Origin of the sequence: Sinosporangium album (assembly GCF_900100605.1) — a bacterium.
Lineage (GTDB): Bacteria > Actinomycetota > Actinomycetes > Streptosporangiales > Streptosporangiaceae > Sinosporangium > Sinosporangium album.
In genome coordinates this window covers 1-57671 of record NZ_FNCN01000023.1, presented here as the reverse complement: position 1 = coordinate 57671, position 57671 = coordinate 1, and the positions used below count along the sequence as shown (strand labels likewise).

Here is a 57671-nt window from a genome sequence, read left to right as displayed (position 1 = left end):
GTACGGCGGAGCCCGCGCGCCAGGCTGAGCGCGCCGCGCGGCACCCCGGGAAGCCACGGCCCGGCACGCAGATGCCGTACCGGATGGCCGGGCGCCGGGTCGGCCAGGCGCGGCAGCAGCAGCCCCCGCCGCCGGGCGAGGCCGCTCAGAGGGCCGCTCAAGGTGTAGAGGAACGACTCGGCGACCACCCAGGCGGGCTTGGTGAGGGCCATCCGGTCGGCGAACACCGAGGGCGCGACGCCGGGGTCGGCGAGCACCAGGGTGCGCCCGGCGGCCACCGCGCCGAGGGCCAGGGCCACGGCGTCGGGGCCGGGCCGTACGGCGAACAGCACCGCGCCGTCGTCGCCCTCCATGAAGGCCGCGCGCAGGGAGTGGATCCGGGCCCGCAGCTCACCGAAGGTGTGCGTGCGGCCGTCGCCGTCCACGACGGCGACGGCGTCCGGGTGGCAGGCGGCCGTCTCGAGGATGCCGGTGATGAGATCGTTCAACGGTCTTTCCGAATCCACAATTCACGGTAGGCGGGTATGAGCACTCGCCGGGCCGCGCGCCGCCGTACGACGCGGATGGAGGGGGCCGCGACCACCCGCGCTATGGCGGTGATCTCAGCCATGGCCAGCGGATAGCCGATGCAGAAGTGGGGGCCGGCGCCGAACCAGAGGCGTCGCAGCTCCGGCGGATGGGGGAGGTCGGGGTCGAAGGGGCCGTAGGCGCGGGTGCAGTTGTGCGTGACGATGACGATCCGGTCGCCGGGCCTTACCCGCTTTCCTCCCACCTCGGCGGGCGCCGACACCGAGCGCAGCATCACCGGGGTGGGGGTGGTGACCCGCATGGCCTCGTCGATCAGGCCGCCCAGGTCGGCGGGGTCGGACGGGTCGGCTCGTTCGAGCTTGTCGGCCCGGTGGTCGGCCCGGTGGTCGACCCGGTGGTCGGCCCGGTGGTCGTGGAGGAGGGCGACCAGGCGGGGCACGAAGGTGGCGACGGTCTCGGTGCCGGTGAGGAAGAAGGCCCCGGCCGCGCCGCGCGCCTCCGCCGCGGTCAGCCCGAGTCCGCGCATGCGCCCCGTGACCGTGTTCTCGTCGCCTGCGGTGTAGGCGGCCTCGGCGATGTCGCCGATGCCGTTCAGCACGTGGCGTGCGATGGCGACCTGGCGCGGTGAGAGCCGCCGCGACCGCAGCGACACCATCGAGACGACGCGCTCCCCTGCCTCGAACAGCTCGCGCGCCCGAGTCGGCGACACCTCGCCGAGGCCGATCACGCGGCAGATCACCGCGCCCGCCATGACGCGTACGGCGTTGGCCAGGTCCAGGCTCTCCCCCCGGTCGAGCCGGGCCGCGAGGTCGGCCAGCGGCTCGCGCAGCACCTCGGCGACCAGCCGGTCGACGTAGCCCGAGCCGAACAGGGAGGCCAGGCGGGCGCGCAGCCGCGCGTGGGCCGGGCCTTCCATGTTGAGCAGCACCGAGGGGCCGAGCACCGGCGTCCACAGGTCGCCGGGCGAGCCGGGGCCGTCCTTGCGGAACCGCTTGTCCATGAGTACGGCACGGGCTGTCGCGGCGTCGTTCACGACGACGCCGACTCCGGGCACACGGATGACCGGCCCGAACCTCGTGAGTAATCGTAGAAGGGGATAAATCACCGGATGCGCGGCCAGGTAGAGCCGCGTTTCGTGATCGATCAGGGGACTCATCGGATATCGATCACGTCCGGGCGGTTGTGGTGTCCGATGTACCACGCCAATGTGCCGATCAGGCCGTATGCGCGCAGGCGCCGTACCGACCCGTAGACGACGACGTCCCGGCGGGAGGCGTAGGCCCCCGTCACCCGGCGCACCTTGTTGACCAGCGCGCGGTCCTCGTGCAGCTCCTCGATCGCCGACCTCGGGAAGCCGCCGACCCGCTCATACAGGGACGCGGTGATGGCGAGCGTGGAACCCGGCATCATGACGTAGGGCCCCCGGTGCTCGGGGTCGCGGTTGCTCGGGCGCAGCTTGCCGAAGGTCGCGGCGACCTCCACGACAAACGGGATGAAATGCCGCTCCCAGAACCTCAGCCGGTATTCGTCCGTACGCGGCCTCAGCTTGCCGCCGACCAGCTCCAGCCCCTCGGCGAAACCCCTGCGGATGTTGCGCGTCCAGTCGGCGCGCGGCAGGCAGTCGGCGTCGGTCCTGGCGATATGGGTGGCGCCGCGCGCGATGGCGTGCCGTATGCCGGTGTCGGAGGCCGCCCCCGTGCCCTTGCGGCTCTCGTCGATCACCTCCACCGGCAGGCCGGAGGCCGCCGCGAAGTCCCGCACCACCCGCCCGGTGCCGTCGGTGCTCGCGTTGTCCACCACGACCACGGCGAAATCACGGTCCTGCTGCGCTTCGAGCGCGCGGAGTGTGCCGATGATCCCGTGTGCCTCGTTGTAGGCGGGGATCACCACCCAGAGCTTCGGCATCACATCTCCGCCAGCATCACGCCCAGGCTGATCCCGCCGCCGAGCCCCAGCAGCGCCACCCGGTCACCCGGCGCGAAGTCGCCCTTGGACAGGTGGAGCGGCAGCGTGGCCGAGGCGCAGTTGCCGTGCTCGGGCAGCGTCACCACCAGCTTCTTTTCAGGGATGCCCAGGAGGTCCGCCATGAACGCGAGGTACGGCACCGCCACCTGGTGCACCGCCACCATCGCGAAGTCGTCCCAGGTCAGCCCGGTGTTCTTGAGCGCGTTGAGGAAGATGTCGGGGCCGGTCAGCTCGAAAGCCTCCCGCAGTCTGCGTCCGTCGCCCCGGAAATAGGAGAACTCCGGATCGCGGGGGTGCGCGGACCCGCCGCCCGGGAGCGTGCCAATCGCCCACGCGGTGGAATCAGCCGAGAAATCGCTGTAGAAGATGCCTCGCTGGGGGTCGGCCGTCAGCAGGACCGCGCCACCCGAGTCCGAGAGCGTGAACCCGGCGAAGGCGTCCACGAACTGCTCCCGGTCGGCGATCCGCCGCCGCGCCGCCCGCGACGGCATCTCGCCCGTGCACACCAGAACCGTGCGGTACGCCCCCTTGGCGATCAGCGCCTCGGCGACCTGCAAGCCGTTGAGCACGCTGTTGCAGGCGTTCTTCACATCGAACACCGGGCAGGAGAGCCCCAGCTTGGCCGCCACGATGTGAGCGGTGGCGGGCTCCACCATGTCCTGCGAGGCCGAGGCGAAGATCAATAGGTCCACTCCGGCCGGGTGGAACCCGTCGAGCCGGCGCACGGCCTCGACGGCTAAATCCGAGGCCTGCTGATCGTCGGCCGCGATGTGCCGCCGCTGTATGCCGGTCAAACGCTCGATGATCCCCGGGATGGGGGCGTACCCCTCGATCTGGAGCTCCGTTTCCCGGCTCGTGATCGTCTGTTCGGGCAGGTAGGAGGCTGCGCCCGATATCTTCGCTTTCATCCCGGGCAATGTAGCGTCGTCAGGTTGCAAGTTTCTTGCTGACGCGGCCGTGCCGTACTTTCGTCTCCGATCACTCATCCATGCGGGGGAATTCGCCCACGATCGCGCCTCGCGTTTCCACGCCGATCCATGCTGGTTCGGTGAGGTGTACGGCACCGCGGGAACCGGATGGACGGCCCGCCCGTTGCCTAAACGATCACATGTTTCCACATGCAGTAGAGAGGTCGCCGTGATCTTCAAACGGATGCTGGGAGCCCTGGGCATCGGTGGGCCCTCGGTCGACACCGTTCTCGCCGTGCCCTCGGTCCAGCCGGGACAGCCCCTCGCCGGTGAAGTGCGAGTCCAGGGGGGCGACCACCAGGTCGAGATCCAGTTCATCGCCCTCGGCCTGGTGACCCGGGTCGAGGTCGAGCACTCGGAGGGTGAGCACACCGGCACGACGGAGTTCTTCCGCACTCAGGTGTCTGGACCGTTCCGACTTGCCGCCGGCGAGCTCAAGGTCGTCCCGTTCCAGCTCCCCATCCCGTGGGAGACGCCCGTCACCGAGTTCTACGGGCAGCACCTCAACGGCATGTCCCTGGGTGTCCGCACCGAGTTGGCCGTCGCCAAGGCGGTCGACAAGGGCGACCTCGACCCCGTCTCCATCCGGCCGCTCCCCTCGCAGGAGCGCGTCCTTGAGGCGTTCGGCACGCTCGGGTTCCAGTTCAGGAAGGCCGACCTGGAGGTCGGCCACCTGCACGGGGTCAACCAGCAGCTCCCGTTCTTCCAGGAGATCGAGTTCTACCCGCCGCCGCAGTACGCCGGGCGGATCAACGAGGTCGAGCTCACCTTCGTCGCCAACCCCGCCGGCCTGGACATCATCCTGGAGGCCGACAAGCGCGCCGGCATGTTCAGCTCCGGCGGCGACAGCTTCGGGCGTTTCCAGGTGAGCCACGAGCAGGCCGTGCACATGGACTGGGCGACGGAGATCGGCCGCTGGCTCGACGCTGTCGCCGAGCGCGGCCACGGCGGCCACGGCTACGGTGCTCCCGGTTACGGCGCTCCGGGCCACGGCGCTCCCGGCTACGGCGCTCCGGGCCACGGCGCTCCGGGTTACGGCGCTCCGGGCCACGGCGCTCCGGGATACGGCGGTCACGGCTACGGCCACGGCTCGCACGGTCACCACGACGACGACCACCACCGGCGTGGCGGCGGCGTGGGCATGGGTGCCGTGGCCGCGGCCGGCGCCGCTGGCGTGGTCGGCGGGTTCGTGGCGGCCGAGATGATCGACGAGGTCGGTGACTTCTTCGAAGGCGACGACGACGAAGGCTGACGGGCCCGCGCCGGGCTGCTGAGTTCGGCTGAGCGGGTGTGAACGGCGGCGGTTCCCTTGGGGACCGCCGCCTTTCTTCGTGTTCAGGGGCACGGGCCGCGGAGGCTTCGGCCAACGGGTGTTCATCGGTGGGCCAAGGCTGATATTCGAATGGGTCGCCGCGCGCGTTTGTCGCTCTCGATGTGGCGAGCAGGGATTAGAAATGCATCCGGATCGGAGCCGTGCGCTCGCATGAGCGCATTCGATGGAAACGGCGTGAATTCCGGGAGAAAACAATGACCGATATGACAGGACGCGCTGGGCGAGTAATGACATGGAGGACGATGTCCATGCTCGCGGCCACGCCGCTGCTGCTCGCGGGCCTTGCGGGAACCGCGGTGCCGGCCGTCGCGCACAGCCCTGAGCCGGCGCCGGCCGGCGCCGCGCCGCAGGCGGGGGTCAAGGGCGGCCCGGAGGACGACGTTCTCACCCTGATCGGCGCGGAAGGAGAGTCGGGCACCGGGCCGAGAACACTGTCATCCCAGGTCAGCGCAGGAAACAACGCCTCGGCGATCAAGACGGACAGCCCGGCCGACTGCCAGGCGTGGATCGAGTCGCCGACGCTCGTCACCCGCCCCACCCGTGTGCGGGTCACCGCCGGATCGGACTGCGACTACCGCGTACGGCTCAGGGTCGCGGTGGTGGTCGAGAGCGAGGAAGTGAACGGCTGGCGGGTCCGCGGCTCCGGAAACAAAGTGGAAAAAACCGCGAACATCCGCGTGACCGCACATTCCAGCCGATGCTGGGACGAGAAAAAGCGCTGGCGGGGCCGTAGCTATCACGAAAGCACGGAAGGCGGCAGCACGTATGTCGCGCGTCTGAAGACCCCGGCGAGGTCGCTTGAATGCGTCGTCAACTGAACCGCCGGCCTTTTCTCGCCGCGGGCGCACAAGCACATAAACGGGGCTGTGCCGTACTCGCCGTCGGGCTGCTCGGGGCGTGCGCGGGGGCGCCGCCCGCGGCGGTCACCGCCTCGGGGGGCGATAGGGCGGCGGTGGTGGTGGAGCCGGTTGGCGCCGTCGCGCCGCCGCCCGCCTCCCCGCGCGCACTCGCTCCCGCGCGACCGGGGGCCGGGCCGCGGAGACCGCCCGCCGTGCTTCCCGACGGCAGAATGCTCGTGGTCGCCCCTCCCGCGCGCGTGCCGCGCGCCTTCTGGGCGACAGAGCACGCGGCACGCGCCTCCCACACCACCTTCCGGCGTCCGATGGTGGCCGGTGAGGAGGTCTACAGCCTGTGGCTGCGAGGCGGCCGGACCGCGGAGCGAGAGGCGCCGCGGGGCATCACGGGCAGGACCGCCATCCGGGTCCCCAAGGGCGCACCTCTGGTGGTGGAGGTGGCCACCCCTCGTCACCCGACCCGCGTGGACGTGCTGTTCTTCCGCTCGCTCGGCCGCTCGGGCGTCCCCGTGGGGCGTCTGGCGGGGGCGAGCTGCGAGATAGGGCACACGGCCGAGGAGTTCCCGTGCGTCTACACGGCCGCCGACCGGGTGACCGTACACGCGCGTATGCCGTCCTCGGCGCGGGTGGCGCTGGTCAACGCGGGATGGTACGTGCCCGCGTTGATGCGTGAACGCGACGAGAACCTCTCCCCGGAGGTGTCGGCCTCCTGGGCCTTCGTCCTCGACCGCCGGCGACCGCGGCCGGACACCACACTGACGCGACTGCACGATCTGGAGGCGGATGACCACAATTGAAGTTATGCGGTTCGGCATTCTGGGCTCGACTGAAGTGCGGCGGGCGGAAGGCCGGCCGGTACAGGTGGCCGGGACACGGCTGCGTGGGCTCCTCGTCATGCTGCTGCTCGACGCGGGCCGCGTGGTCCCCGTCGACCGGCTGATCGACGGGCTGTACGGCGAAGCCCCGCCGGTCAGGGCCGCCAACGCGCTCCAGTCCCAGGTGTCGCGGCTGCGCGCTCTGCTCGGCGGGGACTGCGCGATCGAGCGAACTCCGGCGGGATACCGACTGGAGGCGGGGCTCGACGACGTCGACGTCCACAGGTTCGCGCGCCTGGTCGGGGAGGGGCGCCGGGCGCTGGCCGACGGCGATCCCCGCCGGGCGGCCACGGCGTTGGGCGAGGCACTGGAGCTGTGGCGTGGCCCGGCGCTGGCCGACGTGCTGGAGGTGCCGTTCGCCGAGCCGCACGCACGCCGGCTGTCGGAGCTGGCGCTCGCGGCCCGGGAGGACCGCGTCGAGGCGGAACTGCGCGCCGCCGAGCTCGGCGGCGCCCCCACCGGGGCCGCGGGGTCCGGCCGGATGGCCGGGCAGGGGAGCGCGCTCGTGGACGAGATCCGGGCGGTCCTCGCCGAGCACCCCCTGCGCGAGCGCCTCTGGGGGCAGCTCATGCGGGCCCTGGCCCTGACCGGCCGGGTCGCCGAGGCGCTCGCGGCCTACGAGGACGCACGCACCGTGCTCGCCGAGAAACTCGGCGCCTCGCCGTCCCCCGACCTGGCCGCCGTCCACATGGCGCTGCTACGGGGCCAGGGCCCCCAGCGCGCCGCTCCGGCCGCCGCGAGCGGCGTGCGCGCCCAACTCACCAGCTTCATCGGCAGACACGACGAGATCGCACGCGCCCGGTGGCTGCTGAAGGAGCGGCGGCTCGTCACGATGATCGGCCCCGGCGGCGCGGGCAAGACGCGGCTGGCGACCGAGGTGGCCACCGTCCTGGACGGACCCCAGGTGTGCTTCGTGGAGTTCGCCCCGCTGAGCAGCGGCGTCGACGTACCACAGGCCGTGCTCGCGGCGATCGGCGACGACCGGGCCACGCTGCCCCTCGGGCGGGACTCCGTGGACAGGGTGTTGGACATGCTCCGCCATCGGTCGGCCGTGCTCATCCTGGACAACTGCGAACACGTGGTCCACGAGGCAGCTCACCTCGCCGACGCGGTGCTCGCGGCCTGCCCGTCCGTCACAATCCTCGCGACCAGCCGGGAACAGCTCGGCATCACCGGCGAAGTGCTGCTCCCCGTCCACCCCCTGGCGATGCCGCCCGAGGGCGTTCCGCTCGACCAGGCGACGGACTACGACGCGGTGAGGCTGTTCGCCGACCGTGCCGCCGCCGTACGCCCCGGTTTCACCCTCGATCTGGGCAACCTCCACCATGTGGTGAGCATCTGCCGCACTCTCGACGGGCTGCCGCTCGCCATTGAGCTGGCCGCGGCGCGCACCCGCTCGATGCCGGTCGCCACCGTCGCCGACAAGCTGAACGACAGATTCCGGCTGCTGACCGGCGGGAGCCGTACGGCACTGCCCCGGCACCGCACCCTCCACGCCGTGGTGGCGTGGAGCTGGGACCTGCTGGACGAGCGGGAGCGGTCGCTGGCCCGCCGGCTGTCGGTGTTCGCGAGCGGGGCGACCCTGGAGCAGGCCGAACGGGTGTGCGGCGGCGACATCGTCGACACCCTCGCGGCACTGGTGGACAAATCCCTGGTCGGCGAGGTGGACGGGCGCTACCGCATGCTGGAGACGATCCGCGTCTTCTGCGCGGGGCGGCCGGTCGAGGCCGGCGAGGAGGCCGAGTTCCGCCACGCCCACGCCCAGTGCTTCCTCGACCTCGTCGAGAAGGCCGAACCCCACCTGCGCGGGCTCGACCAGGTGACGTGGATCCAGCGGCTTATCGAGGCGCACGAGGACATCCACGCCGCGCTCCGCTGGGCGATCGAGAGCGGAGACGTGGAGACCGCGCTGCGGCTGGTCGCCGGGCTCGCCTGGTATTGGTGGCTGCGCGGCCTGCGCCAGCAGGGCAGGGAGACCACCCCGCGCGTGCTCGCCCTCATGGCCGGCCGCAGGCCGCCCGCCGGCCTGGAGGCCGCGTACGGCATGTGCGTGCTCAAACTCGCGATGGTCGCCCCGCCCAGCGACGAGCTGCTGACGCTGCTCGCCGACGCCGACGACCTCGTCGGCTCGCTCGGACTGACCGAGCACCACCCGCTGCTCGCCATGATCAGGCCCGTTCAGGCGATCGCCGAAGGCGACTACGAGACCGTCACCCCCGCCGTGCTCCGCGCCACCACCAGCTCTGATCCGTGGGTGCGCTCCTGCGGCCACCTGCTCCTCGGTTATGTGCGGATCGGGGAGGGGCAGGCCACCGAGGCCGAGACGGAGTTCGGACTCGCCCTCGACGGGTTCCGCCGCCACGGCGACCGGTGGGGCATGGTCCAGGCGATGCTGAAGCTGGCCGGCATGTCCGGCTGGCGCGGCGACCACGCCTCGGCCATAGCGGCCATCACCGAGGCCCTGGAGCTGGTGAGGCCCCTGGACTCCCCGGAGGACACCGCGTTTCTCCTGATCAAGCAGGCCGAGGAACGGCTGCGCCTGGGCGATGTGGCGGGCTCGCGCGCCGACCTCCGACACGCGGTGGACATCTGCGCGCGCATCCAGGCGCCCGAGGCCCACGCCCTGGCCCTGTGCGTCCTCGCCGAGACCTACCGCGTCGGCGGCGAACTCACGGACGCGGGCCGCCTCTACGAGCGGGCCAGCGCCGAGACCGCAGACTCTGTGATCGGCGCCGAGGAGATCCACACGAGGATCTTCGTCGGGCTCGGCCGGGTGGCCGCGGCGGAGAACCGCCTGGAGGAGGCGATCGACTTCTACCGGCAGGCGTTCGCCCGCGCGTCCAGCACGTTCGACCAGCCGGGGCTGGCGCACGGCGCCGAGGCCATGGCGTCGGCCTCCCTGCAGGCCGGGGAGGCCCGCCAGGCGGCGACCCTGCTCGGGGCGGCCACCGTGCTGCGGGGGATGGCCACCGTCGGCGACCCCGACACCGACAGCGCGATCGCGCGGGCCCGGGCCGTGCTGGGAGACGCGGAGTTCGACCGGGCTTACGCGGCTGGCGCGGCCATGACCCAGGAGGAGGCGTTCGCCGTACTCCTCAAGATCTAGAACACCGCGCGGGGCCGGGCCCGTCAGTGCGGGGTCAGCGCGCCGTGCGCGTCCCGTCAGCGGCGCCGCCCACCCTGGTCCCCATGACGCAAGCGCAACCTTGTCGGCGGGCTGCCCGCCGGCCGGCTCGTGCCCTGGTCGCGTGCTGCGCGATGGCCGCGGTGTTCGCGGGTATCGACGATCGCGCACTGTCCAAGAGTTCGGTCCAGTCCACGTGATCTTTCCCAAGAGCAAGGAGAGACGCCATGAAACCACTGCCCACCGAGCGCAGTTGCCCGTTCAGCCCGCCCGACGAGACGGCACGGCTGCGGGTGGAGGAGCCTGTCGTCCAGCGGACCGTGCCGCAGACCGGCCAAGCGCTCTGGCTGGTCACCCGGCATGACCTGGTCCGCCAGGTTCTGGCTGACACGCGGTGGAGTTCCGAGGTCGACAGCGATGCCAACAGGAACGATTTCGGCGATCGTCCGGGGCAGGACGGTATGTTCCTCTTGCAGGACCCGCCGCGGCACACGCACTACCGCCGCATGCTCACGGGCAAGTTCACGCTCGCCCGAATGAACGCGCTGCGGCCCCTCATCGAGCAGATCGTCGCCGATCAGCTCGACGAGCTGGAGAAGTCGCCCCGCCCCGCCGATCTGGTGTCCAGGTTCGCGCTGCCGGTGCCGTCGCTGGTGATCTGCGAGCTGCTCGGCGTGCCGTACTCCGAGCGGGACAGGTTCCAGGAAACGAGTCAGGTGCTGCTCAGCCTGACCGCGACCCTGGATGAGATGCAGGCGGCCGGGGAGGAAGTGGAGGGGTTCGTGACCGAGTTCGTCGCCCGGCAGCGTGTCGAGCCGGGGGACGCGCTCATCGGCGACCTCATCCGCACCCACGGCCAGGACCTCCGGGACGATGAGATCGTCCAGATCGCGATGCTGTTGCTGATCGCGGGCCACGAGACCACCTCGAACATGATCGGCATCGGCGCGCTTCTCCTGCTCAGGAACCCCGACCAGGCGGCGCTCATCAGGGATGGCGCGCCGGAGGCGAAGGGCGCGGTGGACGAGCTGCTGCGCTACCTGTCGATCGTCGACATGTTCACGCTCCGCAGGGCCTCGCAGGAGCTGACGCTGAACGGCCAGGTGTTCGCGCCCGACGAGTTCGTCACGACCTCGCTCGCGGCGGCCAACCGGGACCCCGCCCTCTGCAACGACCCGGACACGCTCGACATCACCCGGCCCAAGGTGCCGCACGTCGCGTTCGGGTTCGGGCCGCACCAGTGCCTCGGCCAGAACCTCGCGCGCATGGAACTGGAGATCGCTTACACGGGCCTGTTCAGGCGTTTCCCCGACCTGGCTCTTGCCGTACCGCTGGAGGAGGTGCCGTTCCGCACGGACATGGCGATCTACGGGGTGCACTCGCTTCCCGTCACGTGGTGATGTGTGGGTGTGAAATGCCCGGTCGGCCCCGCAGGTGAATGGGCCGGTCAAGTAGGCAGAGGTCCGGCTTTTCATGACTAAAGTGAAGCTCGACAAGGGCCCGGCCGGCCGCCCTTAAGAGCCGTACGGCGAGGTCACGCGCTATGAGCGCGTGGCCTCGCAATTTTTGCGCAGCTCCATACTCAAGTTTTGGTGGGAATTGGAGGAGTAGATCCCCTCGGCGGTGTCCCCTCTGAGTTTTCTCCGCAAATTGCTCGGCGGCTTGCGGATATGCCGGTGAAGAGCCAGCGCTTTCCGTTACCATCCCATCACTCAGTGCAAGCGTGCAGATGTATTCGTCTGTCCCGATTGCGACCCATCACGCTGTGCGCGATGAACCAGATCAGGAGGGGTGCGGCCCATGGAGAGCCTGCCGAGCACGGACCTGATTCCCCAGATGCCACGACTGATCGTGCGACGAGAACGCCTCTACCGCCGCCTCGACGCGGCCGTCGAACACCCGCTCACCGCCATCGTCGGCCCCGCCGGATCGGGCAAGACCACCCTCGTGCGGGCCTGGCTCCGCGACCGCGCCACCACCTCCCTCCCGACGGTGTGGACCTCCATGAAGTCCCAGGCCGACAGTGAAGGCGACGCCGCCCGAGCGCGCTTCTGGGAACTCGTGGCCGATGCCGTCGCCCGGGCGGGGGCGGTGCCGTACGGCATGGCGAACACCGTCGCCGCACCCGCGGGAGCCGGCGGGCTCGAACGGCGCCGCCGACTCATCGAGTGGCTCGCCCGCTTACCCGGCAGGCTGCTGCTCGTCGTCGACGACGTCGACATCCGCAGCCACCCGCTGATCGGCGAGGACCTCGCGCTCCTGGCGCGGCGCGCCCCCAGACTCCGGGTGATCGTGCTGACGCGCGCCCGGCTCGCCGCGCCGGGCGACATGGCCGAGATCCTCGCCGCCGAACTCGCCTTCACCCGCACCGAGGCCGCCCAGCTCCTCCAGGCCACCGATCTGCCGCTCGACGACGGCGACCTCGACGTCGTCATGGCCCACAGCCGGGGCTGGCCGGTCGCCGTACGCCTCATGGCCTACGAACTCGCCGCGACCTACCACTTCCACCAGCTTCTCCGGCAAGGCCAGCAGCCGCCGGTGAGGCCCGCCTGCTCGCGTGGCGATGCAGGTGTCTCCGGGGCCGTGAGGTTTCGGCCGGTCCGGGCGGCGCGCGATTTCCGCGTGCTGTCGGATGTCGTGCGGCGGCACTGGGGGGACGGCTGCCCCCCGCCGCGTGATGGCCGGGAAGGGGCGCTCAGCCCGCGCGAGCGCGTGGTGCTGTCGCACCTACGGAGCCTGTCCACCGTGGATGAGATCGCGCGGGACCTGTACGTCTCACCCAACACGCTGAAGACGCAGCTTCGAAGCATCTATCGCAAACTCGGCGTCAGCCGGAGGCGCGAGGCCGTGACGGTGGCCGAACAACTGGGGTGGTTCGAGCCCGGGCCGCGTTGAACACGCGTGGGAGCGCTCTCACAGGCCATGCATTAGCACCAATGGATGGATTTGGGTGATTCATCCCATTTGATGGATTTGGTCCATTTAGTCCATTGGTGCCGTTTGAGGGAATCCCTGGAACCTGCCCAATGGGCTTACTCAACCCAACGAGGCCATTTGTACCACTAAACCCTTCGGAGCCATCCATGCCGTTTGATCCACTTGGTCCAACCGAGCCACTCGGCCCAACCAGCCCAATCAACCCACTCGGTCCACTTCGCCCAACCGGCCCATTGGGCTGAATCGATCCACTCGACCTGATTGGTCCATTGAGCCCACTCGGCCCACTTGGTCTGATCGGTCCACTTGGCCCACTCGGCCTACTTGGTCCGATCAACCCATCGGGTCCAATGAGCCCATTTGTGTGCCTGGTTCGCGTGGCCGGCCCGTCGAGGGGCCGGGCCGGCCACGCGGCCCGGGCATGACGAACGGGCGCGCGTCCACCATCGACGCGCGCCCGTTCGGCGCTCAAAGCTCGGCGCTCAAATCGGACCTCTCCAGCGCTTCGCCGTCGGCGAGGCCGCGGACTACCTGGCGAAGACGTTCACCGCATGAACGACCCGGCGGTCATTCGGGGGCTCGCCGTGTTCGTTCCGATAGCGGGACTCGCGCTGTCGTTCTCCCTCCGCAGACCGGGCCACCGCGACATCGCCGCCGTCATCCTTGCCACCGCGTGGAACCTCCTCGCTCTCGCCCTCGTCAACACCCTCGCCCTCAGACTCGGCTGGTGGACGTTCACTGCGGAAGGGGCCGTCGTCGCCGGAATACCCGTCGACCTCCTGCTCGGATGGGCGCTCCTCTGGGGCGCCATCCCCGCCCACACCACCCTGAACCTTCCCGTCCCGCTCACCGCTGCCGCGTTCGCCTGGATCGACCTCGGCTTCATGCCGCTCGCCGCCCCCGTCGTCACCCTCGGCCCCGACTGGCTGTACGGCGAAGCCGCGGCCATCACCGCCTCCCTCATTCCCGGGCTGCTCCTCGCCCGCTGGACCGTCCGCGACGTACGGCTGCGCCTCCGCGTCGCGCTCCAGGTCATCCTCGCCGGAGGGCTCGCCGTCGCCTTGCCCGCGGCCCTCGCCGGACTGTGGAGCCGCCCGGCGTGGGCGCTCAGCCTCGCGGCCCAGGCATTCGCCGTACCGGCCCTGCTCGGGCTGGCCGCCGTACGCGAGTTCGCGGTGAGCGGCCACGGCACGCCTTTGCCGTACGACCCGCCGAAACGCCTGGTCACCGGGGGACCGTATGGCTTTGTCCGCAACCCTATGCAGGTGTCCATGACGCTGGGCTTCCTCGCCCTCGCCCCACTGGACATCCGCTTCCTCGCCGCCGCCGTCTCCGGCGTCGCCTACGGCGCCGGCCTCGCCGCCTGGCACGAGAACGACCAACTGCGCACGATGTACGGCACCGCCTGGGACACCTACCGCGCCCGGACCCGCCCCTGGATCCCGCGCCTACGCCCCCACGACGGCATCCCCCCGGCCACCGTCTACATCGCCCGCACCTGCCCCCAATGCCACCCCGGGCCACGTGGACGGCCCGCCGCAACCCCGTCAACCTCGCCATCCTGCCCGCCGAAAGCCATCCCGCCGGCCTGCGCCGCATCACCTACACCCGCGCCGACGGCCTCCACGCCGAAGGCGTCACCGCCTTCGCCCATCTCACCGGCCACCTGCACCTCGGCTGGGCCATGCTCGGCTGGCTGCTCCTGCTCCCCGGCGTCAACCACATCGCCCGGCTCTGCCTCACCGCCTTCGGCCCTCCGCCCAGATTTCCCAAAAGCCACCCGTCTCCACGGTGAAGCGGCAATGCCCTCCATCCGGGAAAACCGCATCGGGAATCGCCCGCTCATGGGGGGCGCCGTCCACTCCGGAGGTAGAGACGGTGTCAAGGAGAGGAGAGAGTTCATCCAGGGACTTTATGAATTCGGCGAGGAAACGAACAGATTTCACGGTTGTCAGATCGCCCTGTCATGGCCGTCACGTATACGTTAGTCGCCCAATCCCCTCCAGGGAAATCGACACCATCCACACAGCCGGACACCGCAGCGGCAGCGCCTCGACCTGGTCCTGGCGGGCACCGGCGGCGATCCGAAGGCGTCCACAGTCTGCGTGGCGGTCGGCCCGCAGACGTCGGCGAAAACGTCCAGCGACGAGGTTCAGCGAAATACGCCAAGTATGTGAACACACGTAGTACATGGCCGAGGAGAAGCGATGACCGGACTGCGGGTAGCACTGGTTTCTTTCCGTTCTGATGTGTTCGCCGCCCTGCATGGGGGGTGCGTGAAGAACGGAAATCTGCCGGTGGTGTACATCAACGGGCGGTCGGGCCGGCCCGGCGGCGCCAGCTATCGCAATGTGGGCGACAAGGTCACCGATATCCTCGGCGGCATTCCCTCGGACGTGGACCTGCTGCTGCCGGGCAACGCCGAAGGGCTGGCGCAGGCGCTTCGCGGCTATGAGATCGATGTGGCCGTCGTCTGCGGCCTTTCCTGGCGACTGCCGAAGCAGGTGCTGGAGGCGCCGAAGCTCGGCATCCTCAACGTGCACGCGTCGCTGCTGCCGCAGTATCGCGGTCCCGCGCCGGTGCAGTGGGCGATCCGCAACGGCGATCCGAGCATCGGCATGACGGTCCACTGGATGAACGAGCGGATCGACACCGGAAGGGTCGTGGTCCAGCGCGAGGGCATAGAGCTGCCGGAGTTCCTCACGTTCAACGAACTGTGGCCGATCCTCGCCCCGACGATGGAGGTGCTCGTCGCCGAGGCGCTGGACCACGCGCTGGACGGTTACAAAGGCGAGCGCCAGGACGAGACGCGCGTCACATACGCGGGTTCGATGGAGCCGGGCTTCGACCGCATCGACTGGGCGCGGCCGGCCCGGGTCATCCACAACCAGGTGCGCGCGTTCTACTTCGGGCTTGGAATGCTGGGGCCGTTCGCACACGTGAACGGGGAAAAGGTGCTGGTCCAGCGCACGAGTCTCACCGAGGACGAGGGCGGTGTCCGGGTCGAATGCGGGGACGGGCCTATCTGGGTGGTCGAATCCCGGCCCGTGCGGGGCTTCTCGCGATAGCGGCGCAGGCCGTACGGCGCGGCCGGGCGCCCGGCCGCGCCGCGAAATCGGGATGCGGCGACGGGAGATGGGCCGATAACCTCCGCGGGACAGCGGGATAAGGCAAGGGGGCTACCGTGGGGCACGTCGAGGTGGGGCATCTGGTTTACGTGCTGCCCGACGGCCGCCCGCTTTTGAACGACGTGTCGTTCCGGGTGGGCGACGGCGCCAAGGCGGCGCTGGTCGGGCCGAACGGCGCGGGCAAGACGACGTTGATGCGGCTGATCGCCGGGGATCTGCAGCCGATCGAGGGGAGTGTCGCGAGTTCCGGGGGCCTCGGGGTCATGCGGCAGTTCATCGGCACCGTCCGCGACGGCAGCACGGTGCACGACCTGCTGCTCTCGGTGGCCCCGCCGGGGGTGCGCGGGGCGGCGGGCGCGCTGCACCGGGCGGAGCTCGCGATGATGGAGCGCGACGACGAGAAGACGCAGATGCGTTATGCGCAGGCCATCACCGACTACACCGACGCCGGGGGCTACGACATCGAGGTCCTCTGGGACACCTGCACGGTGGCCGCGCTCGGCGTCCCCTACGACAACGTGAAATACCGCGAGGTGGACACGCTGTCAGGCGGGGAGCAGAAGCGGCTGGCGCTGGAGGCGCTGCTCCGGGGGCCGGATCAGACCCTGCTGCTCGACGAGCCGGACAACTACCTGGACGTGCCGGGGAAGGTCTGGCTGGAGGAGCGGCTCAAGGAGACGCCGAAGACCGTGGTGCTGGTGAGCCATGACCGGCAGCTCCTGGCGAACGCGGCGGACCGCATCGTCACCGTCGAGTCGGGCAGCGTGTGGATCCACGGTGGCGGGTTCGCGACCTACGCACAGGCGCGCCAGGAGCGCAACGAGCGGCTCGACGAGCTGCGCCGCCGCTGGGACGAGGAGCACGCCAAGCTCAAGCGGCTGGTCGTCATGCTGAAGCAGAAGGCGAGCTACAACGACGGCATGGCCCCGGCCTACCACGCCGCGCAGACGCGGCTGCGCCGGTTCGAGGAGGCGGGGCCGCCGGAGGTGGCGCCGAAGGAGCAGAACATCAGGATGCGCCTGCGCGGCGGGCGCACCGGCAAACGGGCGGTGGTCTGCGAGGACCTCGAGCTGACGGGCCTGATGAAGCCGTTCGACGCCGAGATCTGGTACGGCGAACGCATCGCGGTCCTCGGCTCCAACGGCTCGGGGAAGTCCCATTTTCTGCGGCTGCTCGCCGGTGAGGACATCCGGCGGACGGGCACGGCGCTCCTTGGGGCCAGGGTGGTGCCAGGGCATTTCGCCCAGACCCACGCGCGTCCGGACCTGCGGGGCCGCACGCCGTGCGAGATCGTCATGACCGAGCACGCCCGGCTCAAGAACGAGGCGATGAAGGCGCTGGCCCGCTACGAGCTGGCCGGCGCCGTCGCCGAGCAGCGTTTCGAGACCTTGTCGGGGGGCCAGCAGGCCAGGCTTCAGATCCTGCTGCTCGAACTGTCAGGGGCGACGCTGCTGCTGTTGGACGAGCCGACCGACAACCTCGACCTGGCGAGCGCCGAGGCGCTCCAGGACGGCCTGGCCGGCTTCGACGGCACGGTGATCGCGGTCACCCACGACCGCTGGTTCGCGGCGGACTTCGACCGCTTCCTGGTGTTCGGGGCCGACGGCCGCGTCTACGAGGCCGCCGAGCCGGTGTGGGACGAGTCCCGGGTCGTCCGTCCCCGCTGACCGCGACGAGCCGCGCCTACGGCCCGCGCCTACGAGCCGCGCCGTCGGCCGTGGTCCGGGATCGCGATCGTGGCCCGGGCCGTTCTCGCCGTCCGGTCGGTGCCGCGAGGTCGGGGCGGCGAGGTCGGGGCGGCGAGGTCGGGGCGGCGAGGTCGGGGCGGCCCGCGAGGTAAAGGCTGCGCCGTTCGCCCGCGTGTCACAATGCCCGGATGCCACGGGCGGGTTAAGACGGCATGGTGAACCTGCGCTTTCCTGTGGTCTCCGGCGCTCAGCCGGCCGGTGTCGTCCGTGTCGTGGCCGTTGGCGCGGTGGCGCTGTCGGCTCTTACCGTCGTCGGGTGTTCGAGTGAGGAGAAGCCAGCGCCGGAGCTTCGCCCCCTCGCGCTGCGCGACCAGACGTCGTCGATCGTCAAGTCCGGCGACACCTACGTCGTCAACTGGGCCGGAGTGCTGGGCAACGATAACCAGTGGCATTTCGGCGAGCAGATCGTCGCCACGGTCGTGGGCAAGGACTCCAAGGGCAAGCAGGTGGTCAGGATGGACCAGCCGCTCGACGCCGTGCCGCCGTCGGGTTCGCTGCCGTTCAGCGGTCAGGTGGTCGCCGCGCAGAAGCCGGAGAAGGTGACGATCGAGTTCCGTCCGGCGCAGTGGCGCAAGGCGGAGCGGGTGCCCTCGTCTTTCCGGCCTTTTCCCGTGACCGACTCGAAGGTCATACGCCAGCAGAACGGCACTTTCCTTGTGACCGGTCGCATCTCCAATCCGTACAATCTCGCGGCGAGCAGCCTGGTGGTGACGGCTTTGGTGCGTGACCCGGCGGGCAAGTTGCTGGGCGGCGGCACCACGTTCGTGGACAACGTGGGTGCCGGAGGGCGTCCGCGTTTCATCCTGAGCGTGGAGGGCCTGCCCGCGAAGGCGGCGGTGGGTAACACCGAGATCGTGGCGCGCACGTGGGGGTCTACGGGCAAGCCGTACGAGGAGCTGGCGCTCGGCGGGGTGAAGCCCGTGCACACGGTCAAACCGACCACGGCTCCCTTCTCGCGGGACCGCGGACGTCAGGCGCTTCCCGTCGCGCCCTAGGCGAACGAGCCCCTACCGACAGTGTTGCTCAGATAAGGGACCGCACCGACAGTGTTGCTCCAATAAGTGCGCATAAAAGGCGAAAAACAGTGCATTTCTGGATGGCAATGGCACTTGCGCCGAGCATGACATCACAATCACAGCTCATGTAAGACTTAGAGAATCGCTGGAACTACGAGTTACCGACCGTTTACTGTCGGTCACATGAATGACAGCGTCCTGGTCGAGGCTCTACGCGCCCGCGACCCGGGTGCCCTCGCCGCACTCTACGACTCCTGCGCTGAGAGCATCTATCGATACTGCTGGTCGCTCCTGGGCAGCGCGGACAGCGCCCAGGTCGCGCTGCGCGACACGCTGATCGCGGCCGAGGCCCGCATCCACTCCCTCGCGGGCGCGGACCGCTTCCGGCCCTGGATCTACGCGCTCGCCCGCGCCGAGTGCATGCGGCGGCAGGTGGCCGCGGGAGGAGACGAAACCGAGAGCGTCTCCGCGGTCGTGGTCTCCGGGTCCGGGTCCGGTTCCGGTTCTGGTGAGGACTCCGGCGAATCCGATCTGCGGATCATCGCCTGGGACGCCGTCCGCAGTCTCACGCCCGAGGACCGCGAGGTCCTCGAACTCGCCTCCAGGCACGGCATGTCGCCGGCGGAGGTCGCGGCGATCGTGCGCCTGCCGTACCGCATGACCGAGGCACTGCTGGAGAGCGCCCGCGACCGGCTGCGTGAGGCGGTGACGGCGGAGATCCTCGCGCGCAGGGGGCCGTTCGACTGCCCTCGCCGGGCGCGCATCCTGACCGGGTTCAGCGGCGAGTTGAGCCCAGAGATGCGCGACCGGGTGATCCGCCACCTCGGCCGGTGCGACGTCTGCGCCCGGCACCGAGGGCGGCAGGTCGCCCCGGCCAAGGTGTTCGACCTGCTTCCCACCGTCGTGCTGCCCGAGTCGCTGCGCGTGCGGGTGATGAGCTGCTTTGTGGACCCGGAGCTGGTGCCTTATCGGCGTTATGTCGCGCGACGTGTGGGCGCGCTGGACGCCGCCGGCTTTCCCGTCCCGACCGTTTTTCGGAGCCGTCGCCGGTCTCAGGCGCTTGCCGGAGCTGCTGCGGCGGTGGCCGCGCTAGCCACCATGGCGTTCACCGTCAACCACTTCGGCCTCGACGCCGACCGCGCCATCATGGGCATCGCCTCGGGCGCCTTCCCCGCGCCCGGTGAGCCGCCGGGCATCCGGGTGCCGTGGAATTCGTCTGCGGGTGACGGATCGCTGGTGCTCGACCCCATCGGGGAGGGCGCCTCGCCGCGGCCGAGCGGGGGGGCCGTCTGGCCCGCCGGCGTCCCGCAGCCCGACCCCGCCGCTCCGGCCGCCCCCGTCGGCAGCGCGAGGCCGGTCCCGCCGGGCCCGCTTCCCGTCCCGACGGGGGTTCCGAATGCCGTGCCGCCCATCACCGACCCCGGAGGCCTCGGGCCGGACATCGTGATGCCGCCGGTCGAGGGGCCTCCGGGCCGCGAGCACCAGGGAGGCCCGCACACCCCGCGGCCGCACCCCACATCCGCCCCGACCAGGCATCCGGGGGGCCCTGGCGGCGCCACGTCGGCGCCGACGACCGGGCCCACCCCGAGCGAGAAGCCCACGCCTTCCGAGAAGCCCACGCAGCCCCCCGCCGAGGAGCCGACCGAGAAGCCGACGGACAAGCCCACCGACAAGCCCACGGACGAGCCGGGTACGGCACAGCCGTCCGCCAGTGGTGGCGAGCCCCCCACGGGTACGCCCGAGCAGACCGCGGCCTAGCCTCGCCGCCCGATCCATTCAAAGGGCGTGAGTTCCCCCCAACCTTCGCGGTTATGCCAACTACCTGTGATGACTACGTTAAGTAAGAAACATGTGTACGGAATGTTATCCAGGGGAACCGTGTGCATTGGGTCATCGTTTGTCGCATAGCGACACACGGGTGGTGAAGGGGGACGTATGCGCTTCGCCGAGAGGGGCACCGCACAACGGCGACGGGTTCTGTCCGGCAGGTTGGTGTCCGGGAGCCTGGCCGCCTGTCTGGTGACGATGGCGTCGGCCGCCGACGCGTCGACCGCGCCGGCCGCCGCGCTGAGGGCGAACCCCACCCCGAGCGACGTGGCCGACGCCCGCGCCGCCGTACGCGAAAGCAGCAAGGAACTGGGGGATGCGTCCTCCCGCCTGGCCGCCGCCCTGGCCGAGAAGGAGGACCTGGCGGCCGAAGCCGGGCGGCTCGTGGAGGCGTACAACGGCGAGATCGTCCGGCTCCGCGACGCCGAGCGTGCCGAGCGCGCCGCGGCGGACCGGCTGGTGGGGGCGGGCCAGGAGCTGGAGGAGGCCCGGCGCGCGGTCGCCCTCGTCGCGTCGGAGTCCTACGGCGGGATCGACGTCAACGAGCCGTTGATCGCTCTGCTGGCCGGCGGTGGCGGGGTCGCCGGCATGCTCCACCGCGCCAGCGTCCTTGAGCACATGGGCGGGGAACGCAGCCAAACCGTCAAGCGGCTCAGCGACGCCCACGAGATTATGGGCATTCTCCGCCGACAGGCCACCGAGTCAGTGGAAAAACGCCGGGAGGCGACAGAGCGCGCCGAGAAGGCCAAGGTGACGGCGCAGAAGGCGGTGGAGCGCCAGGTCGTGGAGACCGAGCGCATCGAAAAGGAGAAGAAGGCCCTGGAGGACCGGCTCGACGCCGCCAGGTCGAAGGCCGACCGGCTGGCGCGGCAGCGCGCGGCGGCACTTGAGCGGGCGAAGTTCGCGCGGCTGCGCTCGTCGGCCGTGCGTTCCGCGGCCGTGCGTTCGTCGTCGGCCCGCGCGTCGACGCTGGTGGCGGGGGCGCGCAGCGCGGGACGCATGGGTGACATCGCCGCGGACTGGGCGCTGACGCAGCTCGGCAAGCCGTACGTCTGGGCGGCCGACGGGCCGGGCAGCTACGACTGCTCCGGGTTGACGATGCGGGCCTGGGAGAAGGTCGGCGTGCGGCTGGATCACTGGACGGGCACGCAGTGGACGTCGGGTCCGCGCATCCCGGTGGGGTCCCTGCGCCGGGGGGACCTACTGTTCTTTGGCAGAATCACCAGCAACCCCGGCGACATTCACCACGTTGGCATTTACATAGGGCGGGGATTGATGGTGCACGCCCCCCAGACCGGCGACGTGGTCAAGATCGCCCCGATGTGGCGGCGGGACCTCGTCGGTGCGACCCGGCCCGTCGGCCGGGCCGCACCGTAGCGCTTGACGCTCGCCTGGCACATACGTCCCGCCGCGGCACGTCCCGGCGGGGGGAAAGGCGACCCTGACGATGAGGCGATCATGAGGCGACCGTGAGGCCGGAGCCCACCACGCTCAGGGATACCGCCCGACCTGGGGAAAGGCGCGCGGAAGAGATTTCAGTGCCCGAGTTCGAGGTGCCTCTTCAGCGAACGCTCGATCTCGGCCTCCGCCTCGACACGCCCGACCCAGTTGGCGCCCTCGACGGATTTGCCGGGCTCAAGGTCCTTGTAGACCTCGAAAAAGTGCTGGATCTCCAGCCGATCGAACTCGGGGACGTGGTGGATGTCGCGGATGTGCTCCATCCTGGGGTCGGTGGCGGGAACACAGAGGACCTTGTCGTCCCCGCCCTTCTCATCGGTCATGCGGAACATGCCGACCGCCCTGCACTTGATCAGGCAGCCGGGGAAGGTCGGCTCCTGGAGAAGCACCAGGGCATCGAGCGGGTCACCGTCCTCACCGAGGGTTTCCTCGATGAAGCCGTAATCTGCAGGATATTGGGTGGAGGTGAACAGCATTCGGTCGAGCCGGATGCGGCCGGACTTATGATCCACCTCGTACTTGTTCCGTTGTCCCTTGGGAATTTCAACGACAACGTCGAACTGCACCGGGGTTCCTCCGCTCGCGCCCCCGGGCACTCCCGGCCGGGCGTTAATGTCTCGTAGGCGATACCAACTAGTGGAGAGGGTCGGCGACGTGTCACGGCGCGAGCGTTGGGTGGCGATCGTCACTCTCGTCTTGCTTCAGGTGTTCGTGGCCGCCACCGGCACATATGTGGTGGCCAACGACGTCAGCCTGAACGCGCTGACAGGAGAGTCGCCACGTCCGATCGTGTCGGGCAAGCCGCCGTCCGTCCCCGTCAGGACCGCCGGGCCAGTGCTTGTGGCGGGTGGGAACGGACCTCTCCCCACCAAGGGTACTTTGACCGGACGTCTTGCTGAGGCGCTGGGTGACCCCGCGTTGGGGTCCCGGGTTGGAGCCTCCCTGATCGATGCCCGCACTGGTGTGGCTTTGTACGGCAAAAGCCCAGATGTCGGCATCACCCCGGCTTCGACCACAAAGGTGGTCACGGGCGTCGCCGCGCTCGCTTCCCTGGGCCCCGACACCCGGCTCACCACCCGTGTCGTGAAGGGGCCGACCGCCGCGTCGATCGTGCTCGTCGGCGGCGGCGACCCGACACTCGCCGGGCCTAAGCCCGGCAAGGGCACGCCGTACCCGAAGCAGGCGTCCCTCGGCCAGCTCGCCTCCCGCACAGCCACCGCACTCAAGGGGATGGGCCTGCGCAACGTCCGGCTCTCCTACGACGACAGCCTTTTCACCGGCCCGCGCACCGGGCCCGGCTGGAAACCCGGCTACGTGCCGGAGGGCAGCGTGGCCCCCGTCCACGCCTTGGCGATGGACGAGGGCAGGGTCTCGCCCGACTCGGGCGCGAGGGTGGGCGATCCGGCGCGGACGGCGGCGACCGCGTTCGCCGGCCTACTCCGCCGGCAGGGCGTCACCGTGGCCGGGAAGATCCAGCCGGTCAAGGCGACCTCGGAGGTGGACGAGCTGGCCCGCGTGGAGTCGGCGCCGGTCTACGCGCTGGTGGAGCGGATGCTGACGCTGAGCGACAACGATCTCGCCGAGGCGCTCGCGCGGCACGTGGCGATCAAGGAGGGCAAGGGGGCGTCGTTCGCCTCGGTGGCTCCCGCCGTGGAAAGCGTGCTGCGCAAGCTCGGCCTCGACCAGGGCGTCGAGGTCTTCGACGGCAGCGGCCTGTCGATCCGCAACCGCATCTCGCCCGTCGCGCTCGCCAGGCTGGTGTCCCTGGCCGCCGCCCCGAGCAACCCGCGCCTCCACTCGGCCGTGAGCGGCATGCCCGTCGCCGGTTTCACCGGCACGCTGCAGCGGCGGTTCACCGAGCGGGGCGGCCATGCCGGACTCGGCATGGTTCGCGCTAAAACGGGCACGCTGAACGGCGTGAACACGTTGGCCGGAGTGGCGACGACCAAGGAAGGACGCCTGCTGGCCTTCGCCTTCATGGCCGACAAAGTGTCGGCGAGCTGGGGCAAGGCCGAGGTGGCTCTCGACCGCCTGGCCGCGATCCTGGCCGATGGCACCTGATCCGCTCCCCATGTCCTCGCACTTCCCGACAATGTCTTAGAAACCTCGTTCCCGGTGAGAGACGGTGACGGGCGCCGGCGGTCCCGCGGGGTTCGACGCCGCCGTTCTTCGCAGGGGACGGCCTGACCACATACGGTGGGAACTATGCAGGTGATCGACTGGGATCTGGCCGTCGCGACCGGGACACGCCTGGTGCGCCCCGGTCCACAGGTGAGCCGGGAGGAGGCCAGGCAGGCCGTCGTCGAGCTGCGGCGGCTGTCGCGCGAGGCAGAGGGCTATGTGCGGGAGTTCACGAGGATCGAGGCCGAAGCCCCGCCGCAGCCCGCGACCGTCGTCGACCGGCCCGGCTGGATCAGGGCCAACGCCGAAGGGTTCCGCGTCGTGCTCGAACCCCTGACCGAACGTATGGCGAACCGGCGCAACCCGCCGCCCGCCCTCCTCACGGCGGTCGGCTCCCGGGTCACCGGCGTCGAGGTGGGGGCGGTGCTCGCCTTCCTCGCCACCCGGGTCCTCGGCCAGTACGAGCTCTTCCTCCCGCCCGACCCGAGTGGCCAGGCCCCCACGGGCCGGCTCACCCTGGTCGCGCCCAACATCGTCCACGCCGAACGCGAGCTCGGCGTCCACGCCCGCGACTTCCGGCTCTGGGTGTGCCTCCACGAGGAGACCCACCGGGTGCAGTTCACCGGGGTGCCCTGGCTGCGGGAATACGTCAGAAGCCAGATGACGGAGTTCCTGCTCGCCGCCGACCTCGACCTGCAGACCCTGCTGGACCGGCTCAAGCAGGCGGTCGACGCCGTCGCCGACGCGGTGCGCGGCGGGGAGTCCACCCTGCTCGACGCCATCCAGAGCGATGAGCAGAAGGCCGTCCTCGACCGGCTGACCGCCGTCATGACGCTCGTCGAGGGCCATGGCGACTTCGTCATGGACGCCGTGGGCCCGTCCGTCGTGCCGTCGGTGGCGGAGATCCGCGGCAAGTTCCAGCACCGCCGCGAAGGTGGGTCCCGCTTCGACCGCACGCTCCGCCGGCTGCTCGGCATCGATCTGAAGATGAAGCAGTACGCGGAGGGTTCGGCCTTCGTCCACGCTGTCGTGGACGCCGTGGGCATGGAGGGCTTCAACCGGGTCTGGACCTCGCCGGAGACACTGCCGACGCAGGCCGAGTTCGCCGATCCGGCGGCTTGGATCGCCCGCGTCGTCAACCCCCGCGAGATCCCCAGCGCCGCCGCGAACTGACGCCCGCGAGACATGCGCCCGACGTCCGCCCGACGTCCGCCCGACGCCCGCGCGGGCCCGGCGAGGGTCGGGTAGGGCCGAGAATGAGGGCATGGGTCCTCATCCGGCGGTGGCCGACGTGCGCCGGGCCGTTCGCGAGTCTCTGGCCGACCTCACCCGGGGCGGGCTGGTGCTCGTGGCGTGCAGCGGCGGCGCCGACTCGCTGGCGCTGGCGGCGGGCCTCGGCTTCGCCGCGCCACGCATGGGGCTGCGCGCCGGGCTGGTGACCGTCGATCACGGCCTGCAGGAGGGTTCGGCCCGTCAGGCCGACCGTGTCGTACGGCTGGCGCCGAGCCTCGGCCTCGACCCGGCCGAGGTGCTCGCGGTGACGGTCGGCACCGAGGGCGGGCCGGAGGCGGCGGCCAGGGAGGCGCGCTACGCGGCCCTGGCGGGGGCCGCGGAGCGGCTGGGGGCCGAGGCCGTACTCCTGGGGCACACCCGAGACGATCAAGCTGAGACGGTGCTTCTGGGGCTTGTGAGGGGGAGTGGGCCACGCTCGCTGGCGGGAATGGCGGGAATTGTTGGGATTTACCGGCGGCCTCTGCTGGGGCTCGGCCGGTCCGTGACGACGGTCGCCTGCGCCGCGCTCGGGCTCGCGCCCTGGGAGGACCCCCACAACCGCGAAACGCGGTATACGAGGGTCCGGGTGCGTGAGCACGTGCTTCCCGTCCTCTGCGAGGAACTGGGACCCGGCATCCCCGAGGCCCTGGCGCGCACCGCCGCCCTGTGCCGGGACGACGCCGACGCGCTCGACGCCTGGGCGGACCGCGTCTACCGGGAGGCGCTCACCGGCCGTCCCCCGGCGGAGGAGGCCTCCCCGCCGGCGCGTCCGGCGGTCTGTCTGTCGGTGTCGGTGCTCGCGTCGTGCCCGGCCGCCGTGCGGCGGCGGGTGATACGGCGGGCGGCGCTGGCGGCGGGGTCGCCGTCCGGGGCCCTGGCGGCCGTGCACATCGCGGAGGCCGACCGGTTGGTCACCGAATGGCGTGGTCAGCGTGCTGTTCACATGCCCGGAGGCGTGGGAGTCGTCCGAAATGCCGGAGTTCTCGCGTTTGAGAGGATGTGCTGGGGGTCTCCCGCAAAAGAGAGTCGGGCACAAGGCTAAGGTGTGGCGCGTGGCGAGCCCGGCTTCTCGCGGGGTGGAAGAGCACCGACACACGAAGGAAATCCCAGGTGGACGCAGCCGACATCGGCATGGATCTGGAGAAAGTCCTCATTTCCGAGGATGAGCTCCAGGCCAAGATCTCTGAACTGGCCGCACGGATCGATGCGGACTACGCGGGCGAGAAGCTCTTGATCGTCGGGGTGCTCAAGGGCGCCGTCATGGTCATGGCCGACCTCGCCAGGGCGCTGCGCACCCCGCTGGAGATGGACTGGATGGCGGTGTCGTCGTACGGCGCCGGCACCAAGTCGTCCGGTGTGGTGCGCGTCATGAAGGACCTCGACACCGACATCGCAGGACGTCACGTCCTGGTCGTCGAGGACATCATCGACTCGGGCCTGACGCTCTCCTGGCTGGTCCACAACCTGGAGTCGCGCAACCCGGCCTCGGTGGGCATCTGCGCGCTTCTCCGCAAGCCCGACGCGCTCAAGGTGGACCTCGACGTGAAGTACGTCGGGTTCGACATCCCCAACGAGTTCGTGATCGGCTACGGGCTCGACTACGCCGAGCGCTACCGCAACCTTCCCTTCATCGGCACCCTCGCTCCGCACGTCTACGGCGGCGCCAAGTCCTGAGAGGCCGCCCGCCGAGGGCTCCCGCCGGGCCACGGCCGGACCGCCGGTCCGCTGCCCGGCGCACGCAGGCGCACGCAGGCGCACGCCACGTGCATGCGTGACGCGCATGCGTGACGCGCATGCACGTGGCGCGCATGCGAACGGTGTCCCGCGTGTGGTCCGCAACCCCTGGAAATACGCCCTGGGCGAAGCCCAGCCCTCGGGAACGCGATATTGGTCTCAAGGCGAGGGGAACATAGGCGCACTTGACGTACGTTGGTAGGGCAGGTGCGTTAGCGCTGGGACAGTGACCTTGCGCGGCGCAGCGGTGTACCTTCGGACACCAAGGGCGTGCTCGCCTCGTCCTTGCGTCGTCAGTTGGAGCGGTTAGGATGCCGCAACCCTCAGGAGGCAACCCCTGGGGGACCAGGCCATGGTCAGGAAGGGACGGGCCCGCAAGGGGTTCCGCATCGGATGGATCTCAAGCGATTTACACGTGGGCCACTCCTGTGGATCCTGGGCATCGTCGTGCTGCTCTTGGTCGTCACCACCATGTGGGGCGGCGATAGCAACTACGAGAAGACGGACACCTCCGCGATCGTCAAGATGATCGACGAGGGCAAGGTCGCCAATGCGAAGATCATTGACAAGGATCAGCGCATCGAGGTCACCACGACCGACAACCAGCGCTTCTCCTCTTCCTGGGTCTCCGGCCAGGGTGTGCAGCTCGCCAACCAGCTCACCGCCGCCGAGAAGGCCGGCAAGCTGAAGGACGGCTACAACGTCGAGGTGCCCCAGGAGAACTTCCTGGTGGGCCTGCTGGTCAGCTTCCTGCCGGTCGTCGTCATCGTCCTCATCTTCCTGTTCCTGATGAACCAGATGCAGGGCGGCGGCTCCCGGGTCATGAACTTCGGCAAGTCCAAGGCCAAGCTGATCACCAAGGACACGCCCAAGACCACCTTCGCCGACGTCGCCGGCGCCGACGAGGCCATCGAGGAACTCCAGGAGATCAAGGACTTCCTCCAGGCCCCGGCCAAGTTCCAGGCGATCGGCGCCAAGATCCCCAAGGGCGTGCTGCTCTACGGCTCGCCCGGCACCGGCAAGACCCTGCTCGCCCGCGCCGTCGCGGGTGAGGCGGGCGTGCCGTTCTACTCCATCTCGGGTTCGGACTTCGTCGAGATGTTCGTCGGTGTCGGCGCCTCCCGGGTGCGCGACCTGTTCGAGCAGGCCAAGGCCAACGCGCCCGCGATCATCTTCATCGACGAGATCGACGCCGTCGGTCGGCACCGCGGCGCGGGTCTCGGCGGCGGCCACGACGAGCGCGAGCAGACCCTCAACCAGCTCCTCGTCGAGATGGACGGCTTCGACGTCAAGGGCGGCGTGATCCTCATCGCGGCGACCAACCGCCCCGACATCCTCGACCCCGCGCTGCTGCGCCCGGGCCGCTTCGACCGGCAGATCGTCATCGACCGTCCCGACCTTGAGGGCCGCAAGGGCATCCTGAAGGTCCACGCCAGGGGCAAGCCGTTCGACGGCGACGTCGACCTCGAGGTCATCGCCCGCCGCACGCCCGGCTTCACCGGCGCCGACCTCGCCAACGTCATCAACGAGGCGGCCCTGCTCACCGCTCGCCAGGACAAGAAGCTCATCTCCATGGCGATCCTGGAGGAGTCCATCGACCGCGTGATGGCCGGCCCCGAGCGCAAGACCCGGGTCATGTCCGACCAGGAGAAGAAGGTCATCGCCTACCACGAGGGCGGCCACGCCCTGGTGGCGCACGCGCTGCCCAACGCCGACCCCGTGCACAAGATCACGATCCTGTCGCGCGGCCGAGCCCTCGGCTACACGATGACGCTGCCGATGGAGGACAAGTTCCTCGCGACCCGGTCGGAGATGCTCGACCAGCTCGCCATGCTGCTCGGTGGGCGCACGGCCGAGGAGCTCGTCTTCCACGAGCCCACCACCGGCGCCTCCAACGACATCGAGAAGGCCACCTCCATTGCCCGCCGCATGGTGACCGAGTACGGCATGAGCGAGCAGCTCGGCGCCCGCAAGTTCGGCACCGGCAACAGCGAGGTCTTCCTCGGCCGCGACATGGGCCACGAGCGCGACTACTCCGAGAAGATCGCCTCCACGATCGACGAGGAGGTGCGCCGCCTCATCGAGTCGGCCCACGACACGGCGTGGGAGATCCTCGTCCAGTACCGAGACGTGCTCGACAACCTGGTCCTCGAACTCATGGAGAAGGAGACCCTCTCCCGCGACCAGGTCCTCCAGATCTTCTCGCCCGTGGTAAAGAAGGAGCACCGCCCGTCGTACTCCGGATACGGCAAGCGCCTCCCCTCTGACAGGCCGCCCGTGCTGACCCGGAAGGAGCAGGCTGGAAACGGTGCTCTGCCGGCGGGCACGTCGGCTGCGCAAGACGTCGTACCCCGAGACGGAAATTGAACGTGGCAAATCAGCACCACCTGGTCGACTCAGATCGGATTGAAAAGGCCGTTCGCGAGATACTTCTGGCGATCGGCGAAGACCCCGACCGAGATGGCCTGCGGGCCACCCCCGCGCGCGTGGCCAGGGCTTACGCGGAGCAGTTCGCGGGCCTTGGCCTCACCCCCGAAGATGTCCTGACCACGGTCTTCGACGCGGATCACGATGAGATGATCCTGGTCAAGGACATCGAGGTCTTCAGCACCTGCGAGCACCACCTGCTCCCCTTCCACGGGGTGGCCCATGTGGGCTACGTCCCCAACGAGAAGGGGCAGATCACGGGCCTGTCCAAGCTCGCGAGGCTGGTCGACGTCTACGCCAGGCGGCCCCAGGTCCAGGAGCGCATGACGTCCCAGATCGCCGACGGCCTCATGCGGGTGCTCGAACCCCGCGGCGTCATCGTCGTGATCGAGGCCGAGCACATGTGCATGACGATCAGGGGCGTGCGCAAGCCGGGGGCGAAGACCACCACCTCGGCGGTGCGCGGCAGCTTCCGCGACAGCGACAAGACCCGCGCCGAAGCCATGTCCCTCATCATCGGACGCTAGCCCGCGGATCCGGCGTACGGCTTGAGGGCGCCTCTCAGGCCGTACGCCGGTCGGGCGGGTTTGCCAGGGCCGTCGCGCGCCGCGTGAGGCCCCGGAGCCCCTTGAGGGCTCGGTGAGAGTCTCGTGAGACCCGGTCGGCCGCGGCCCTCGCGTCGCGGCGGCCGGGTGCCGCCGCCGACGGCCCCGGGCGCGGGGGATCGCGGAAACCTTCAGCGCCAGGCCACTCGAATCCGGATTCCCGGGTATAAGGCAGCCGGGATGAGTGGGGATGGGGCTGATTCGTTATCGCCAAGGCGTACCCCTCGGGGGGGTTCGGGTGGTGTGAACACCTAGGCTGGTCGGCATGACCACGCGCGGTGTTCCAGGGTTCCCCGACAGGGGGCGCTGCCTGGTCATGGGTGTCGTCAATGTGACCCCGGACTCGTTCTCGGACGGGGGGCGCTGGTTCGACGTGGGCACTGCCGTACGGCATGGCCTTGAGCTGGTCGAACAGGGTGCCGACCTGATCGATGTGGGCGGCGAGTCGACCCGGCCGGGTGCCTCCAGGGTCTCCCTGGAGGAGGAGCTCGCCCGGGTGATCCCGGTGATCCGGGCGCTTGTCGCCGAAGGCGTCCCGGTGAGTGTCGACACCATGCGGGCCGAGGTCGCCAAGGCCGCGGTCGAGGTGGGCGTGGGGCTCGTCAACGACGTCAGCGGTGGTCTGGCCGACCCCGACATGTCGCGCATTGTGGCCGCCTCCGGCGTGCCGTACGTCGTGATGCACTGGCGTGGCCACAGCAAGGGCATGGACGACCTCGCGGTCTACACCGACGTGGTGGCCGAGGTCTGTGAGGAGCTCACCAAGCGGGTCGCCGCGGTGATGGCCGAGGGCGTGTCGGAGAGTCAGATCATCCTGGACCCGGGGCTCGGGTTCTCGAAGCGGGGCGGGCAGGACTGGGCGGTGCTCGCCGGGCTTCCCCGTCTCGGTGAGCTGGGCTTCCCCCTGCTCATCGGGGCTTCGCGCAAACGTTTTCTGGGCCGCTTGTTGGCCGAGCCCGACGGAACCCCCCGCCCGTTCGGCGCTTCCGACGACGCCACGACGGCCGTGACGGCTCTCGCGGCGCAAGCGGGGGCATGGTGTGTGCGTGTCCACAGCGTGCGGCCCAATGCGGATGCCGTGCGTGTGGCCGCCGCGTGGCGGAAGGGCGGGGAGAGCGGATGAACGTGGACATCGGCGCGGTCGAGACGGCCAATCAGGCGTTCTATACGGCGATTGAGGACGCCGATCTCGATCGCATGACCGAGGTCTGGGCCGAGGACACCGAGGCCGGCAAGGTTTCGTGCGTGCATCCGGGGTGGCCGCTGCTGAGCGGCCGGGCCGAGGTGCTGCGCTCATGGGCGTTGATCATGGCGAACACGCCGTATATCCAATTCGTGCTGACCGATGTCTCGACCACGGTCATCGGCGACGTCGCCATTCTCACCTGCGCCGAGAACATTCTGACGGCGGGTGACGCCGGGGACGCGAGTTTCGCCGCGGGCAAGGTCGTCGCGACCAACACCTTCGTCCGGACGGGCGGCGGGTGGCGGCTGTGGATGCACCACGGCTCTCCCGTCCTCCAGGGGGAGGACGACGATGAGGGAGAGGAAGAGGCGACGGCGTAACCTTCTACTGGGGTTTTGTGGCTTTGCTACGCACCCGCGTCATTAGAGCTGCATTGGGGGGTATGGGTGAATTCCATCACCGATCGTCGGGGGGTCGAGAGCACGGACCTCGACGTCACGAACCTCGGGAGTGGACACGGCGACGGCCTGGACCGCGTGATCCTGCGCGGCCTGCGGGCTCGCGGTCGGCACGGGGTGCTGGCCGCCGAGCGTGAACTCGGCCAGGAGTTCATCATCGACGTCACGATTTTTCTGGACACGGCGCCTGCGGCGGCGGCGGACGACCTCACCAAGACCGTCCACTACGGCGAGCTCGCCGAGAGGCTTGTCGACGTCGTGGCCGGCGACCCCGTCGACCTGATCGAAACGCTCGCCCAGCGCCTCGCCGACGTATGCCTGTCCTACGCCCCGGTCCAGCGGGCACAGGTGAGTGTCCACAAGCCGTCCGCGCCGATCCCCGTCCCGTTCGAGGACGTGATCGTCACGATCACCAGAGACAAGGCCACGATAGGCACGGCCACGAGGGACACGAGAGGCAGGGTCGCCGCGGCCGTCGAGGGGAGTGGCTCATGAAGGCCGTCATCGCCCTCGGCAGCAACCTCGGCCGCCGGCTGGACACGCTGCAAGGCGCGCTCGACGTGCTGTTCGACGCACCGGGCATCCACTTCGTCGCCGTGTCCCCGGTCTACGAGACCGCCCCGGTGGGCGGCCCCGAGCAGGAGGACTACTTCAACGCCGTCGTGGTCGCCGAGACCGACCTGGAACCTCACGCCCTTCTCGAACGTGCTCAGAGTGTGGAGAACGCATTCGGCCGAGTGCGCGCGGAGCGTTGGGGGCCGCGCACTCTCGACGTCGACCTGGTCACCGTCGGCGAGCACGTCCTCGACGACGAGACGCTCACCCTCCCCCATCCCCGTGCGCACGAACGCGCGTTCGTGCTGGTCCCCTGGCTGGCCGTCGACCCCGACGCGACGCTGCCCGGCCGGGGCCGCGTCGCCGACCTGCTCGCCGGGCTCGGCCGGGAGGGCGTGCGCGAGCGCACGGATCTCGCCCTTCAGGGACCGCAGTGAAGCCGACCCGTCCGGGGGTCCTGGTCGCGATCCTCCTCGGTCTGACGCTGGTCACCTGGTGGGCGCTCCAGTTGTCCTACTCGTCGCTTCCGCGCCTTCCCTGGACCGCCATCCCCACCGTGCTGCTCCTGGCCCTCGGCGAGGCGTACACGGGCTGGATGACACGCGCCAGGCTGCTGCGCAGACCCGGCACCAAGCCCGTGGAGCCGCTCGTGGTGGCGCGTACGGCGGCGCTCGCCAAGGCGTCGGCCTACGCCGGCGCCCTTTTCGGCGGCATCTTCGGCGGGTTCGCGCTGCACACGATCGAGCTGCTCGACCGCGAGACCCCGCGGCACGACTTCTTCATCGCCGGTGGCTCGTTCCTGGCGTGCGTGTTGCTGATCGCCGCCGCGGCCTACATGGAGTACTGCTGCCGCGTGCCCAAGGACAAGAACCTCGACCAGCCCCCGCGCACCTGACCCGCCGCACCTGACCCGCCGCGCGGTTCATGCGCCGATCACTTGTCGATGTCGCCGACCACGAAGAACATCGACCCGAGAATCGCCACCATGTCGGCGACCAGGTGGCCCGGCATCATCTCGCGCAGCACCTGGATGTTGTTGAAGGACGCGCTGCGCAGCTTCATACGCCACGGCGTCTTCTCGCCCCGGCTCACCAGGTAGTAGCCGTTGAGGCCGAGCGGGTTCTCCGTCCAGGCGTAGGTGTGCCCCTCGGGCACCTTCAGCACCTTGGGCAGGCGCTGGTTGATCGGGCCAGGCGGCAGCTCGCGCAGCCGCGCGAGGCACGCGTCGGCGAGGTCGAGCGAGACCTTGACCTGGTCGAGGAGCACCTCGAACCGCGCGTGGCAGTCGCCCGCGGTGCGGGTGACGACCTTGACGGGCAGTTCGCCGTACGCGAGGTACGGCTCGTCGCGGCGCAGGTCGAAGTCCACACCCGAGGCGCGGGCGATGGGGCCGCTCACGCCGTATTGCATGATGGTGTCGCGGTCGAGTACGCCGACGCCCTTGGTGCGGGCCAGGAAGATCTCGTTGGCAAGGATCAGGTTCTCGATGTCGGGCAGGCGCCGCCGCACGTCCGCGACCGCCTTCCCGGCGCGGTCGAGCCATCCGGCGGGCAGGTCGTCCTTGAGGCCGCCGACCCGGTTGAACATGTAGTGCATGCGCCCGCCGGAGATCTCCTCCATCACGGCCTGCACGGTCTCGCGTTCCCGGAAGGCGTAGAAGATCGGTGTGATGGCGCCGAGTTCCAGCGGATACGAGCCGAGGAACATCAGGTGGCTCAGCACCCGGTTCAGCTCGGCCAGCAGCGTGCGCGCCCACACCGCGCGCACCGGCACCTCCATGCCGAGCAGCCGCTCGACCGCGATCACCACGCCGAGTTCGTTGGCGAAAGCCGACAGCCAGTCGTGCCGGTTGGCCAGCACGAGGATCTGCCGGTAGTCCCGCACCTCGAAGAGCTTCTCGGCCCCCCGGTGCATATAGCCGACGATCGGTTCGGCGGCGGTGATGCGCTCACCGTCGAGCGTGAGCCGCAGCCGGAGCACCCCATGCGTGGAAGGGTGCTGCGGGCCGATGTTGAGGACCATGTCCTCGGTGGCCAGTTCCTTGCCACCTACCGCCTGCGCTCCGGCTCCGATGCCCACAATCCGCTCGGTCATAGAACAATCCAAGCACCTCAGGAGCGTGAGGCAAGCTCCCGGAGCGCCGCGACGAGCCGGTCCACGTGCTCCTCGGCCGTGCCGACGCCGATGGAGGCGCGTACGGCGGAAGCCGTACCGTCCTGGCACCTGCCGTCCTCCAGCCCGCCCAAGAGGTGGCTGACGAACGGGTGGGCGCAGAACTTGCCGTCGCGCACCCCGATGCCGTATTCCGCCGACAGCGCCTCGGCCACCTCGCGCGCGGTGCGGCCTTCGACCACGAAGGAGACGATGCCCACGCGGGGGTGCTCCGGCCCCCACAGGCCGAGTTCGCGCACGCCCTCGATGGTGGCGAGGCCGGCCCGCAGCCGCGACAGCAGCCGCTCCTCCTCGCGGACGAGCGGGGTCCACCCGGTGGCGCTGAGCGCGTCGCAGGCGGCGGCGAGGGCGATGGCGCCGAGCACGTTGGGGGTGCCGGCCTCGTGGCGCTGCTCGGCGTCCTCACACCACTCGACCTGCTGGGCGACGGCCTTGGAGGCGCCGCCGCCGCGCAGGTAGGGGTCGGCCGCGGTGAGCCAGTCGGGCCGCCCGACGAGCACACCGGCGCCGAACGGCGCATACAGCTTGTGCCCGGAGAAGGCCACGTAGTCGAGGTCGAGCGCGGTCAGGTTGAGCGGACGGTGGGGGACGAGCTGGGCCGCGTCCACGAAGATGCGGGCGCCGTGGCGGTGGGCGATGTGGGCGAGGGCCGCGACCGGCCACAGTTCGCCGGTGACGTTGGAGGCCGCGGTGACGACGAGCAGGGCGGGCCCTTCCACGGCGGCCAGGGCCTCGTCGGCGGCCCGTACGGCTTCGCCGGGGAACGCGGGGGCGGGCAGCCGTACGACGTCGGGCCAGGGGAGCAGGGAGGCGTGGTGCTCGGTTTCGAAGACGACGACCGTGGTGCCCTCCGGCAGGCAGCGGGCGAGGAGGTTCGTGGCGTCGGTGGTGTTGCGCACGAAAACGGCCGCGTCGCTCGGACGGGCCCCGACGAACGCGCGGACGGTGTGTCTGGCCTGCTCGTAGCGGGCCGTGGTGAGCTGCGAGGCGTATCCCGCGCCCCGGTGCACGCTGGAATAGGCCGGGAGCGCGGCGGCGACCGCCTCGCTCACCGGCGTCAGACAGGGCGCGCTGGCGGCGTAGTCGAGGTTGGCGTATCCGACGAGTCTTCCGCCCCTCACCGGCACGGACAGGTCGGCCCCGACGATCGTCGGGATGGGACGCACCTCGGCGCTGTTGCGGAAGTCACGTGTGGTGGTCGTCACAGTGGACAAAGCTGATCCCCTCGGCTCGGTCGGACCCGACACCAGGGGTGGCGAAGCCCGCGCTTGCCCGGCGCACCGCGCGCCGGACCTGGTCTTCACCCGGGGCACCCCGCCGCGAGCGCGAGGGTTGCCGACCAGCAAGCCGGGGCTTGTCGCTGGCACTCATGACCTTCGGCCGAACTATAACCTGAGGCTCCCCTATTGCCGCAAGTCGGTATCTTGGCCCTTCGGTAAGGGCTTCTTATCGCCCGCGTATAAACGCGGATCTTGATCGCATGGCTCACGAGTCCCGGAGGTGCAGATGGACTGGGTGGCCGACCCCCAGATCTGGATCGGTTTTCTCACCCTTGTCGGCCTGGAGATCGTCCTCGGTATCGACAACATCATCTTCATCTCGATCCTGGCCGGGAAGCTCCCTGAGCACCAGCGGGATCGAGCGAGGAAGCTCGGCCTGGCGGCTGCGCTGATCTCCCGACTTCTGCTGCTCCTGGCTCTGTCGTGGGTGGTACGGCTGACGGAGCCCCTCTTCGAGGTGCTGGGCCAGGAGATCTCGGGCCGCGACCTTATTTTGATCTTCGGTGGCCTCTTCCTGCTGGGCAAGAGCGTCTACGAGATCGGCGACAGCATGGAGGGCAAGTCCGGCCATGGCACGAGCAAGGGCGCCGCGTCCTTCGGCTCGGTGATCGTACAGATCATGATCCTCGACGTCGTCTTCTCGCTCGACTCGGTCATCACCGCGGTCGGCATGGTCGACGAGATCGGTGTGATGATCGCAGCGGTCATCGTCTCGGTGATCGTGATGCTGTGGGCATCGGGCCCGATCAGTCGTTTCGTCGACAAGCACCCGAGCATCAAGATGCTGGCGCTGTCCTTCCTGGTCCTGATCGGCGTGCTGCTGGTGGCCGAGGGATTCGATCAGCACATCGAGAAGGGCTACATCTACTTCGCGATGGCGTTCTCCCTGCTGGTGGAGCTGCTCAACATCCGCAGGCGGTCCAAGTCGGAGACCGCGGCACCGGTGGTGCTGCACAAGCGCTATCAGGAGGAAACTCCGGACAAGGTCTGACAAAACACCACTTAGAGTGGGGTTCGTGCGCTTTGATCCTTGGAACCCAGAGTTCATCGCGAACCCCTACGGCGTCTACGCGGAACTGAGGCGCGAACGGCCGGTCGCCTTCTTCGAGCCGACCGGCCAGTGGCTCGTCGCGCGGCACGCGGAGGCCGCTCCCGGCCTTGAGCTCACCCGCGAACCCGAGTGGGGACCCGGCTACGTCATCCGGGGTCTGCGATCACTTCCCGTGTCCGTGTGAAGTAGCCGATCAACGGCTGCAGCAGCCTGGCCGCGAGCGGTCCGAACGCGGCCAGGATCAGCACGTATGCAGCGGCCAGCGGACCGAGGTCGGGGTGTGCCCCGGCGCCCACCGCCAGGCCCGCGATCACGATGTTGAACTCGCCTCGGGGGATCATCGCGATGCCCGCCCGGGCCTGGCCCGCCTTGGCGATGCCCGCCCTGCGGGCCGCGTAGACGCCGGTCGCCAGCTTGGTTCCCATGCTGATGACGGCGAGTAGCAGCGCCAGCCCCGCGACCGGCCAGATGGCCGCCGGATCGGTCTGCAAGCCGAAGAACACGAAGAACACCGCGGCGAACATGTCGCGCAGCGGCATCAGCAGTTCCCGCGTGTCGTGGGCCAGCTCGCCCGAGACCGCGATACCCACCAGGAACGCGCCGACCGCCGACGACACCTGGAGTTCGGCGGCGATGCCCGCCACGAGCAGGGCCAATCCGACGACCTTGAGCAGCAGCACCTCGGAGTTCGGGCTGGACACGAACGCCTCGATGAACCGGCCGTACCTCAGCGCGACCACGAGCACCACCGTGACCGCCGCCAGCGCGATGCCGACGGTCACGGCCCCGCTGAGCAGGCTCGCGCCGGACAGCACCGCGGTCAGCACCGGCAGGTAGAACGCCATCGTGAGGTCCTCGAAGACCAGGAGTGACAGCACCACCGGGGTCTCGCGGTTACCGATCCAGCCGAGATCGGAGAGGACCTTCGCCGTGATGCCCGACGAGGTCGCGTAGGTCACGCCGGCCATCGCCACGGCCGCGACCGGTCCCCAGCCGAGCAGCAACGCCGCGATGGCTCCCGGGGCCGCGTTGAGGACCAGGTCCATCAAGCCGCCCCTGGCGTTGCTTTTCAGGCTCGTCATGAGCTCGTCGGCGTTGTACTCCAGGCCGAGGGTCAAAAGCAGCAGGATGACGCCGATCTCAGCGCCGACCTTGATGAAGTCCTCGCTGGTGGCGAGGGGATAAAAACCGCCGGTCCCGAAAGCGAGACCGGCGATGAGGTAAAGCGGGATAGGGGATATGCCAACACGCAGCGCCAGGGCCCCGAGCACTCCAAGGCCGAGGATGATGGCGCCTAGCTCAATAAGAAGAATCGCTCCGTGCACTCGCCTGTTTCCGTCGTCTGTTATCCGTGCGCCAGGAGGTCGGCGACCGCCGACGTGCTGTCCTGGCTGCCGACCACGACGACCGCGTCGCCGTTCTCGAATCTGAAATCGGGACCGGGGCTCGCGTTGACCTGCCCCGCGCGCACGACCGCCACGATGGAGGCGCCCGTCCGGGTGCGCGCCCGCGTGTCGCCGAGCGCGCGTCCGGCGTACGGAGAGTCCGCCGTGATCGGGAGCTGCACGCTGACGAGGCCCTCGACCTCCCGGTGCAGGGCGTTGAGCCGCTGCACGATGCGCGGGGCGCCGAGCAACTCGACGAGGGCGTCTGCCTCGGCGTCGTTGAGCCGTATGTCCTCACACGCGCGGTCGGGGTCTGATAGGTCGTAGATGACGAGGTCGCGGCGTCCGGTGCGGTGGGAGATGACTCCTATGCGCCGCCCGCCCTGGGTGGTGAACTCGTGTTTGAGCCCGATCCCGGGCAGTGGGGTCTGCTCGATGTCCACCGGACACTCCTCCGACAGGTGGCGAGGGTCTTCTCTGACAAGGCTGAATAGCCTGGTTTTACCGTACCCCGAACTCACTGTCCGGTTCGCACAGTCGACACGGAGTCAGCGCCATTGGGATAGCCATCCGAAGCCGCCGAGGCCGCCCGGGTCGATCAGTTCGGCTTCCTGCGAGGCCCGGGCGAGGGCGCGGAGGTAGGCCCTGGGGTCGGTGCGGGCCTGCTCGATCGGAGGGCGGGCCCCGGTGACGCCGAGCGCCAGGAGTGCCTCCCGCTGGCCGGTGAGCCGGGTGGACACCGCGCCGGCGCGCCGGCCGGCCTCGGCGCAGGCGTCCAGCGCCACGTGGGCGGTGATGTCGCACAAGCCGTCGGGCACGGGAGGCACCGCCGTACCGTCGCGATAGCCCATGAGCGTGCCCCGCGCCGGACGCTCGCCCGCGCTGTGCGCGTAGTCGATCGCGATGGCGAGGCCCCGGGACATCGCTCCGATCACGGCGGCCCAGGCTTGATCGCGGGGACGGCCGATCTCGGCGCGGGCGCCCACGGGGCCGACAGGCCACCAGCGCGCGAGCCAGGCCAGGTCGTCCGCGCTCGGCGCCGGTCCGAGCCGCTCGGCACCCCGCTCGTCCACGAGGACGAGCCTCGGCCCCCGCGCCGTCTGCTCCACGACGTCCACGGGCACGTTGTCCAGCCATTCGTTGGCGACCACGAGCCCGCTGACGCCGTACGGCACCGCCGGCGCCCAGGCGATCTCCTCGGCGAGTTCCTCAGGGCGGGGGGCCAGGTCGACCGCGGTGACCCGCAGCCGGGCCCGGAGCACTTCGGGGGCCAGCGCGAGCATGGCGGCGCTCAACCCGCCCTCGCCTGCGCCGATGTCGACCAGGTCGAGGACGGGTGGTGAGCCGAGCGCGGTGTCCACCTTCGTCAGGGCGCATAGCAGCGCCTCGGCGAAGACGGGGGAGGCGCTGGGCGAGGTGCGGAAATGTCCTGATGGGCGTTCGCGTAGGTAGAACCCGCCCTCGCCGTAGAGTGCCCGCTCGGTTGCCTCGCGCCAGGTCAGCCACATGATCAGGGAGGTTAGCGGTGTGATGGGCGGGGTGAGGTCATGACGGCATGGCCGTACCGTGACACGCAGAGTTATGTGATTGCCACGCATTGTCGCTGATTTGCGCTAGCGTTACGGAGCGTGTGGGGGCGATTACTCAACCGGCCCGGCCCCCGGCGGGCTTGGTGCGGTGATCTCCCCTGGCCGACGGGGGGTGTGCGGCGTGTTTCGCCCAGTGCGGACACCCCGCGGTCGGTTGTCCGACCAAGCGCGGTCCCAGCCGCGTGAAAAGCGTTAGAAATGGAGTAGTTGTGCGCAAGACTCTTCAGAGAACTGCTGTGGCCCTCGGTGTGACCGGCATGATGTTCATGGCCGCCCCTGCGGCGATGGCGGACCACCACAAGACGAGTGGCAGGCACGGCATCCTCTCCGGCAACCAGATCTTCGCGCCCATCACCGTGCCGGTGAACGTGTGCGGCAACTCGATCGCGATCCTCGGTGTGGCCATCTCCGGCTGCAAGGGTGGCGCCTCGATCTTCGGGCGCTGACGTCGGGCGCTGACGTCATGCGCTGATGAGGGGTCGTGCGGCCGGTCCTTCTCGGGTGTTCACCCGGCCGCATGAAGAAAGGGCGCCGGGTCCGCGTGCGGGCCCGGCGCCCGTTCGCATACCTCTCGTGATGATTCCGTGTCCCATCCTTTCTCCATCGGGCCCCCATGCGTATCCAGGGGCATGAGGTTTCGCTACCCATGGGGCATTTGTCGCTATCTCAATGGGCCTCAAAGCCTGTCCCATGCTTTCCCCGAGCCCGCGCCACGCCGAGAGGCGGAGCCGGGTAGTTGATCATATGAGCGCGCCCGTTACCCTGGGCTGCTGGAACAGGGAGCCTTTTTCATCCCATCCCGCGACCTTCGTCGCGTGCGATCACGACGCCTGAACCGGCCGGAAACCACTCCGCATCCCAGGGCGCCCAGGGATGGAGAAGCTCGTGATCTCCATGGTCGACAGGACGGGACGTCATGGACGCAGGTGATCGCCCGGCACGGCTGGCCGTCGGCGTGCTGGGGGCAGGAAAGGTCGGTTCCGTTCTGGGAGCCGCCCTGGCACAGGCGGGCCATCGGGTCGTGGCCGCCAGTGGGGTCTCCGACGGTTCGCACCGCAGAGCGGTCGAACGGCTCGGCCTCACGCCGACCACCGCCGAGGAGGTGGTGCGCCGATCCGAACTGGTGCTTCTCACCGTCCCCGACGACGCGCTCCCCGGCCTCGCCGCCGGGCTCGCGGCGACCGGGGCCGGCCTCAGAGGCAAGCTGCTGGTCCACACCAGCGGCGCGTACGGCCTGGCCGTGCTCGAACCGGCCGTCCGCGCCGGCGCCATCCCCCTCGCGCTGCACCCGGTGATGACCTTCACCGGCCGCGACGACGACGTGCGCCGCCTCACCGGGTGCTCGTTCGGAGTGACCGCCTCCGAGCAGTTCAGGCCCGTGGCCGAGGCCCTCGTCATCGAGATGGGGGGAGAGCCCGTCTGGGTGGCCGAGGCCGACCGGGCGCTCTACCACGCGGCGATCGCCGGGGCCGCCAACCACATGGTCACGCTCATCGCCGAATCCTCGGAGCTCCTCCGTACCATCGGCGTCGACAACCCCGGCCGCATGCTCGGCCCGCTGCTCGGCGCCGCGCTTGACAACGTGCTGCGCCTCGGCATCGCCGGGCTGACCGGTCCCGTGGTGCGGGGCGACGCCGGCACCGTGCGCAAGCACGTGGACGCGCTGATCCTCGCGGCTCCCGAGGCCGCGGACGCCTACGTGGCGCTCGCCAGGCTCACCGCCGACCGGGCGCTGGCCGCCGGACTGCTCAAGCCCGAGGCCGCCGAACGGCTGCTCGACGCACTGGGAGGGAACATTTGGACATGATCGTTGTCGAGGACCGGGCGGGGCTGACCGCCGTCCGCGAGACACTGGGCGCCACGCGGGGAGAGGCGACGATCGCGCTCGTCCCCACCATGGGCGCGCTGCACGAGGGACACCGCTCCCTCATCCGGCTCGCTCGCCAACGAGCCGACCACGTCGTGGTGAGCATCTTCGTCAACCCCCTGCAGTTCGGGCCGGGGGAGGACTTCTCCCGCTATCCGCGCACACTCGCCGCCGACCTCGCCGCCTGCGAGGCCGAGGGCGTCGTCGCGGTCTTCACCCCCGACCCCGCGGCCATGTACCTCCCCGACCGGCAGGTCTCCGTCTCGGCGGGCGGCATGGGCACGGTCGTCGAAGGCGAGTTCCGGCCCGGACACTTCGAGGGCGTACTCACGGTTGTCCTGAAGTTGTTCAACCTTGTGCGTCCGGATATCGCGGTGTTCGGACAGAAGGACGCGCAGCAGCTCGCGCTGATCCGGCGCATGGTGGCCGACCTCGACGTGCCCGTCGAGATCGTCGGGGCGCCCACCGTCCGCGAACCGGACGGGCTGGCCCTGTCCAGCCGCAACCGCTACCTCGCCCCGCAGGAGCGGGTCACCGCGCTCGCGCTCTCCCGAGCTCTGCGCGAGGGCGCGCGGCTCGCCGAGGCCGGGGCCGGCGCGGGGGAGGTGCTCGGCGGGGCCCGTGCCGTCCTGGAGGAGGCCCGCACAGCCGAGCCGCCCCTCGCGGTCGACTATCTTGTGCTGGTCGATCCGGCGACCTTCACCGAAGTGGGGCCCTCGCACCAGGGGCAGGCCCTGCTCGCGGTCGCCGCGCGGGTCGGCGCGACGCGACTCATCGACAACATCGGCGACATCACCGTCTCCCCGGGCCACCCCTCCCAAGCCGACTCCTGATCCCGCCCTTCCGAAGTCCGACCGTCCCCCACCACGGCGTGCACGCGCGCGGCGCGGCGCGACCGCAGAGAGGCAGACATCGCATGCTCAGGACCATGCTCACCTCGAAGATCCACAGGGCCGTCGTCACCCAGGCCGACCTGCACTACGTGGGATCGCTGACCATCGACGAGGACCTCATGGACGCCGCCGGGCTGCTTCCCGGCGAACAGGTCCACGTGGTGGACATCGACAACGGCGCCCGTCTGGTGACCTACACCATCGCCGGGCCGCGCGGCTCGGGCGTCATCGGCATCAACGGCGCCGCCGCCCGGCTCGTACACACCGGCGACCTGGTGATCATCATCGCCTACGGGCAGATGGACGCCGCCGAAGCCCGTTCCTTCACCCCGCGCGTCGTGCACGTCGACGAGAACAACCGCATCGTCGCGCTCGGGCATGACTTGGCGCAGCCCGTTCCGAATTCGACGGAGATCCCGGGCGATCTCATCGCTTGATCTCGCTTTCCGCTGGAACGCCGCCGGTACGGCTCACGCCGTACCGGCACCCCGCGGTACGGCGAGCTCACGCCTGCCGTTATCGTCATATTGACGAAATAGTGCCCGGGAACCATGTCAGGCCCAAGGAGACCCGATGAGTGCACCGACCCTCCCCCTACGCCTCACCGCACAGCCTCCCGGCTGGACCGTTTCAGCCGAGATCGTGGTCGTGGGGTCGGGGATCGCCGGGCTCACGGTGGCCCTGCGGTACGCCGAACTGGTGCCCGACGCCGACGTGCTCGTCGTCACCAAAGACGAGCTCTGCGCCGGGTCCACCCGCTGGGCCCAGGGCGGCATCGCCGCGGTGCTCGACCCGGGCGACACCCCCGGCGAGCACCTGTCCGACACGATGACGGCCGGCGCGGACCTGTGCGATGAAGAGGCCGTCCGGGTGCTCGTCACCGAGGGGCCGGACGCGCTCCGGCGCCTGATCGACCGCGGCGCCCGCTTCGACCGCGACGAGCGCGGCGAACTCCAACTCACCCGGGAGGGCGGGCACCGGCGCGACCGCATCGTGCACGCGGGCGGCGACGCGACGGGCGCGGAGGTGCAGCGCGCGCTGATCGAGGCCGCGCAGGCCGAGCCCCGGATCCGCATCATCGAGCACGCGCTCGTGCTCGACCTGCTCAAGGACTCCTCCGGAACCGCCTGCGGAATCACGCTGCACGTCATGGGCGAGGGCTCCGAGGACGGCGTGGGCGCGGTCAGAGCCGGCGCGGTCGTGCTCGCCACCGGAGGCATGGGCCAGGTCTACGCCGCCACCACCAACCCCGCCGTCTCGACGGGCGACGGGGTGGCGCTGGCGCTGCGCGCCGGCGCGGTCGTGCGCGACCTGGAGTTCGTGCAGTTCCACCCGACGGTGCTCTGGCTCGGCCAGGACGCGACCGGCCAGCAGCCCCTCATCAGCGAGGCCGTGCGCGGCGAAGGCGCGGTGCTCATCGACTCGCACGGCGAGCGCTTCATGGCCGGCGTCCACGAACTCGCCGACCTCGCCCCCCGCGACATCGTCGCCAAGGCCATCACCCGCCGCATGCACGAGACCGGCGCCGAGCACGTCTACCTCGACGGACGCCACTTCGGCGAGGCCAAATGGCGCAGCCGGTTCCCCACGATCCACGCGGTGTGCCGCGAACACGGCATCGACCCGGCCACCGAGCCGATCCCCGTCGCCCCCGCCGCGCACTACGCCAGCGGGGGAGTGCGCACCGACCTCCACGGCCGCACCAGCGTCCCCGGCCTCTACGCCTGCGGCGAAGTCGCCTGCACCGGGGTCCACGGCGCCAACCGCCTGGCCTCCAACTCGCTGCTCGAAGGGCTCGTCTTCGCCGACCGCATCGCCGCCGACATCGCTGCCGTACGGCGCGGCCCCGGCGACCCGGCCCCCGACGAGCGGCCCTCCTCCCTGGTCGACCCGCGCACGCGACCGCGCGTCCAGGCCCACATGAGCCGCGGCGCCGGCGTGCTGCGCAGCGGCCAGAGCCTGTCCGAGGTCCGCGCGGCCCTGGTGGGCGCCCGATGGACGCCCGTCGCGGTGGAGCCGCGCACCGAGTCGTGGGAGGCGAGCAACCTGCTCACCGTGGCCACCGTCCTCGCGGCCGCCGCCGGCGCCCGCGAGGAGACGCGCGGCTCACACTGGCGGGAGGACTACCGCGAGCGCGACAACGTCCGGTGGCGAGGCCACCTCGACGTTTCCCTGACCGAGGAGGGACTGACCATGGAATATGTGCGCAGCGACGACCGGAGCACCGTCCTGCCGGAGCGGGTGCAGGCCGACCTGGTCGCCGCCGGCCTCTCCCCGGACGCCGTCACCGCCGTCTACGACGCGGCGCTGAGAGAGGACGTCTGGGCCGACGGCGACGTCACCAGCGCCGCCACCATCGCCGAGGACGCCGTCGCCGTCGCCGACGTCGTGGCCCGGGCCTCCGGCGTCGTCGCCGGCCTCGCGCTCGCCGAAGGGCTGTTCGCGTACTCCTCCCACGGCCGCCTCACCGCCGAACGGCACGTCAAGGACGGCGAACAGGTGGAACGCGGCGACATCCTCATGACCGTCACAGGGCCGGCCCGCGACCTGCTCACCGCCGAGCGCACCGCCCTCAACCTGCTCACCCACCTGTCCGGCATCGCCACCCTCACCGCCCGGTGGGTCACCGCCCTGTCGGGCACGGACGCGCGGGTGCGCGACAGCCGTAAAACCCATGCGGGACTCCGCGCCCTGGAGAAATACGCAGTGCGCGCCGGGGGCGGGGCCAACCACCGCATGTCGCTCTCCGACGCGGCCCTGATCAAGGACAACCACGTGGTCGCCGCCGGCGGGGTGGCGGAGGCGTACCGCGCGGTACGCCGGGCCTACCCGGACCTGCCCGTCGAGGTGGAGGTCGACCGGCTCGACCAGTTCGAGGTCGCGCTCGCCGAGGGCGCCGACGAGATCCTCCTCGACAACTTCACGCTCGACGACATGGCCCGCGCCGTACAGCTCAACCAGGGCCGGGCCAAGCTGGAGGCGAGCGGTGGGCTGACCCTCGACATGGCGCGGGAGGTGGCGCTGACCGGCGTCGACTACCTCGCCGTGGGCGCCCTCACGCACTCGGCTCCCGCCCTGGACATCGCGCTCGACCTCCGGGAGGGGTGACATCCGCCGGCCGTACGGCTCCCGCCCGGCGGCAGCCGTACGGCAGGGCGCTTGGGGCGCGTGGACGGGGAGGACACGGGCGGTCGCGGAACGACCACGGGGTGAGGCTTTCGGCCCCTCCGCGATCTGCCTAATCTGTCTTCCGAAGCTCATCGCGCATATGGCGTCGAGGTCATGGTTGGCTTGCCCTAGATAGGAAAAGTGTGTCACTTCTTCTAGCGATCGATGTTGGGAACACCCACACCGTCCTCGGCCTGTTCGACGGTGACGAGGTCATCGAGCATTGGCGGCTCGCCACCGATCCCCGACGCACCGCCGATGAGATCGCGGTCGTGCTCCAAGGGCTTCTGGCGCAGTCTCCACTGCTCAAGAACGCGGACATCGGCGGCATCGCCCTCTGCTCGACCGTGCCGTCCGTGCTCAATGAGATGCGTGAGATGTGCCGCCGCTACTACGGCGACGTCTCCGCGGTGATCGTAGAGCCGGGGGTGCGCACGGGTGTGCCGGTGCGCATGGACAATCCCAAGGAGGTCGGCAGCGACCGCATCGTCAACGCGCTCGCCGCCATCCACCTGTACGGCGGGCCGTGCGTCATCGTGGACTTCGGCACCGCCACGTCGTTCGACGCGGTCTCGGCCAAGGGCGAATACGTGGGCGCGGTGACCGCGCCGGGCATCGAGATCTCCGTCGACGCCCTGGCCGCGGCGGGAGCGCAGCTCCACAAGGTGGAGCTCGTCAGGCCGCGCTCCGTGATCGCCAAGAACACCGTTGAGGCCCTCCAGGCCGGCATCATCTACGGCTTCGCCGGCCAGGTGGACGGCATTGTGGAGCGCATGGCGGCCGAACTGGCCGACGACCCCGACGAGGTGACCGTCGTGGCGACCGGCGGCCACGCGGCGCTCGTGGTCGGGGAGGCGCGTTCGATCGACGTGCACGAGCCGTGGTTGACGCTGATCGGCCTGAGGTTGATCTACAACCGCAACAAGCCGTAGCCGGGGAGAAGCTGGAAAAGAAGATGGTTCGTCCCGGTGCCGGGACGAACCATGGATTCTTCTAGCGGACCTGCAAGGGCCCTCTCACGGGCCCTCACCCTCCGGTGGGCTCTTCAGTGGGCCGTCGGCAGGCTCTCCAGCAGGCTCTCCAGGGGAGGGACGATCACTCGTCGTCGGCGCTGTAGAGGTACTTCCAGGAGCCGCACTTGATCGGCGTCGCGCTGTGGAGGCCGATCTGGCAGACCTTGGCGCGCACCGCGTCGACGTCGTAGTTCCAGAAGGTGAAGCTCTTGGCGCTGCCGGCTCCACAGTGCTTGTAGACCTTGCGGTTGGTCCAGGCGCCGTCGTCGCCGAGGCCGTGGGTCTGGAAGCGGATGTAGGCGCACTTGCCGCCGCGCGAGTAGGTGCGGTGGTCGAGGTCGTACAGCTTGCCCTTGACCCGGACGCTGTTGGACTCGTCCTCCTCGTCCCAGTCGACCTTGACGGTGCCGTTGGCCTTGGCCTTGAAGTTGGCGGAGTAGTACGAGCCCCAGTAGTCGACGCTGTTCGCGGACGAGGCGGCGCGGGCGGTGTCGGTGGTGTCGGCGCTCGCCGGGCCCGTGAAGGCCAGGGTGCCGACGGCTGCGGTGGTTGCGATGATGGCCAGGATGCTGCGGGTGCGCTTCATGTCACTTCTCCTCTTCGCCCCCTGGACCGGCGTTGTGCCGGATCCCCCCGGGTTTGTTGCATCCTTGGTAACTCGGGCTTCTTGCAGCAATCCTTACGTTCGCCTTACATGCGCTTTCAAGATGAGCCTGACATCTTGCAGTTCGCCAAATCGGTAGTCTGTGGGGTTGTGACCGATGAAGTGACGACGACAGCCGAGGATCTGCCCGAGCAGATGCGTGTGCGCCGGGAGAAGCTCGACCGCCTCCGCAGCGAGGGCATCGACCCCTACCCGGTGACCTTTCCGCGCACCGCGACCGTCGCCGAGGTCCGTGAGAAATACAAAGATCTACCCACCGACACCCAGACCGGCGACCGCGTCGGCGTGGTGGGGCGCATCATGCTCTCCCGCCAGGGCGGCAAGCTCTGCTTCGCCACGATCCGCGACGGCTCGGGCGACATCCAGATCATGCTGTCGCTCGACCGCGTCGGCGAGGAGTCGCTGACCGCCTGGAAGCGCGACACCGACCTCGGCGACCACGTCGGCGTCGAGGGCGAGGTGATCACCTCCCGCCGGGGCGAGCTGTCGATCCTCGTGGAGAACTGGCAGATCACCTCCAAGTGCCTGCGCCCCCTGCCGGAGAAGCACCACGGCCTCACCGACCCCGAGGCCAGGGTGCGCCTGCGCTACGTCGACCTGATCGTCAACGACGAGGCGCGCCGCATGGCTCGCGTGCGCAGCGACACCGTGCGCGCGGTCAGGGACTTCTGGCACGAAGAGGGCTACCTGGAAGTCGAGACCCCGATGCTCCAGCCGATCCACGGCGGAGCGTCGGCCAGGCCCTTCAAGACCCACATCAACGCCTACGACATGGAGCTCTATCTGCGCATCGCGATCGAGCTCTACCTCAAGCGGCTCGTGGTCGGCGGCATCGACAAGGTCTTCGAGATCAACCGCAACTTCCGCAACGAGGGCGCCGACGCCACGCACAACCCCGAGTTCACCATGCTCGAGGCGTACGGCACCTACCTCGACTACAACGACATGGCGGTGCTCACCCAGCGGATGTACCAGCGGGCCGTCGTCGCGGCCCTCGGCACGACCGTGGTCGTGCACGAGGGACAGGAGATCGACCTCGGTGGCGACCAGTGGCCGCGCATCACGCTCTACGGCTCGGTGTCGGAAGCCCTCGGTGAGGAGATCACCCCGGAGACCCCGCTAGAGGTCGTCCGTAAACTGGCTGACTCGCGTGAGATCACCTGGGACCCCAAGTGGGGGCAGGGCAAGCTGGTGCAGGAGATCTTCGAGGCGCTCGTCGAGCACACGCTCGTCGCGCCGACGTTCGTCATGGACTACCCGCTGGAGACCTCGCCGCTGACCCGCCAGCACCGAGACAACCCGCTCCTCACCGAGAAGTGGGACCTCATCGGCTTCGGCACCGAGCTCGGCACCGCCTACTCCGAGCTGGTGGACCCGATCGAGCAGCGGCGCAGGCTCACCGAGCAGAGCCTGCTCGCCGCGGGCGGCGACCCGGAGGCCATGCAGCTCGACGAGGACTTCCTGCAGGCCCTGGAATACGCCATGCCCCCGACGGGCGGCATGGGGGCGGGCATCGATCGCATGATCATGGCCTTCACGGGGCGCAACATCCGCGAGACCATCCTGTTCCCGCTCGTGAAGCCGACCGGCTGAGCGGTCTCCCGACCGTCTCGACCGCTTCGACATCCTTCTCGAATAGCTCGACCACCCGACCGTCGGCGCGTCCCTTCAGTGGGACCGTCGGCGGTCTCGCTTTCTATGCCATCGGGCTGTGTTGTGTGGAATAGCACATAGCCCGGACACCTTGACATACTTCCCGATAAATGAGGAACTAGTAATTGATCACGTGCGGTGGCTCCACCCGGTGGCGAGCCGGCGGTGAGCGTCCGCGAACGGCGACGGCGCCGCCGCCTCCCGGTCGAGACGTTGCTGGAGTGCCAGCCTGTCGAACAACGTCATGATCGCCGTGGCGGTGTCCCGGCGGTCTCGTACGGCGGAAGCCGACCCGGGCAGGTGCCCGGCCAGAAGGCCGGCGACCGCCGTACGTGGCTCTCGCCGGCGTCCACGCGGTCGGCGCAGAAGATCCTTTTTCCACACGGCATGGCGAACAAACTCGATTTCAAGGTCAATCTACTGGGCGTGTGCGTCGGCCCGGTCATGGAAATGTGGCCTTAATGCACTGAACAGCACTTCCTTCGGTACTTCCGGGCCATCCATTTCTTCAAGATTGCTGAGTGGTGGGCGGATACGCTGCGTGAAGGACGGCGCTCTCGGTGAACTTCGGGATGTCCGCGAGAGCGTGCGAAATAGCTCGCGCTTTCCCGAGAAATGCGCGTAGAGCACCCCGATGGTGTATCCCGCGCGCGTGGCGATCTCTTCGACCGAGGTTCCCGCGTAACGGCGCTCGGCGAACACTTCGGCGGCGGACGCGGGGGAGGAGTTCTCGGGTTCTGGCCTTCGCTTGAGTCCGATTTGGTGGAATTGGTCTAGACATATCGTGAGTACTTCACATAGCGATGACTATGTCAACGGCGAGTCGTCCGCATGTAGCGATCCGAACTTGACGACCTTTCAAGAAGGCGTTTACCGTTCCTGGCGGGCCACCAAGATAGGTTCGTGCGCCGTGTCGCCGAGTTCCGTGTTGGGGGGAGGGCTCCCGATGGCATATCCCGATCTGGATTCCCACCGTCATGCCGGTTCCCTGGAGGCTCACGGCCTCGGGCTGACGGAAGACGACCTGGTCATCCTGGCCGAGCTGGCCAAAGGCGTCACGGTCGACCGCGTGGGACGCAGGCTCGACATCAGCGGGCGCACGGTGCGCCGCCGCCTGCGCGGCATCTGCGACCGCATAGGCGTCGCCACCGCCATCGAGGCCGTGGCGTGGGCCGCCCGCCGAAGACTCATCTAACTTTTCGGTTAGTTTTATGGACCGTTCCCAAACTGTCCGAGCTGCGGGAAGAGTCGCGCTCCACAGGGTGGCCCCGCAGGCTCGCGCCGTACGGTTCGCTCTTGCCTGTCAGGCTCTGTCCGCTCGGGCCCGGTCCGCTTGGGCTCTTGCCTGTCAGGCTCTGTCCGCTCGGGCCCGGTCCGACCAGCCCGACCAGCCCGCTCAGGCCCAGCCAATTCCGCCCGCTCCAGTCGCTCAGTTCGCGATGCGGATGGCCCCCGCGTAGGGCCGGTTGGCGATCGACGCCACCCGTACGACGTCGCCGGTGCGCGGCGCGTGCACCATGAGCCCGCTGCCGATGTAGATGCCCACATGGTGCAGGTCGTTGTAGAAGAAGACCAGGTCGCCGGCGCGTAGCTGGTTCTTCGGGATGCGCTTGCCGGCCGTCCACTGGGAGCCCGTGTAATGCGGAAGGCGGATCCCGACCTTCTGATAGGCCCACATGACAAGCCCCGAACAGTCGTAGCCGTGCGCGCCCTCCGCGCCCCAGATGTAGGGCTTGAGCTGCTGCGTCATGGCCCACCTGGCCGCCTGTGCGGCCTTGCCCTCGCCGATGATCGGCACACTGACCCGTACGGCACGGCCGCCCGCCGTGGCCTGGTCCATCACCCGGCGGAACAAGTTGCTCTCCACCTTCGCCACCAGCGAGCGGATCTCGTCCCGCTTCCCGGCCAGGTCTGTGACCAGGGACTTGACCTCCGCGCTGCGGGTCTTGGCGGTCTCCTTGGCCTTCTCCGCGGCTGCCATCGCACGGGCGACCTGGTTGACCTCCTCGCCCTGCTGCTGTTCCAGGGCGTAGAGCGTGGCGGCGCTGTTCAGCAGCGAGTCGGGGTCACCGACCCCCGTGAGGGCCATCGTCATGCTCAGGCCGCCTGTCATATAGGCGTTCTGAGCGAGGAGAGCCGCTTTGCGGCGACCGGCTTGAAGCTCTGACTCACTGGTCGACAGCGTCTTGTTCGCCGCCGCAGCGGTGCGCTGAGCCTCTTTGAGGCGTATCCGCTCGCCGTTGTACTGCTCGCTGAGCGTCGCGATGTTCTCGTGGAGCTTCTCGACCTGTTCGGACAGCTCCTGGAGGGTCGGCTGCGGGTCGGCCGAGGCGGCCCCGAGGGGTGTGGCGAGGACCAGCGCGCTCATCGCGACCGCGATCCTCAGCGAGAAGCGGCGGCGCGGGGCGACGGGGGGCGGGGTGGGCGACCGTGGGATGGGCGACCGTGGGATGAGCGACCGTGGGATGAGCGACTGCGGGGCGAGGGGCTGCCGACCTGGGCGGATCTCCGCGTTCCCCCGCCTGGCACGACGCGCACGCACCTGAATCACCGACCAGCTCCTCTCATCACCACCTGCGGGATGCGGGGCGCCGATCGGCGTGAGGGATCGGGCCGGAGCCGCGCTCGGGCAGGCTCGGACTGACCTTGGGGCCGTGGTGCCGCCGCATGTGGATCCCCGGTTTCCCCTGGGTGGAGGGGATGTGACGCTCACCGCGCCGGGCGCGGCTCACATCGACCGTGGACATTAGTGCACGCAGTGGTTCTTGCTCAACCAGAACTGAGAACTCTGTGGAGCTTTCACAAGCCCACCATCTCAGGGAGATCACATATATTCATGATCGGCGGGTGGGTTGGATGGCTTTTGCGTGCGTCTGCCGAGCTGTGAGGGAGATCACCGCAGGTGTCCTGACGTATGAATGGCGAAATTAGCGGACATGCGGAGCTTGTGAGTTGACCTCGACCTTCGCACTTTCTGTCATCGTCTTGTAACATTCAGTGGTCGAATAGAGGTAGTCCGTAATTACTCGGACCGAGGACGTACGCTGATCGGTCATGGAGCAGGTCGCCGAGCCCCCCACATCCCCAGTCGCCACCTCCGAGGGCACCGCCGAGCCTGCGGAGGTCTCCCCGCAGGTCATCGTCCGGCGCGCCCGCACGCCCGACGTGCGCGCCATCCGGCGCCTGGTCGACACCTACGCCGGCACCGGTCCCCGCCTTCTGGAGAAGGCCACCGTCACGCTCTACGAAGACGTTCAGGAGTTCTGGGTCGCCGAACGCGGCGGTGCCGTGGTCGGATGCGGCGCACTCCACGTGCTCTGGGAGGACCTCGCGGAGATCCGTACGGTCGCCGTCGACACCGAATGCCGCGGCATGGGCATAGGCCATCACATCGTCGCCGCGCTTGTGGAGACCGCCCGGGACCTCGGGCTCCGCCGCGTCTTCTGCCTCACATTCGAAGTCGAGTTCTTCGCTCGCCACGGATTCCGCCGGATTCAGGGCACGCCGGTGTCGCCGGAGGTCTACGCCGAACTCCTGGCCTCCTACGATGAGGGGATCGCCGAGTTCCTAGATCTTGAGCACGTCAAGCCGAACACCTTGGGGAACACGCGAATGCTCCTTCATCTCCCTGCTGGTGACGCTGTCGGTGTCCAAAGGGAAAGATGACTGTTGATGGTGATGTCGATACCTTGTGCGAAGCAAGCATGCGTCCGCACACGTGTCGCATGCGCAGTTGAAGCGAGGTGACACGGTGAGCACCGGACAGCCGCCGTATCCACAGGACGACCAGAATCGCGATGGATTCTCGGCGGGCTGGTCGGAATACGGGAAACAGGACGCGGGACGGAGTCCGGCCGACTCCGATCCCGACGCGACGATCGTCGGCTACCGCGCGGACACGGGCTCTGGGCCCGCGCCGCAGCAGGCACAGCAGGGCTACACCGGACAGAGTTACGCCGGGCAGGGCTACGGGGACCAGGCGCCGGCCGTACCCCCTTATGGACAGCAGCAGGGTTACGGCCAGGGCGACGCGTCGCCGTACGGCCAGCCGGCGCAGCCGCCCTACGGGCAGCAGCAGGGTTATGGACAGCAGTCCGATCCCTACGGTCAGCAGGGTTACGGCCAGCAGGGTTACGGCCAGCAGGGGCAGCCGGGTTACGGCCAGCAGGGTTACGGCCAGGCCGGTGCGTACGGCTCGCAGGGCTACGGCGCCTCCGACCCGGGCCAGGCCCCCGGCTACGGAGGGCAGCCGGGTTACGGCGACCAGGGCTACAACCCGCAGGGCTACAACGCGCAGAGCTACAACGCGCAGGGTTACGGTCAGCAGGGGCAGCCGGGTTACGGCGGGCAGACCGCATACGGGCAGCCGTCCGATCCGTACGGCAGGCCCGGGGGATACGCCCAGGACTACGGGCAGGGCGGATACGGCCAGGTCGGCGGATACGGCCAGCAGACCTACGGGGCCTCCACCCAGCCCGGCCAGGGTTCATCCGGATATGGGGGGCAGGAGCACGCGGGTCAGCCCTACACGCAACCGGCCGACCCCTACGGCGGGGGAGCGTACGGCCAGCAGGGTTACGCGGCTCCTCCCATGGGCGGCTACGGCGCCGCGGCTCCCGGATACGGGCAGGTTCCGGCTTACGGCCATTCGCCCTATGGGGCGCCCGCGGGTGCCGTTCCGCCCGGGGCTCCGGCTCCGCTGGCCGAGTGGTGGCAGCGCCTGGTGGCGAGGATCATCGACGGTCTGCTGTTCGGCGTTGTGAGCGCCATCATCTCGATGATCTTGACTGCGATATTCTTCATCCCCGAGCGGTGGAACCCGGAGACCGAGGCGATCGATCCGGTGGGCGGTCTGTTCATCGCCACCCTGCTCGCCGCCCTGTTCAGCGCGGCCGCCGTCATCACCTACGAGTTCCTCATGCTTCGCCGGGGTGGACAGACCCTCGGCAAGCTGGCGATGGGCATTCGCGTGGTCCCCGTCGGCGGCACGCTCGCGCCGGGCGGATTGAGCACCGAAGTCGTGATCAGGCGGGCCGGTGTGCTCTGGGGCGGCTACGCGATCTCGTGGATTCCGGTGGTCGGAAACCTGATCTACGGTGTGTTCGGCCTGGTCAATGTGCTGTGGCAGTTCTGGGACAAGCCGCTTCAGCAGTGCCTGCACGACAAGGTGGCCAACACCGTGGTGGTCAAGGTCAAGTAGGTTCGTCGATTCGACGGTTCGTCGGTAACGGGGCCGGAGCGGCATCGCTCCGGCCCTGTTTCACGTGGACGTTCATGTGGGTCTTCGCACGGGCCTTCAGGTGGACGTTCATGTGGGTCTTCACATGGACGCCGACCGGCCCGTCGTAAGGGGCCGGTCGGCCGCAGTAAAAAGATCGCCTTTTTCCGGCAAAACCTCCAGCCAGGGCCCAAACCCATGGAAACGGTGACAGTTCTCGCACGAGATGGCGTCCCGGCCGTGCCGTTTCCCCTGCGTCCGGCCGTTCCGGCGTCTCACCCTCAGGTAACGTTTTCCATCCTTCTGAGCCGCGCCGGCCCCCGGCGGGGGCCGCGGGAGGGGGTTTCGGACATCCGACATCCGTCTCGCGGTCACGTGGGAGCGGGCGGCGGAGTTGTTCTTGTCGGGCCCTGCGGCGCTCCTCGCAATGTCATGCCGCGCGCATCCATGTCATCGCCGGTGGCCAACGCCATCACCTTTTAGAGGTGAACGAATCGCGACGTGTGCATTCCCCTCGTCCCGTAGTGTCAGTCCGTGACAGATGACAAGGCCAGGGCAGTCCGCATGGTCAAGTCGCTCGGCTGAGGTGGCCCTTTCCAGTCGAGTGATCACCCGAGGGGCGCCGTCGAGTGCTATTGCAGGTTTTTGGCAGCACATCCGGTAAGGGATCTGGAGAGACACCCATTAAGCTGTTACCCGCCCCGAGGTGCGCAGATGGCCGCCCCTGCCCTACGTGTGGGCGCCCAGTAGCGCTATCGTCGTCTGTGGGGCATCTGCCCGCGACCGCCCGCCCTCAGGGTGACCCCCCGGGCCGCTTGTGAATAAAGACCATGGCCACGAAACAGTCCCCCGGCGCTGAGCGAGGACGTAATGCCTGAAGTATTGGAAGCCTTGATACCCCCGGTCGTCGTCGGCGGCGCCTTCATCTATGGCGTCGTGAAGCTCGTCCGATCGGAGGCGGCGGGCCGTCGCCCAAACCGGGGCGATGAGGGCGACAAGCCGGCCTGAGCCTCACGGCCGCACGAATCCTTCGGGTCGTGAATTGTGTGCGCGGCATTTCCGGTATATGTTTGGCTCGCCAATGAAACAATGCCCCGCGAAAGGATTGCGTGCATGGCCAAGCAGATCCAGGAGATTCTCATCGACGACCTCGATGGTGGCGAGGCCAATGAGACGGTCGCCTTCGCGATTGACGGCTCGTCGTATGAGATTGACCTGAGCGACGGAAACGCCAAGAAGCTGCGCGAGGCGCTCACGCCTTTCGTGCAGAGCGCGCGTCGGGCGAGCACGTCCGTCACGCGCCGCCGCCGCGGCGGCCAGCGGGCCCTCACCCGCGACAAGAGCGCGGAGATCCGTCTCTGGGCCAAGCAGAACGGCCTCCCCGTGAGCGAGCGCGGTCGAATCGCTTCCTCGGTCGTCGAGAAGTACGAGGCGGCGCACTAGGGTCTTACCCTTCGCGGCGGGGCAGGTCCGGCTTCGCCCGTGGGTTCAGTGCTCCGGCCTTTTTGCCGAACCATGCGCTTATGACGACCGCCTAGGACCCCGGCGGTCGCCATAAGCGCATGATCGCGTTTTGGCGCTCCTCAAACCTCGTTCGCTTGCGGCGTAGCGGGAACACCTGGCCCCCGACTAGTAGTTGGATGAAGGGTGAACGCCCTGCTCTCGGGGAACGTCTTCCTCAGTGAGCGGTCTTCGAGACGGGGCTGGCATGCGGAATGATGGGACCGGACAAGTCCGGGTCCGACTGACCGCTCTGTGAGGAGCGACGAGATGTTCGAGAGGTTCACCGACCGCGCGCGTCGGGTTGTCGTCCTGGCCCAGGAAGAGGCCCGGATGCTCAACCACAACTACATCGGCACTGAGCACATTCTTCTCGGTTTGATCCACGAAGGCGAGGGTGTCGCCGCCAAGGCGCTCGAGAGTCTGACGATCAGTCTTGAAGGAGTGCGCCAGCAGGTCGAGGAGATCATCGGCCAGGGCCAGTCTGCGCCGTCGGGGCACATTCCGTTCACCCCGAGGGCCAAGAAGGTCCTTGAGCTGTCGCTCCGCGAGGCCCTGCAACTCGGCCACAACTACATCGGCACCGAGCACATCCTGCTGGGCCTCATCCGCGAGGGTGAAGGCGTGGCGGCCCAGGTGCTCGTGAAGCTCGGCGCCGATCTCAACCGGGTGCGCCAGCAGGTCATTCAGTTGCTTCACGGCTACCAGGGCAAGGAGCCGGCCGCTTCGGGCGGGCCCCAGGAGTCCGCGCCGTCCACGTCGCTGGTCCTCGACCAGTTCGGCCGCAACCTGACCCAGGCCGCCCGCGAGGGCAAGCTCGACCCCGTCATCGGGCGTGAGAAGGAGATCGAGCGGGTCATGCAGGTCCTGTCCCGCAGGACCAAGAACAACCCGGTGCTGGTGGGAGAGCCCGGCGTCGGCAAGACCGCCGTCGTCGAGGGCCTGTCCCAGAAGATCGTCAAGGGCGAGGTGCCCGAGACGCTCAAGGACAAGCAGCTCTACACGCTCGACCTGGGCGCCCTGGTGGCGGGCTCCCGCTACCGCGGTGACTTCGAGGAGCGCCTGAAGAAGGTGCTGAAGGAGATCCGCACCCGCGGCGACATCATCCTGTTCATCGACGAGCTGCACACGCTCGTCGGAGCGGGCGCCGCCGAGGGCGCGATCGACGCCGCCAGCATCCTCAAGCCCATGCTGGCGCGAGGCGAGCTGCAGACCATCGGCGCGACCACCCTTGACGAATACCGCAAGCACCTGGAGAAGGACGCCGCGCTTGAGCGCCGGTTCCAGCCGATCCAGGTGGCCGAGCCCAGCCTCAGCCACACGATCGAGATCCTCAAGGGGCTGCGCGACCGCTACGAGGCGCACCACCGGGTGTCCATCACCGACGGCGCCCTGGTCGCCGCGGCGACCCTGGCCGACCGCTACATCAGCGACCGGTTCCTGCCCGACAAGGCGATCGACCTGATCGACGAGGCCGGCTCGCGGATGCGGATCCGCCGCATGACCGCGCCGCCGGACCTGCGCGAATACGACGAGAAGATCGCCGTGGTGCGCAGGGAGAAGGAGTCGGCGATCGACGCCCAGGACTTCGAGAAGGCCGCGGCCCTGCGCGACCAGGAGAAGCAGCTCATGCTCAAGCGTGAGCGGCGGGAGAAGGAGTGGAAGGCCGGCGACATGGATGTCGTGGCCGAGGTCACCGAGGAGCTCATCGCCGAGGTGCTCGCGACCGCCACCGGCATCCCGGTCTTCAAGCTGACCGAGGAGGAGTCCCAGCGGCTGCTGCGCATGGAGGACGAGCTCCACAAGCGCATCATCGGCCAGGACGACGCGATCAAGGGGCTGTCGCGGTCCATCCGCCGCACCCGCGCCGGTCTGAAGGACCCGCGCCGCCCGGGTGGTTCGTTCATCTTCGCCGGGCCGTCCGGCGTCGGCAAGACCGAGCTGTCCAAGGCGCTCGCGGAGTTCCTGTTCGGCGATGAGAACGCGCTGATCATGCTGGACATGTCCGAGTTCATGGAGAAGCACACGGTCTCGCGGCTGTTCGGCTCTCCGCCGGGCTACGTCGGCTACGAGGAGGGCGGCCAGCTCACCGAGAAGGT

Annotated in this window: 51 protein-coding genes and 1 riboswitch (1 of these 52 running past the window's edge); of the genes, 37 read left to right on the top strand and 14 right to left on the bottom strand. The window is 69.3% G+C overall.

Annotated features, from left to right (window positions below; all coding sequences use genetic code 11):
* The 4 genes in view from BLQ73_RS21825 to BLQ73_RS21810 are tightly spaced (each overlapping or abutting the next) and all read right to left on the bottom strand, a layout consistent with a single transcriptional unit that may run on beyond the window.
* A protein-coding gene (locus tag BLQ73_RS21825; protein ID WP_093172797.1) for a class I adenylate-forming enzyme family protein crosses the window boundary here: on the bottom strand, positions 1-488 show its 5' portion. Its footprint begins 982 nt before the window's first position; only the first 488 of its 1470 coding nucleotides appear in the window; it begins with the start codon at positions 486-488; its stop codon lies beyond the left edge, outside the window.
* On the bottom strand, positions 485-1684 hold the full coding sequence (locus BLQ73_RS21820; RefSeq protein ID WP_245691259.1) for a cytochrome P450: 1200 nt from the start codon (positions 1682-1684) through the stop codon (positions 485-487). The genes BLQ73_RS21825 and BLQ73_RS21820 overlap by 4 nt, the downstream gene beginning before the upstream one ends.
* Positions 1681-2433, bottom strand: a complete 753-nt coding sequence (locus BLQ73_RS21815; RefSeq protein WP_093172795.1) for a glycosyltransferase family 2 protein — start codon at positions 2431-2433, stop codon at positions 1681-1683. The genes BLQ73_RS21820 and BLQ73_RS21815 overlap by 4 nt, the downstream gene beginning before the upstream one ends.
* The gene (locus BLQ73_RS21810; RefSeq protein ID WP_093172793.1) at positions 2433-3401 is read right to left on the bottom strand and encodes a 3-oxoacyl-ACP synthase III family protein; all 969 of its coding nucleotides are present in this window, start codon (positions 3399-3401) and stop codon (positions 2433-2435) included. Before BLQ73_RS21810 ends, BLQ73_RS21815 begins: the two co-directional genes overlap by 1 nt.
* 229 nt (positions 3402-3630) lie before the next feature.
* On the opposite strand from BLQ73_RS21810, the gene BLQ73_RS21805 reads away from it, so the two are divergent.
* The 12 genes from BLQ73_RS21805 (at position 3631) to BLQ73_RS34215 (ending at position 21680) form a co-directional block, all read left to right on the top strand.
* Positions 3631-4713, top strand: coding sequence for a sporulation protein (locus BLQ73_RS21805; RefSeq protein ID WP_093172791.1), 1083 nt, complete (start codon positions 3631-3633; stop codon positions 4711-4713).
* Between the two features lie 329 nt (positions 4714-5042).
* A complete protein-coding gene (locus BLQ73_RS21800; RefSeq protein WP_143020368.1) occupies positions 5043-5612 on the top strand; it encodes a hypothetical protein in 570 nt (189 codons plus the stop codon).
* Positions 5597-6445, top strand: a complete 849-nt coding sequence (locus tag BLQ73_RS21795) for a hypothetical protein (RefSeq protein WP_143020367.1) — start codon at positions 5597-5599, stop codon at positions 6443-6445. The genes BLQ73_RS21800 and BLQ73_RS21795 overlap by 16 nt, the downstream gene beginning before the upstream one ends.
* Before the next feature lie 4 nt (positions 6446-6449).
* Complete coding sequence (locus BLQ73_RS21790) at positions 6450-9629, top strand: AfsR/SARP family transcriptional regulator (protein WP_093172785.1); 3180 nt, start codon at positions 6450-6452, stop codon at positions 9627-9629.
* Positions 9630-9874: 245 nt separating this feature from the next.
* Complete coding sequence (locus BLQ73_RS21785; RefSeq protein ID WP_093172783.1) at positions 9875-11047, top strand: cytochrome P450; 1173 nt, start codon at positions 9875-9877, stop codon at positions 11045-11047.
* Between the two features lie 400 nt (positions 11048-11447).
* On the top strand, positions 11448-12542 hold the full coding sequence (locus BLQ73_RS33510; protein ID WP_218125956.1) for a LuxR C-terminal-related transcriptional regulator: 1095 nt from the start codon (positions 11448-11450) through the stop codon (positions 12540-12542).
* 593 nt (positions 12543-13135) lie between these two features.
* A complete protein-coding gene (locus BLQ73_RS21775; RefSeq protein ID WP_245691258.1) occupies positions 13136-14572 on the top strand; it encodes a methyltransferase family protein in 1437 nt (478 codons plus the stop codon).
* A 219-nt stretch (positions 14573-14791) separates the two neighbouring features.
* Positions 14792-15652, top strand: a complete 861-nt coding sequence (locus BLQ73_RS21770; RefSeq protein ID WP_218125955.1) for a methionyl-tRNA formyltransferase — start codon at positions 14792-14794, stop codon at positions 15650-15652.
* 116 nt (positions 15653-15768) lie between these two features.
* Positions 15769-17379 (top strand): ABC-F family ATP-binding cassette domain-containing protein, encoded by a 1611-nt coding sequence (locus tag BLQ73_RS21765; RefSeq protein WP_093172781.1) that lies wholly within the window; start codon positions 15769-15771, stop codon positions 17377-17379.
* Positions 17380-17672: 293 nt separating this feature from the next.
* Positions 17673-18455 (top strand): hypothetical protein, encoded by a 783-nt coding sequence (locus BLQ73_RS21760; RefSeq protein ID WP_093172877.1) that lies wholly within the window; start codon positions 17673-17675, stop codon positions 18453-18455.
* Between the two features lie 204 nt (positions 18456-18659).
* Complete coding sequence (locus BLQ73_RS21755; RefSeq protein WP_093172779.1) at positions 18660-20234, top strand: sigma-70 family RNA polymerase sigma factor; 1575 nt, start codon at positions 18660-18662, stop codon at positions 20232-20234.
* A 177-nt stretch (positions 20235-20411) separates the two neighbouring features.
* Positions 20412-21680, top strand: a complete 1269-nt coding sequence (locus tag BLQ73_RS34215; protein WP_093172777.1) for a C40 family peptidase — start codon at positions 20412-20414, stop codon at positions 21678-21680.
* 158 nt (positions 21681-21838) lie between these two features.
* Here BLQ73_RS34215 and BLQ73_RS21745 read toward each other — a convergent pair whose 3' ends face one another.
* Positions 21839-22327 (bottom strand): inorganic diphosphatase, encoded by a 489-nt coding sequence (locus BLQ73_RS21745; protein ID WP_093172775.1) that lies wholly within the window; start codon positions 22325-22327, stop codon positions 21839-21841.
* Between the two features lie 88 nt (positions 22328-22415).
* Here BLQ73_RS21745 and dacB point away from each other — a divergent pair, with 88 nt between their 5' ends.
* The 11 genes from dacB (at position 22416) to BLQ73_RS21690 (ending at position 33014) form a co-directional block, all read left to right on the top strand.
* Complete coding sequence (dacB, locus tag BLQ73_RS21740; RefSeq protein WP_245691256.1) at positions 22416-23822, top strand: D-alanyl-D-alanine carboxypeptidase/D-alanyl-D-alanine endopeptidase; 1407 nt, start codon at positions 22416-22418, stop codon at positions 23820-23822.
* 144 nt (positions 23823-23966) lie between these two features.
* Positions 23967-25055, top strand: a complete 1089-nt coding sequence (locus BLQ73_RS21735) for a zinc-dependent metalloprotease (protein ID WP_176955588.1) — start codon at positions 23967-23969, stop codon at positions 25053-25055.
* 91 nt (positions 25056-25146) lie between these two features.
* Entirely contained in the window at positions 25147-26196 is a 1050-nt protein-coding gene (gene tilS, locus BLQ73_RS21730; RefSeq protein WP_093172771.1) for a tRNA lysidine(34) synthetase TilS, read from the top strand.
* Between the two features lie 68 nt (positions 26197-26264).
* A complete protein-coding gene (gene hpt / locus BLQ73_RS21725; RefSeq protein ID WP_176955587.1) occupies positions 26265-26828 on the top strand; it encodes a hypoxanthine phosphoribosyltransferase in 564 nt (187 codons plus the stop codon).
* Between the two features lie 453 nt (positions 26829-27281).
* Positions 27282-29255 (top strand): ATP-dependent zinc metalloprotease FtsH, encoded by a 1974-nt coding sequence (ftsH, locus tag BLQ73_RS21720; RefSeq protein ID WP_093172769.1) that lies wholly within the window; start codon positions 27282-27284, stop codon positions 29253-29255.
* 2 nt (positions 29256-29257) lie between these two features.
* Positions 29258-29842: a GTP cyclohydrolase I FolE gene (gene folE, locus BLQ73_RS21715; protein ID WP_245691254.1), complete on the top strand. Its 585-nt coding sequence runs from the start codon at positions 29258-29260 to the stop codon at positions 29840-29842.
* A 343-nt stretch (positions 29843-30185) separates the two neighbouring features.
* On the top strand, positions 30186-31043 hold the full coding sequence (gene folP, locus BLQ73_RS21710) for a dihydropteroate synthase (protein ID WP_245691253.1): 858 nt from the start codon (positions 30186-30188) through the stop codon (positions 31041-31043).
* A complete protein-coding gene (locus BLQ73_RS21705; protein ID WP_093172763.1) occupies positions 31040-31486 on the top strand; it encodes a nuclear transport factor 2 family protein in 447 nt (148 codons plus the stop codon). The genes folP and BLQ73_RS21705 overlap by 4 nt, the downstream gene beginning before the upstream one ends.
* A gap of 147 nt (positions 31487-31633) precedes the next feature.
* Entirely contained in the window at positions 31634-32059 is a 426-nt protein-coding gene (gene folB / locus BLQ73_RS21700; RefSeq protein ID WP_093172871.1) for a dihydroneopterin aldolase, read from the top strand.
* Complete coding sequence (gene folK, locus BLQ73_RS21695; protein WP_093172761.1) at positions 32056-32556, top strand: 2-amino-4-hydroxy-6-hydroxymethyldihydropteridine diphosphokinase; 501 nt, start codon at positions 32056-32058, stop codon at positions 32554-32556. The genes folB and folK overlap by 4 nt, the downstream gene beginning before the upstream one ends.
* Positions 32553-33014: a DUF3180 domain-containing protein gene (locus BLQ73_RS21690; RefSeq protein WP_093172759.1), complete on the top strand. Its 462-nt coding sequence runs from the start codon at positions 32553-32555 to the stop codon at positions 33012-33014. The genes folK and BLQ73_RS21690 overlap by 4 nt, the downstream gene beginning before the upstream one ends.
* 38 nt (positions 33015-33052) lie before the next feature.
* Here the strand turns inward: BLQ73_RS21690 and BLQ73_RS21685 are convergent, their stop codons facing one another.
* A complete protein-coding gene (locus BLQ73_RS21685; protein WP_093172757.1) occupies positions 33053-34213 on the bottom strand; it encodes an NADH-quinone oxidoreductase subunit D in 1161 nt (386 codons plus the stop codon).
* Positions 34214-34230: 17 nt separating this feature from the next.
* Positions 34231-35496, bottom strand: a complete 1266-nt coding sequence (locus tag BLQ73_RS21680) for an aminotransferase class V-fold PLP-dependent enzyme (protein WP_245691252.1) — start codon at positions 35494-35496, stop codon at positions 34231-34233.
* Positions 35497-35550: 54 nt separating this feature from the next.
* A riboswitch (SAM riboswitch) is annotated at positions 35551-35666 on the bottom strand.
* A gap of 131 nt (positions 35667-35797) precedes the next feature.
* Here BLQ73_RS21680 and BLQ73_RS21675 point away from each other — a divergent pair.
* Positions 35798-36562 carry a TerC family protein gene (locus tag BLQ73_RS21675; protein WP_093172753.1) on the top strand — a complete coding sequence of 255 codons (765 nt, stop codon included), beginning with the start codon at positions 35798-35800 and terminating at the stop codon, positions 36560-36562.
* Positions 36563-36587: 25 nt separating this feature from the next.
* Positions 36588-36806, top strand: a complete 219-nt coding sequence (locus BLQ73_RS34210) for a hypothetical protein (RefSeq protein WP_245691251.1) — start codon at positions 36588-36590, stop codon at positions 36804-36806.
* Here BLQ73_RS34210 and BLQ73_RS21665 read toward each other — a convergent pair.
* The 3 genes from BLQ73_RS21665 to BLQ73_RS21655 all read right to left on the bottom strand — a co-directional run bounded on the left by BLQ73_RS21665 (position 36769) and on the right by BLQ73_RS21655 (position 39515).
* A complete protein-coding gene (locus BLQ73_RS21665) occupies positions 36769-37947 on the bottom strand; it encodes a cation:proton antiporter (RefSeq protein WP_093172749.1) in 1179 nt (392 codons plus the stop codon). The genes BLQ73_RS34210 and BLQ73_RS21665 overlap by 38 nt on opposite strands.
* 20 nt (positions 37948-37967) lie before the next feature.
* Positions 37968-38450 (bottom strand): cation:proton antiporter regulatory subunit, encoded by a 483-nt coding sequence (locus tag BLQ73_RS21660; RefSeq protein WP_093172747.1) that lies wholly within the window; start codon positions 38448-38450, stop codon positions 37968-37970.
* 105 nt (positions 38451-38555) lie between these two features.
* Positions 38556-39515: an SAM-dependent methyltransferase gene (locus BLQ73_RS21655; RefSeq protein WP_093172745.1), complete on the bottom strand. Its 960-nt coding sequence runs from the start codon at positions 39513-39515 to the stop codon at positions 38556-38558.
* A 290-nt stretch (positions 39516-39805) separates the two neighbouring features.
* On the opposite strand from BLQ73_RS21655, the gene BLQ73_RS21650 reads away from it, so the two are divergent.
* The 6 genes from BLQ73_RS21650 (at position 39806) to BLQ73_RS21625 (ending at position 46456) form a co-directional block, all read left to right on the top strand.
* Entirely contained in the window at positions 39806-40042 is a 237-nt protein-coding gene (locus BLQ73_RS21650; RefSeq protein ID WP_245691250.1) for a chaplin, read from the top strand.
* A 470-nt stretch (positions 40043-40512) separates the two neighbouring features.
* A complete protein-coding gene (locus tag BLQ73_RS21645) occupies positions 40513-41403 on the top strand; it encodes a Rossmann-like and DUF2520 domain-containing protein (RefSeq protein ID WP_093172743.1) in 891 nt (296 codons plus the stop codon).
* Positions 41400-42296: a pantoate--beta-alanine ligase gene (panC, locus tag BLQ73_RS21640; RefSeq protein WP_093172740.1), complete on the top strand. Its 897-nt coding sequence runs from the start codon at positions 41400-41402 to the stop codon at positions 42294-42296. The genes BLQ73_RS21645 and panC overlap by 4 nt, the downstream gene beginning before the upstream one ends.
* Positions 42297-42379: 83 nt before the next feature.
* The gene (gene panD, locus BLQ73_RS21635; RefSeq protein WP_093172738.1) at positions 42380-42793 is read left to right on the top strand and encodes an aspartate 1-decarboxylase; all 414 of its coding nucleotides are present in this window, start codon (positions 42380-42382) and stop codon (positions 42791-42793) included.
* Positions 42794-42929: 136 nt separating this feature from the next.
* Positions 42930-45464 (top strand): L-aspartate oxidase, encoded by a 2535-nt coding sequence (locus BLQ73_RS21630; protein ID WP_093172736.1) that lies wholly within the window; start codon positions 42930-42932, stop codon positions 45462-45464.
* Between the two features lie 203 nt (positions 45465-45667).
* Positions 45668-46456, top strand: coding sequence for a type III pantothenate kinase (locus BLQ73_RS21625; RefSeq protein WP_093172734.1), 789 nt, complete (start codon positions 45668-45670; stop codon positions 46454-46456).
* 163 nt (positions 46457-46619) lie between these two features.
* Here BLQ73_RS21625 and BLQ73_RS21620 read toward each other — a convergent pair whose 3' ends face one another.
* The gene (locus tag BLQ73_RS21620; protein ID WP_093172732.1) at positions 46620-47123 is read right to left on the bottom strand and encodes a hypothetical protein; all 504 of its coding nucleotides are present in this window, start codon (positions 47121-47123) and stop codon (positions 46620-46622) included.
* Positions 47124-47291: 168 nt separating this feature from the next.
* Here BLQ73_RS21620 and lysX point away from each other — a divergent pair, with 168 nt between their 5' ends.
* On the top strand, positions 47292-48794 hold the full coding sequence (gene lysX, locus BLQ73_RS21615) for a bifunctional lysylphosphatidylglycerol synthetase/lysine--tRNA ligase LysX (RefSeq protein WP_275936309.1): 1503 nt from the start codon (positions 47292-47294) through the stop codon (positions 48792-48794).
* 189 nt (positions 48795-48983) lie between these two features.
* On the opposite strand, the gene BLQ73_RS21610 is transcribed toward lysX, so the two are convergent.
* The gene (locus BLQ73_RS21610) at positions 48984-49238 is read right to left on the bottom strand and encodes a hypothetical protein (protein ID WP_093172728.1); all 255 of its coding nucleotides are present in this window, start codon (positions 49236-49238) and stop codon (positions 48984-48986) included.
* A 33-nt stretch (positions 49239-49271) separates the two neighbouring features.
* Complete coding sequence (locus tag BLQ73_RS21605; RefSeq protein WP_245691248.1) at positions 49272-49556, bottom strand: helix-turn-helix domain-containing protein; 285 nt, start codon at positions 49554-49556, stop codon at positions 49272-49274.
* A gap of 244 nt (positions 49557-49800) precedes the next feature.
* On the opposite strand from BLQ73_RS21605, the gene BLQ73_RS21600 reads away from it, so the two are divergent.
* A complete protein-coding gene (locus tag BLQ73_RS21600; RefSeq protein WP_093172724.1) occupies positions 49801-50049 on the top strand; it encodes a LuxR C-terminal-related transcriptional regulator in 249 nt (82 codons plus the stop codon).
* A gap of 234 nt (positions 50050-50283) precedes the next feature.
* Here the strand turns inward: BLQ73_RS21600 and BLQ73_RS21595 are convergent, their stop codons facing one another.
* Positions 50284-51222, bottom strand: a complete 939-nt coding sequence (locus BLQ73_RS21595) for a C40 family peptidase (RefSeq protein WP_093172723.1) — start codon at positions 51220-51222, stop codon at positions 50284-50286.
* A 686-nt stretch (positions 51223-51908) separates the two neighbouring features.
* Between BLQ73_RS21595 and BLQ73_RS21590 the strand changes: the two genes are divergently transcribed.
* The 4 genes from BLQ73_RS21590 to BLQ73_RS21575 form a co-directional block, all read left to right on the top strand.
* Complete coding sequence (locus tag BLQ73_RS21590; RefSeq protein WP_093172721.1) at positions 51909-52520, top strand: amino-acid N-acetyltransferase; 612 nt, start codon at positions 51909-51911, stop codon at positions 52518-52520.
* Between the two features lie 85 nt (positions 52521-52605).
* Positions 52606-54054, top strand: a complete 1449-nt coding sequence (locus tag BLQ73_RS34680) for an RDD family protein (RefSeq protein ID WP_093172719.1) — start codon at positions 52606-52608, stop codon at positions 54052-54054.
* Between the two features lie 1131 nt (positions 54055-55185).
* Positions 55186-55515 (top strand): histone-like nucleoid-structuring protein Lsr2, encoded by a 330-nt coding sequence (locus tag BLQ73_RS21580; protein ID WP_093172717.1) that lies wholly within the window; start codon positions 55186-55188, stop codon positions 55513-55515.
* 327 nt (positions 55516-55842) lie between these two features.
* Positions 55843-57671 (top strand): ATP-dependent Clp protease ATP-binding subunit (locus BLQ73_RS21575; protein WP_093172715.1); only part of this gene is annotated, 1829 nt, incomplete at its 3' end.

Coding starts and splice junctions, on each gene's coding strand:
- BLQ73_RS21590 (WP_093172721.1), top strand. CDS start 51,909: ATGGAGCAGGTCGCCGAGCCCCCCACATCCCCAGTCGCCACCTCCGAG.
- BLQ73_RS21580 (WP_093172717.1), top strand. CDS start 55,186: ATGGCCAAGCAGATCCAGGAGATTCTCATCGACGACCTCGATGGTGGC.
- BLQ73_RS21705 (WP_093172763.1), top strand. CDS start 31,040: ATGAACGTGGACATCGGCGCGGTCGAGACGGCCAATCAGGCGTTCTAT.
- panD (WP_093172738.1), top strand. CDS start 42,380: ATGCTCAGGACCATGCTCACCTCGAAGATCCACAGGGCCGTCGTCACC.
- BLQ73_RS21790 (WP_093172785.1), top strand. CDS start 6,450: ATGCGGTTCGGCATTCTGGGCTCGACTGAAGTGCGGCGGGCGGAAGGC.
- BLQ73_RS21645 (WP_093172743.1), top strand. CDS start 40,513: ATGGACGCAGGTGATCGCCCGGCACGGCTGGCCGTCGGCGTGCTGGGG.
- BLQ73_RS33510 (WP_218125956.1), top strand. CDS start 11,448: ATGGAGAGCCTGCCGAGCACGGACCTGATTCCCCAGATGCCACGACTG.
- folP (WP_245691253.1), top strand. CDS start 30,186: ATGACCACGCGCGGTGTTCCAGGGTTCCCCGACAGGGGGCGCTGCCTG.
- BLQ73_RS21770 (WP_218125955.1), top strand. CDS start 14,792: ATGACCGGACTGCGGGTAGCACTGGTTTCTTTCCGTTCTGATGTGTTC.
- BLQ73_RS21675 (WP_093172753.1), top strand. CDS start 35,798: ATGGACTGGGTGGCCGACCCCCAGATCTGGATCGGTTTTCTCACCCTT.
- ftsH (WP_093172769.1), top strand. CDS start 27,282: ATGGATCTCAAGCGATTTACACGTGGGCCACTCCTGTGGATCCTGGGC.
- BLQ73_RS21815 (WP_093172795.1), bottom strand. CDS start 2,433: ATGCCGAAGCTCTGGGTGGTGATCCCCGCCTACAACGAGGCACACGGG.
- BLQ73_RS21595 (WP_093172723.1), bottom strand. CDS start 51,222: ATGAGCGCGCTGGTCCTCGCCACACCCCTCGGGGCCGCCTCGGCCGAC.
- BLQ73_RS21600 (WP_093172724.1), top strand. CDS start 49,801: ATGGCATATCCCGATCTGGATTCCCACCGTCATGCCGGTTCCCTGGAG.
- BLQ73_RS21775 (WP_245691258.1), top strand. CDS start 13,136: ATGAACGACCCGGCGGTCATTCGGGGGCTCGCCGTGTTCGTTCCGATA.
- panC (WP_093172740.1), top strand. CDS start 41,400: ATGATCGTTGTCGAGGACCGGGCGGGGCTGACCGCCGTCCGCGAGACA.
- folK (WP_093172761.1), top strand. CDS start 32,056: ATGAAGGCCGTCATCGCCCTCGGCAGCAACCTCGGCCGCCGGCTGGAC.
- BLQ73_RS21820 (WP_245691259.1), bottom strand. CDS start 1,684: ATGAGTCCCCTGATCGATCACGAAACGCGGCTCTACCTGGCCGCGCAT.
- BLQ73_RS21810 (WP_093172793.1), bottom strand. CDS start 3,401: ATGAAAGCGAAGATATCGGGCGCAGCCTCCTACCTGCCCGAACAGACG.
- BLQ73_RS34215 (WP_093172777.1), top strand. CDS start 20,412: ATGCGCTTCGCCGAGAGGGGCACCGCACAACGGCGACGGGTTCTGTCC.
- tilS (WP_093172771.1), top strand. CDS start 25,147: ATGGGTCCTCATCCGGCGGTGGCCGACGTGCGCCGGGCCGTTCGCGAG.
- BLQ73_RS21755 (WP_093172779.1), top strand. CDS start 18,660: ATGAATGACAGCGTCCTGGTCGAGGCTCTACGCGCCCGCGACCCGGGT.
- BLQ73_RS21800 (WP_143020368.1), top strand. CDS start 5,043: ATGCTCGCGGCCACGCCGCTGCTGCTCGCGGGCCTTGCGGGAACCGCG.
- BLQ73_RS21685 (WP_093172757.1), bottom strand. CDS start 34,213: ATGACCGAGCGGATTGTGGGCATCGGAGCCGGAGCGCAGGCGGTAGGT.
- BLQ73_RS21630 (WP_093172736.1), top strand. CDS start 42,930: ATGAGTGCACCGACCCTCCCCCTACGCCTCACCGCACAGCCTCCCGGC.
- BLQ73_RS21620 (WP_093172732.1), bottom strand. CDS start 47,123: ATGAAGCGCACCCGCAGCATCCTGGCCATCATCGCAACCACCGCAGCC.
- BLQ73_RS21795 (WP_143020367.1), top strand. CDS start 5,597: ATGCGTCGTCAACTGAACCGCCGGCCTTTTCTCGCCGCGGGCGCACAA.
- BLQ73_RS21655 (WP_093172745.1), bottom strand. CDS start 39,515: ATGTGGCTGACCTGGCGCGAGGCAACCGAGCGGGCACTCTACGGCGAG.
- BLQ73_RS21735 (WP_176955588.1), top strand. CDS start 23,967: ATGCAGGTGATCGACTGGGATCTGGCCGTCGCGACCGGGACACGCCTG.
- BLQ73_RS21785 (WP_093172783.1), top strand. CDS start 9,875: ATGAAACCACTGCCCACCGAGCGCAGTTGCCCGTTCAGCCCGCCCGAC.